The organism is Ruegeria sp. BHSB172, from assembly GCF_059613165.1.
The window spans coordinates 1-56,763 of the sequence record NZ_JBXWRZ010000017.1 but is presented as its reverse complement, the minus strand read 5'-3'; the positions used below and the strand labels follow the sequence as shown (position 1 = coordinate 56,763).

Here is a 56,763-nt window from a genome sequence, read left to right as displayed (position 1 = left end):
CCCTCACCTCATAAGAACAAAAGCCACCCATGCGGAGCCGCCCCATTCCAGGCGGCTCCGCTTTTTATTTGGGGGGGTCTTCTGACACGGGGCAGACAAAAGAAAAGGCCCCCTGCGCGGGGGCCTTTGAACATTACGGTCAATCGGTTTCCGGCTGACGGAGATTGTTATTCCTCTTCCAGCGCTTCGACGGCCTTCTGCAGGTCGTCCTTGCCGACCTCCTTCTCGGTGACATCGGCCAGTTCGACCACATAGTCGACGACCTTGTCTTCGAAGATCGGCGCGCGCAGTTGCTGCTGCATCTGAGCATTCTGCTGAACGAATTCGAAGAACTGACGCTCTTGCCCCGGATACTGGCGGGCCTGGTTCATGATCGCCTGGGTCATCTCGGCATCGGTGACCTCCACCTCGGCCTTCTGGCCCAGCTCGGCCAGCAGCAGGCCCAAGCGCACGCGGCGCTCGGCCAGCTTGGTGTGCTCTTCGGTGGGCTCGATCTCTTCGTGATCATGGCCCTGGACGTCGGGGTTCTCTTCGTGCCACAGCTGGTGCGCGATCTGCTTGGCTTCAGCCTCGACAAGGGTCGGCGGCAGATCGAACGACACCATCTTATCCAGCTCGTCCAGCAGGGCGCGCTTCATCACCGCTCGCGAGGCGCCGGCATATTCGGCTTCCAGGCGCTCGGCGATCTGCTTTTTCAGCGCGTCCAGATCCTCGGCACCGAATTTCTGGGCCAGCTCGTCGTTGATCTCGGCTGCGACGGGCTCTTTCACCTCTTTCACGGTGCAGGTGAACACGGCCTCTTTGCCGGCCAGGTGCTCGGCTCCGTATTCCTCAGGGAAGGACACGGTCACGTCCTTCACCTCTTCGGCCTTCACGCCGACCAGTTGATCCTCGAAACCGGGGATGAAGCTGTTCGATCCCAGAACCAGCGGATAGTCTTCGGCCGAACCGCCTTCGAAGGGCTCACCGTCAATCTTGCCGACAAAATCGATGACGACCTGATCGCCCTCTTTCGCCTTCGAGCCCTTGCGGCGGGCTTTGAAATCCTGCGCGGTTTCGGCCAGGTTCTTCAGAGCCTCTTCCACGGCGGCGTCGTCGGCCTTGACCACCAGCTTTTCCAGCTTAACGGACTTCAGATCAACCTCGGGGATTTCCGGCAGCGCCTCATAGGTCATCTCGACGTGAACGTCGTCGCCTTCTTTCCAGTCCTCGTTGGTCATCTTGACTTGGGGCTGCAGGGCGGGACGATCGCCACTCTCCTCGAAATGCTTGTTCATGGCGCCGTCGATGGTCTCTTGCATGGCTTCGCCAAGCAGACGCTGGCCGAACTGCTTTTTCAGCAGCGCCATCGGCACCTTGCCTTTGCGGAAACCTTTCATCTCGATTTCCGGCTGGGCTTCGGCCAGTTTCTCGTTGACCTTCTCGTCCAGCTCGGCGGCGGTGACAACGATGTTGTAGCCGCGTTTCAGACCTTCGTTCAGCGTCTCGGTAACCTGCATTCTGGTAGTCCCCATAGGATTCGGGGCGCGCAAAACGGGCGCGCCGGGCAAATTTGACGCCTTCTATTTGCCCAGCCGCCGAAGGGCAAGGGGCAAGGTGCCTGTTCGGCTCCGATTTGCCGCCCTGCCCTACAAAAAACGCCCCGGACCGGGCCGGGGCGCTTGGATTGACGGTTTGACGCGATCAGAACTTCCAGCGCGCGCCCAGAACCCAGGCTTCGTTCTTGTCGAACGATGTGCCGTCGTCGAAATCGTGGTTGCGGTATTTCAGGTAGGCATCGGTGTTGATGCTGTCGATCCGCTGGACCACGGCGATGCCCCAGGAGTCAGTGCTGGAGCCGTCAGTGTCGAAGTCCGACCCGTCATAATAGTCGATGCCGACGCCCGTCTTGCCCCAGGACACCCAGTCGCCTTCATAGGCGATCTTGGTGTACCAGAAACTCGGGTCGCTCTGGCCTGCGACGTTGTCACGGCTGCCGGCCGCCGCGGTAAAGCTGAACCCGCTGGGCAGCAGCACCGAGGCCGACCCCACGGTATCGTTGCGCTCGCCCGACCCATTGTCGAAGTCGCGCACGGCATAGGCGAGGCTGGCCGCAAACTCGACACCACCGGCGAAGGTGTTGTTGTAGTTCACCGCCACGTCGTAATAGTCGTCGTCATCGCTGCTGGACAGGATGTTTTGGCCATAGGCGAAGCTGGCCGAGAATCCGCTGAAGTCAGGGGTGTCATACCGCACGCGGCCACGGCGCGCGCCGTCAAAGTTGCTGGTGCTATCGCCCACGGTTATGCCACTCAGGGCCCCGTTGGTTCCACGGTAGAAGAAGCCCGAGTTTTCGTCGGCCGTATAGGAATACAGCGCCGTCCCCACATAGGACAGGTCGGTTTGCGCCGCCCCGTCCGATGCCATGCTGCCCTGACCGGCCGAGAATTTACCCCAGCTGCCCTTCAGCCCGAAATCGACATAGCGGATGTCTTCACGGGTCCAGCCGCTGAAATTGGTGCCGTTCTGGTTCCACTCGGTCGAGTTCGGCAGACCCAGCGCGGTCTCGAAGCGAAAGGTGAACTCGTTCTGTCCGAAGGGCTGCAGCAGGCTCAGGCCGACGCGGCTGTTGGACAGGTCGTTGTCCAGAAGGCGGGTGTCAGTATCCTGACCATCATCCACCGAGATGATTGCCGGGCTCAGTTGCCCGTACAGAAGGACATATCCGCCCGAGTTGTTTTCGTATTTCATTTCAGCCGCGGCGGGGATCGCCGTGGTGGCCGCCAGCAGCGCTGCGGCCGAGGGAAGTCTGAGATTAAGTGTCATTTCGTTCACCATGAATGCTTCAGGTTTCGGATACTGCTCAGATGTTCAGTCGAACCTTGCGGTTCCAGTGGTCCTCCGCCCACCATGGCCGGACATTGCAATTTCGCCACACACTGCGACGCGATTACGCCAAGATACAAAGTTTTTTCAATGCTTTAACTTTTCCACTTCGCAACATCATCAAAGCTGCGAATGAATTCTGCCACTTGGCCATGCATATAGCAAACACTGGCTCTGCAATTGCGCAGGCTTGACGGCAGAAATTCGCCGGAAATCCGGTGATTTGTACTGGAAATGTCACCCAGAGTTCATACCTGCAACAGTCTAAGCACCTCCGGCAGCTGTTCGGGCAGATCCTCGGCAATCAGGCCAGGCCCGAAACTGCGGGCGCACTCGACATGCAGCCAGGCGGCGATCTCGGCCGCCGTCGGCGCGGAGAACCCGCGCGCCAGCAGCCCTGCGATGAACCCCGACAACACATCACCGGCCCCGGCCGTCGCCAGCCAGGGAACGGCGCGGTCGTGGTGGGCCGAATTGACGATACAGCGGCCATCCGACGCGGCGATGACCGTATCCGCGCCCTTGAACAGAACCGTGCAACCCGCACGCTTTGCAGCGTCGCGCACGGCATCGACCTTGGAATAGGCCGGCCCCTTGATCGGAATTTCGGCCAGCCGGGCCGCAAGATCCGGGAACAGGCGCGCGAACTCGCCACCATGGGGGGTCAGAACGCAATTCTCGCGAAGAAGGCGGAACAGTGCTGCGGGCGCGTCGGCGAAGGCGGTCAGCGCGTCCGCGTCCAGTACTGCCGGCCGAGGCGATACATCGCCGCCCCCAAGAGCCACCGGCACCAGTTCGCGCGCACGCTCAAGCCCCAACCCCGGCCCGATGCAGAGCGCATTCAGGCGCTCATCCCCCAGAACCTCGGTCAGGCCCGCCGCCCCGTCGACCCGCCGCAACATCAGCGCGGTGATCTGGCCGGCCACCTCCGACTGGGCAGACGGCGGCACCGCCAGAGTCACCAACCCCGCCCCGATCCTCAGTGCCGCGCGCGCGGCCAGCCGCGCGGCTCCGGTCTTGCCGGAGCCACCAGTCAGGACCAGTGCATGACCATGCGCATATTTGTGCCCGGCACCGGCCTTGGTCAGCAGATGCGGCAGCACTCGGCAGTCTCGCGCGATCGGCGTCTTACTGTTGTACAGCGCACCGCCTTCGCGGCGCCGGATCCCCAGCGGCTTGACCGCCACCTTGCCCGAGACGGCCGCCGCTTCGGCCAACCGATGCCCCAGCCGGGGGCGTTCGAAGGTCACCGTCAGGTCGGCGCCCGAATTCGCGTGCGCTTCGAACAACGGGCGGCCGCTGTCTGCGCAATATCCCGACGGCATGTCCACCGCGACCACCCGAACCGGAGAAGGCCCCTGACGCATCACTCCCAGCAACCCCAGCACCTGCGTGACTGCCGGGTCGAGCCTGCGGGACAAGCCCGTTCCGAACAGGGCATCCACCACCACCGAGGGACGCTCCGGTGGCGGACCAGTAAAGGCCTCGATGGCCTGAACGGTCCCGCCCAGCGCCGTCCACCTGTCAAAATTCACCTTGGCGTCCGGCGGCAGTTTTCGAGGTTCGCCAAAAAAATACACACCGACCTCCCACCCCCAGTCCCGCATCAGACGCGCCAACACGAATCCGTCGCCGCCATTGTTGCCCGGGCCGCACAGGACAACCGCACGCTGGGGTTCTTTGGCAAGATCGGGCCATTCTTCTAAAATCGCCTCGAAAATGCCACGCCCGGCCGTCTCCATCAGATCCAGCCCGGTGGCCTGACCAGACTCGATTGCCTCTTGCTCGATCGCCCGCATCTGCGCTGCCGTCAGCAATTCCGCCATGTCATGCCTCCTGCCGATTCAGTTTCGTCCATTTTTTGTGCAAGTCGCCCATTTTTTAAACCGCCCTTCGTTTTGCACCGCCCGGCTGGCTCGCAAACCCGCATTCGGATTGCCCCGTGATCTTAGACGTGGTGACTGCGGTTCTGACAACCATGCGAGGTGAGCCGGAATGAAAAAGATCGAAGCGATCATCAAGCCGTTCAAGCTGGATGAAGTGAAAGAAGCGCTCCAAGACGTGGGCGTGCAGGGCCTCAGCGTCATCGAGGTCAAGGGGTTCGGTCGTCAGAAAGGGCATACCGAACTGTACCGCGGCGCCGAATACGTCGTCGACTTTCTTCCCAAGGTGAAGGTCGAGGTCGTTCTGGAAGACGATCAGGTCGATGCCGCCATCGAGGCCATCGTCGCGGCCGCCAAGACCGACAAGATCGGCGACGGCAAGATCTTCGTCTCGCCCGTCGAACAAGCCATTCGCATCCGCACCGGAGAAACCGGCCCGGACGCGTTGTAATCGCAATTCTGCAAATCTAGAGGAACAGTATTATGAGCAAGGACGCAGTTCTTCAGCTGATCAAGGAAGAGGGTGCCGAATATGTCGACATCCGCTTCACCGACCCGCGCGGCAAGCTGCAGCACGTGACCGTGATGGCGGATCAGGTCGATGAGGACTTCCTGGACGAAGGCTTCATGTTCGACGGATCGTCGATCGCCGGCTGGAAGTCGATCGAAGCATCGGACATGAAACTTATGCCCGACACCGAAAGCGCCTATGTCGATCCGTTCTACGCGGAAAAGACCATCTGCATTCACTGCTCGGTGGTCGAGCCCGACACCGGCGAACCCTACGAGCGTGACCCGCGCGGCACCGCGCAGAAGGCCGAGGCCTACCTGAAGTCGTCGGGCATCGGCGACGCGGCGTTCTTCGGCCCCGAAGCAGAATTCTTCCTGTTCGATGACGTGCGTTTCTCGAACAGCATCAACAAGGTATCCTACGAAGTTGATGCTACCGACGCATCGTGGAACACCGACACCGAATACGAGATGGGCAACATGGGCCATCGTCCGGGCGTCAAGGGTGGCTACTTCCCGGTGAACCCGATCGACGAAGCCCAGGACCTGCGTTCGGAAATGCTGTCGACCATGAAGCGTCTGGGCATGAAGGTCGACAAGCACCACCACGAAGTGGCCTCGTGCCAGCACGAGCTGGGGCTCATCTTCGACAGCCTGACCAAACAGGCCGACGAGCTGCAGAAATACAAGTATGTCATCCACAACGTGGCGCACGCCTACGGCAAATCGGCCACCTTCATGCCCAAGCCGATCGCGGGCGACAACGGCACTGGCATGCACGTGAACATGTCGATCTGGAAAGACGGCAAGCCGCTGTTTGCTGGCGACAAATATGCCGACCTGTCGGACGAGGCCCTGTGGTTCATTGGCGGCATCCTCAAGCACGCCAAAACCCTAAACGCCTTCACCAACCCGTCGACCAACAGCTACAAGCGCCTGATCCCGGGCTTCGAAGCCCCCGTTCTGCGCGCCTACTCGGCCCGCAACCGTTCGGGTTGTGTCCGTATTCCGTGGACTGAATCGCCGAAAGCCAAACGCGTCGAGGCCCGCTTCCCCGACCCGTCGGCAAACCCCTACCTGGCCTTTGCAGCCTTGCTGATGGCCGGCCTGGACGGCATCAAGAACAAGATCGATCCGGGCGAGGCGATGGACAAGAACCTCTACGATCTGCCCGCCGAAGAACTGGCCGGTATCCCGACCGTCTGCGGCAGCCTGCGCGAAGCTCTGGAGAGCCTGGCAGCCGACCACGACTTCCTGCTGCAGGGCGACGTGTTCACCAAGGATCAGATCGACGGCTACATCGCGCTGAAGATGGAAGAGGTCGAAACCTACGAGCACACCCCGCACCCGGTCGAGTACGGCATGTACTACAGCTGCTGATCGCAGCAGGTTGATGCTACCTTTTCAAGGGCGCCCTGCGGGGCGCCCTATTTTTGATTTGGGCGCTCCGGGTTCAGCAAAGCGCTTTGTAGTGTTGCCGACAGGCTTTAACCTTGGTCTCAGTCATTTTTTGAACGGATTGATGCTATGATGCGCGCAGCCCTGCTTGTTTCGGCCCTGTCCCTCGCTCCGGCGACTGCTCTGGCCGCCCCCTGCGGCAATGACGGCAGCGGTTTCGAAATGTGGAAAACCAGTTTCGCCCAACAGGCCCGCAGGGCTGGCGTCAGGAAGAAGGGGCTGCAGGCATTGGCCCAGACCCGGTATGCGGCCGGCACGATCGCCGCCGACCGCAATCAAAAAAGCTTCAGATATTCGCTGGGCAAATTCCTGCAGATCCGTGGCGCCGACACGATCGTCGCGCAGGGCCGCAAACACAAGGCTCGCAACCCGCAATTCTATGCCGCGCTCGAACGCCAATACGGCGTGCCGGCCGGTGTTCTGATCGCCATTCACGGCATGGAAACCGGGTTTGGCCGCTTTATGGGAGACAGCCAGGTCGTTTCCGCAATTACAACACTGGCCTACGATTGTCGCCGATCCGAGTTCTTCATTCCACACGCCATCGGCGCCCTGAAACTGGTCGACCAAGGCAGTATTTCGATGGCAACAAAAGGGGCAAAACATGGCGAGTTGGGCCACACGCAGTTTCTTCCCGGGAACGCCCTGCGCTATGGCGTAGACGCCACCGGAGACGGCAGGGTCGATTTCTATAACCCGACCGACGCGCTTGCCTCGACCGCGAATTTCCTGCGCAAGAAAGGGTGGAAACCCGGCCGCGGCTACCAACCGGGAGAGCCGAATTTCGCGGTGTTGCAGCAGTGGAACGCGGCCAGCGTCTATCAGCAGGCCATCGCGATCATGGCTGCCCGAATCGATAAATGATACCCGGCCGGCGCTACCGACCGCGCCCCCAATTTCGCCACAATGTCGCCACAGTACCTAAGATTTTGGTCTAATTTCTTGGTTTCCAAAGCGTAATCAATCATCGGATTTCCGTTCTTTTTTGCAGAATGGTCAAATTTCCTCCCCGTTGTCCTGCTAGGTTTATTTTCAATGATGCCGACTTGAAGGAAAGTCTTGTGACCTCGAAGCACTCATATCACGGCGGCCTGCAGTTCCAGGGAGACCCGGATGGCGCGCTCGAACGCTTCGGCGAGATCGTTGCCGCCACGCTCGAGGATTACGGCCATCTGGTCGAGCGCAAGGCTCTGCTCAGCGCGAACGAGGCAAGTATCGTAACCAGCCAATATCTGGTTTCCCTCATCGTCGAAACGGAAAGCCCGGAAACGCCCCCGCAATGCCGTCGCGATCAGATGGCCGGGCTGAAAACGATCATCCGTCCCGCCGCGGCCCGTCCCAGAAACCGTCTGACTGTATCACTGTTGCCCGTGTCCGGGCTGCTCGACGATTCCGAGATCTCGGAACTGATGCTGGTGGTGATGCTGTACCGGATGGTCGATATCTGCACCACCCAGCGCGTGGAATGGCTGTCGCCGAAAACCGTTCTGACGACCGAGCAGTTCATGAGCGCGTTTGATACGTTCATGCCGCGCAAGATCCGCAGTCGGCACGACGCATTTCGCGTCGTCAGCGGCCCGTTCGCCGGTCTACGGACCGAAAACACCGACGTCGAGATCGACGAACTGCCAGCCCCGAAGGCAACCAGCGGCCGCCCGATCCAGCTGACGGATGATCAATTGCTGAGCATCGCCTTCAGGGCTGAGGCCAACGAACCGCAAGAACAGGTGACCGAGGACGAGGACCGCCCCAGCGATGCGCTGCGCCTGAGCAGCTGGGCCATGACCGGAATCGTGGCCAGCATGTCGGCGCCTCTTGCCCTGTCGCTGGCAGCTGTGAACCTGATCAAGGGCGAGGATTTCCGCCTGAACACTCAGGTAATGGTCTTTACCGTGGCCATCGTTTCGCTGAGTTCCAGCAAGGTGTTCGCCGGAGCGGCCAACGCGCTGGGCATGTAGCCGAAATTCAAAGAACCCTCCTTGGAGGCCCCGCCGTCAGGCGGGGTTTTCCATTTCTGGCAGCCGCTCGACCGGCAAGACATAGGTGTGGATCGAGAACACAACTGCCTGCGACTGCGGCAGCCGCACCAAGGTCTGACGCTCGCTGCGCAGGTACCGTGCAGTTCCGCGGTTGCGGATCTCGCGCGGGGCGCTGGCACTGCGGGGCTGGTGCAACTCGGGGTCATCGTACCACAGCGCGTTGAACCGCCACAAAGGCCGAGCAATTTGAATCCCGTCAAACAGGCGCTGCACCCGGCGCGCGATGTTGGGATCATAGCTGTCGACCGGCTCGTGAATGGCGATCAGTGGTCGCATGAATTTCTCGGACAGACGCCAGCTGGCGGGAAAGCACAGGATGGCCCCGGTCAGCACATGCTCGTCGCCCCGTTTCTGCAGGATGCAGAAATCCTCCTGCGCCAGCAGGCAAAGCGTATCCAAAGGATTGTCGCGGTCAATCGGCACGGCGGCCCCATCCGGGCGCTGCGCGGTGTCGGCCGCCTCGGGATAGGCCTGCGCCAAGACCAGATCCAGCAGTTCGACGGCGGCCGGGTGGGCCTGCGGGTCCAGCGCAAGCACGTCGTCCCGACGGGTTTCAAGCAGGTGCTGGCGGTGGCGCATTTGCGCGGCGAAGGCATCATCGCGATGAAGCCAGTCCTCCATCGTGGTCGGCGCGATCCCCAGTAGCGGTCGCTGTTGTTTCGGATCGTAGGGCAGAGTCTGTTGCAGAATGGCTGTCATGGCCTTGGGTTAGCACTCCAAACAGGCCTTGTCGGTCAAAAAGCGACTGGCAAATCGTCGCAATTCACCCAGACGGGGCCGCCCTGCCCCTTCAGGCTGAACCGGCAAGCAGGGAGGCGCGCCGTGAACCACCACTACCGAGACACCCGCAAGATCGACCCCAGCCGCGGCGCGACGCTTGGCGACGGCACGCCGAACGACAATGACCGGATCGAGATCGGCCCCACCCAACTTGCATTCAGCGAATGGGCCGCCGCCGGGTTGCAACTGCCCAACGTGGACCGGATGCGCGAATATCGCTGGAAACGGCTGACTCAGGCAATCGTCGATCGAGGCTATGGCGGGCTGCTTATGTTCGACCCGCTCAACATCCGCTATGCGACCGACAGCACCAACATGCAGCTGTGGAACACACACAACCCGTTCCGGGCGGTGCTGCTGTGCGCCGATGGCTACATGGTGATCTGGGACTACAAGAACTCGCCCTTTTTGTCGAAATTCAACCCGCTGGTGCGGGAACAGCGCTCGGGCGCGGACTTGTTCTATTTCGACAGGGGCGACAAGGTGGACGTACAGGCGGACGTGTTCGCCAACGAGGTGCGCATACTGATGCAGGACCACGCCCCCGGCCACACCCGGCTGGCGGTGGACAAGATCATGCTGCACGGCCTCCGCGCTCTCGAGGCACAGGGCTTCGAGATCATGGAGGGCGAGGAAGTCACCGAAAAGACCCGCGCCATCAAGGGCCCTGACGAGATCCTTGCCATGCGTTGCGCCAGCAACGCCTGCGAAACCGCCGTGGCCGAGATGGAGAAGTTCGCCCGCACCTATGTTGGTGACGGCAAGACCTCCGAGGATGACATCTGGGCCGTTCTGCACGCCGAAAACATCAAGCGCGGCGGTGAATGGATCGAAACGCGCCTGCTGGCCTCGGGGCCGCGCACCAACCCGTGGTTTCAGGAATGCGGGCCGCGGATCACTCAGAAGAATGAAATCATCGCCTTTGACACCGATCTGATCGGCAGCTACGGCATTTGCGTCGACATCTCGCGCACTTGGTGGATCGGGGATGAAAAACCCCGGCCCGACATGGTCTATGCCATGCAGCACGCGCATGAGCACATCATGACCAACATGGGCATGCTGAAGCCCGGCGTTATGATCCCCGAGTTGACCGCCAACTGCCACAGGCTGGACGACAAGTTCCAGGCGCAGAAATACGGCTGCCTGATGCATGGCGTGGGCCTGTGCGACGAGTGGCCTTTGGTGGCCTATCCCGACAAGGCGGTGCCCGGCGCCTATGACTATCCGCTGGAACCCGGCATGGTGCTGTGCGTCGAGGCAGCCGTGGGCGAAGTCGGCGGCGATTTCTCGATCAAGCTCGAGGATCAGGTGCTGATCACCGAGGATGGATACGAAAACCTGACCACCTACCCGTTCGATGCCGCTCTCATGGGGCTCGAATAGGTCTCAATCCGTCCAGTACGAGCGGCGCACATTTCCGCGCCTATCCTCGGGCGCGGGCTGCTCGATGCCGGCTTGTTCGGAGTCCAGCGGCCAGGTCTGGCCCGCGGCAAAATCCAGCGTAGCAGTCAGCAGCAGCCCCGGCAAAAGCCCGAGGTGATAGCGGTGACTGTGATGGATCGGTTCAACATGTGTCATCGTAGAAATCCTGTTTCATTGTTCGACGAAACATGAGCATGGGGACATCCGAACCATTTACGAAACGAATATCTGATCGCTGCGACACCACAATCCCTGAAGTTTTACCTTCCCGAGACAAACAAGCCGCAACACCTTCACGATTCAACGCTCCCCTCTCACCTTGGCGTGACGCGCCTGACACAGGGGTTGAGGCCCCCGCGCCCGGCCCCCAGTATTGCGGGAACCCGATCAACGGAAGGAGCGGCCATGCCGACCGAACGCATCACCTTTGCCGGACACGACGGCAGTCAATTGGCTGCACGCTTGGATCTGCCCGACGGGCCGGTGCTGGCGACGGCGCTGTTTGCCCATTGCTTCACCTGCTCAAAGGACATCCCCGCCGCCCGGCGGATCAGCGCGCGGCTGGCGGCGATGGGCTTTGCGGTGCTGCGGTTCGATTTCACGGGCCTTGGCCATTCCGAAGGCGAGTTTGCCAACACCACCTTTACCACGAACGTGCAGGACCTGATCGCGGCGGCTCAGTATCTGGCCGAGCGGAACATGGCGCCGGATCTGCTGATCGGGCATTCCCTGGGTGGGGCGGCCGTGTTGCGGGCTCGGGCCGGGATCCCCTCGGTCAAGGCGGTGGTCACCATCGGCGCCCCGGCCGACCCCGGCCATGTGGCCCATCACTTCGAGGGCGCACGCACGCAGATCGAACAGGATGGCAGCGCCGAGGTGCTTTTGGGCGGACGGCCGATCCGCATCGGGCGCGACTTCGTGCGCGACATATCGGAATCGGCGCTGATCCCGGCAATCGAGCGCCTGAAGGCCGCTGTGCTGATCCTGCATGCCCCGCTCGACGAAACCGTGGGCATCAACAATGCCAGCACGATCTTTCTGGCCGCCAAGCACCCCAAAAGCTTTGTCACGCTGGATGATGCCGACCACCTGATCACCCGCCCCAGGGACGCGGACTATGCCGCCGACGTCATTGCCGCCTGGGTGTCGCGCTATGTGCCACTGTCGCCACCCGCCCCACCGCCGGGCGCACCCGAAGGCGTCGTGCGCGTAACCGAGGTGGACCCGAACGGATTCCTGCAAGACATCCAGTCAGGCCCGAACCATCATGCCGTGGCCGATGAACCGGCTTCCTACGGCGGCACCGATCGCGGCATGTCACCCTATGGGTTCGTGTCGGCCGGGCTGGGCGCCTGTACCTCAATGACCATCCGCATGTACGCCCGGCGCAAACAATGGCCGCTGACCGGGGTCACCGTGGATGTCTGCCACGACAAATTGCACGCGCAGGATGCGGGGCTGGCCGGCGATGGCAAGGTGGACCAGTTCCGCCGCAAGATCCGCCTGGCTGGGCCTCTGGATGAGGCCCAGCGGGCCAAGCTCCTCGAAATCGCCGAAAAATGCCCGGTGCACCGCACGCTCGAGAACTCGGCCCATATCACGACCGAACTGCTGCCGGCCCAGGACCCGGTCTGACCCGGCCCGAGGCCGCCACAGGGCACAGACAGACCGGGGATCGGCGGGCGGTCGGCCAGAACGGCGCTTGTGCGGGGGCAAACCGTCTCAGTAGGTCCTTCGCGGCTTGCCGGATGTGCCGGACAAGGCTATGACCCGCGCCGACACCCATTGCCAATCACGAAGGTCCTGCCGCCCATGATCCCCCGCTATTCCCGCCCCGAAATGGTCGCCGTCTGGTCGCCCGAGACCAAGTTCCGCATCTGGTACGAGATCGAGGCCCATGCCTGCGACGCGATGGCCGACCTGGGCGTCATCCCGCGCGAAAACGCCGAGGCCGTCTGGAAGGCCAAGGACGTGGAATTCGACGTGGCCCGTATCGACGAGATCGAGGCCGTCACCAAGCATGACGTCATCGCCTTTCTGACCCATCTGGCCGAGCACGTCGGCAGCGAAGAGGCCCGTTTCGTCCATCAGGGCATGACCAGCTCGGACGTGCTCGACACCTGCTTCAACGTGCAGTTGACCCGCGCCGCTGACATCCTGATCGCCGATCTCGAAGGCCTGCTGGCCGCGCTCAAGCGCCGCGCCTACGAGCACAAGGACACTGTCCGCATCGGCCGCAGCCACGGCATTCATGCCGAGCCCACCACCATGGGCCTAACCTTCGCGCGCTTCTACGCCGAGATGGACCGCAACCTGTCTCGGATGCGCGACGCCCGCGCCGAGATCGCCACCGGCGCCATCAGCGGCGCGGTCGGCACCTTCGCCAATATCGACCCGCGTGTCGAAGAACATGTCTGCGAAAAACTTGGCCTGGTACCCGAGCCGATCAGCACGCAGGTCATCCCGCGCGACCGCCACGCGGCCTTCTTTGCCACGCTGGGCGTGATCGCCAGCAGCATCGAGAACATCGCCATCGAAATCCGCCACATGCAGCGCACCGAGGTTCTGGAAGCCGAGGAGTTTTTTTCCAAAGGCCAGAAGGGCTCGTCGGCGATGCCGCACAAGCGCAACCCGGTTCTGACCGAAAACCTGACCGGCCTGGCCCGGCTGGTGCGCATGACCGTGATCCCGGCGATGGAGAACGTGGCCCTGTGGCACGAGCGCGACATCAGCCACAGCTCGGTCGAGCGCAACATCGGCCCCGACGCCACCGTAACTCTGGACTTCGCCCTGCACCGCCTGACCGGGGTGATCGACAAGCTGGTGGTCTATCCGGACAACATGCTGGCCAACATGAACAAGTTCCGCGGTCTGGTCATGAGCCAGCGCGTGCTGCTGGCCCTGACCCAGGCCGGCGTCAGCCGCGAGGACGCCTATCGCCTGGTGCAGCGCAACGCGATGAAGGTCTGGGAAGAAGGCAAGGACTTCAAGACCGAACTGCTGGCAGACCCGGACGTGACGGCAGTGCTGAGCACGGAAGAGATCGAAGAAAAATTCGATCTCGGCTATCACACCAAGCATGTCGACACGATCTTCGAGCGGGTGTTCGGCGAGTAACCCTCGACGCATGAACGGCTTTTTTGGGGCCCGGATCGCACAGTACGATCCGGGCCCCTGTCTTTTGCGAAAACATCCGAAATCGGCTATGCTGGATGGGCAATTTCCGTTCAAGGAGAGCCCACCATGATCCGCATGACCCTCTGCGCACTGGCCCTTGCCCTGTCCGCCTCGTCCGCATTCGCCTGCCAAGCCCACAGCAAGCAATCGCAATCCTGTGCGCCCGGCACGACTTGGGATTCGGCCTCGGAAAGTTGTGTGAAAAACGCCAGCAGCTGAGCATCTGACCCAGTTGTGAACTGATCCGGGCGATTTCCTGTTAGCTTTTCCTCGGAACGCGCTATGCTTTGCCCAAGCGAATTTCGAGATGGAGTTTGACATGCGCCTTTTGTTGGCCTCGGCAATTGCCCTTCAAAGTTTTGCCTTTGCCCCCGCGGTCAGTGCCGCAGGCGGGGACAGCAGCCCCCCGAAACCGACAAACACCACGAAGAAATGCCTGTTCGGCAGAGTCTATGACGAGGCGGCGGGCCGCTGCGTCAAACCCAACAAGACCAATTTCACCGACGACCAACTGTATCAGGCCGTGCGCGAGATGGCCTATGCCGGCCAATACGAAAACGCCCAATCCGTGCTGCGCATCATGGATCAAGACGACGACCGCGTCCTGACCTATTGGGGCTTCACCTACCGCAAGATGGGCAAGGTCGATCTGGCCAACGCCCATTACATGCGCGCGATTGCGGCGAACCCCGACAACATCCTGGCACGCAGCTACATGGGCCAAGGTTTCGTGGCCGAGGGCAAGACCGACCTGGCCATCGCCCAATGGCGCGAGATCAAGGCCCGGGGCGGTGAAGGCAGCTGGGCCGAAGCGTCGCTGCGACAAGCGATCCGCACAGGGTTGACCTACAGCTACTAGAGTTCAGCTTTTCTTTACGCGACTCTCGCTAATCTGCCTGCGCAACGAATTTGACAGCACAGGCAGATGCAAGACTCCAACGCTTTGGTTCAGACGGCCCTGGGCGCCACGCCGCTGGCGGCCGAACAACAGGACGACGCGCCGCGCGTGGTTCCCCGTCACCTGACACCCGGACAAAAGGCCGCGATCATCGTGCGCCTGCTATTGAACGAGGGTGCGGATTTCCCGCTCGAGGAACTGCCCGACGAGCTGCAGGAACGGCTGACCGTGCAACTGGGGCAGATGGGGCTGGTCGATCGGGTGACGCTGGCGGCGGTGGCTCAGGAATTCGCCGATGCGCTCGACAGTGTCGGCCTGGCGTTTCCGCACGGGCTGGCGGGCGCGCTGGACGCCGTGAACGGCAAGATCGCCCCCACGACGGCCGCACGGCTGCGCAAGGTGGCGGGCATGCGCCAGGTCGGTGACCCGTGGCAGCGCCTGCGCGACGTGCCGGTCGAGGATCTGGCCCGCATGGCCCAGGCCGAAAGCACCGAGGTGGCGGCGGTCATGCTTTCCAAGCTGGATACAGCGACGGCCGCGAAACTGCTGGGGCATCTTCCCGGCCCGGTGGCACGCCGGATCACCTATGCGGTCTCGAAAACCACCAATGTCTCGCCCGAGGCGGTCGAACGCATCGGCTGGTCGCTGGCCGCGCAGTTGGATCAGCGCCCGACCCCGGCCTTCGGAGACGAGCCCGGAGCGCGGGTGGGGGCGATTCTGAATCAATCCTCGGCGGCCACCCGGGACGAGTTGTTGAGCGCCCTCGAAGAAGAAGACAAGAGCTTTGCACAAGCGGTGCGCCGCTCGATCTTCACCTTTGCCCACATCGCCAAACGCATCGCGCCGCGGGATGTTCCCGCGGTCTTGCGCGGGATTGACCAGCTCGTTCTTGTCACCGCGCTGGCTGGTGCAAACAGCGACGAAGACAAAGCATCTGCCGAGTTCCTGCTTTCCAACATGTCGTCGCGCATGGCCGACAACCTGCGCGAAGAAATTGCCGAGCGTGGCAAGGTCAAGCAAGCCGACGCCGAAGAAGCCATGACCCAGGTCGTGGGCGCCATCCGCGCGCTGGTCGATGAAGGCACGATCACCTTGAACGAAGAGGAGGCCGAGGGCAGGGACTGATCCCCTGCCCGACCGTCCGCCCATACGGTGCTTGTGGTTGCCCGGCACCCTCTGTATGTCTGGCCCCGCAATTCACATAACCCGTCGAGAACCTCGCATGCCCGCCGAAAAGTCGGAACTGAGCCGCGTTCAGCTTGCAAAATATTATGTCGCCAACCTGTTTCTGAAAGGCGTGATCGGCACCATGCGCTTGCTGCCCTACGAGCGGCGGATCGCAACGATGGGCGCGATTGCACGAGCGCTGTCGCCGCTGGTGGGGTTCACCAAGCGGGTGCGCAGCAACCTGAGATTGACCTGCCCCGAACTGACCGAGAGCGACGTCAAACGCATCTGCCGTGCAGTACCCGACAATGCGGGCCGCGCGATCATGGAGCATTTCTCGCCCGAGGATTTCACCAAAAGGCAAAAGGCTGCCGTCGTGACCGGGCCGGGCTTGGCCGCATTTGACCGCGCCGTCGCCGAGGGCCGCCCGGTGATGATGATCACCGCGCATTTCGGGCATTACCTAGCCGCGCGGATCGCGTTGCAGGCGCACAGCGGCAAACCGATCGGCTGCTTGTACCGGCGCATGGCCAACCCCTATTTCAACGAGATGTATGTCGAAGCCTTTCATAGGACCGGCAAGCCGATGTTCGAACAGGGGCGCCGGGGCATGGTGGAAATGGTGCGTTCGTTGAAGAATGGCGGCATCATCGCCATCGTGTCCGACCTGCACGCCCATGGCGGCGAAGAGCTGACGTTTTTCGGCAAACCGGCGGTGACCTCGGTTCTGAATGCTGAACTGGCCATGAAATACGATGCAGTGCTGATCCCCTGCTATGCGGTGCGCCAACCCAATGGCATCGATTTCCAGATCGTTCTGCATGACCCGGTGCCGCATTCCGACCCCAAGACCATGACCCAGTTCATCAATGATGATCTGGAAGGAATGGTGCGCCAGCACATGGGTCAGTGGTTTTGGATTCACCGGCGCTGGAAAGCCTGGAACGGCCTGGGCGTTCAGCCTGAAGACATGCCCTGAGCCCTCAATCCACCCGCGCGGCCGCGATGATCGGCCCGTGCCCGGCCTGTTGCAGCAAGACCACGGCCGGCAACTCAGACGCCACCGAGACCTGGAACACCTGCGGCCCGGCCCCATCCCATTGCCCGCCGACATGCCAGGCGTCGATCACGTTGGTATAGTCCAACTCGCGCCCGGCCAATTCACCCCGGCGGATCGAGGCGTGACGCAATGGCGTGTATTGCACGACCCGGACGTCATAGACTGTGCCCGATGGCAGATCGACCGGGGCAACCTGGACCGAAACGGTATCACCGGTTCGCGTCGCCGACACCTGCGCCATGGGCGGCGCGCTCAGATGGCTATCGATCACCCGTTCCAACTGTTCGCGTCTGGCCCCGACGATATCCTGCTCCCCGTTGACCACCATCTGCGGCGTATAGATCATGTCGCGCCCGCCCCGGCGCGCATAGGTGCGCTGGCGTGTGGTGTGGAACGGGTTGGCGTATTCGTCCTTCCAGCCGATATAGTCCCAGTAGTCCACATGCAGGGCCAGGCCGATCACGTCATCACGCTTGGCCAGATCGTGCATGATCGCATCCGCCGGCGGACACGAAGAACAGCCCTGCGAGGTAAAAAGCTCGACCACCACCGGACCGTCGGCCGCGGCCGGGACGGCGAGAAACAGGGACAGAAGGGTGGCGGTCAGTCGATGTCGTGGCATGGTCGGCTCAAGGCTCGTGGTTTACGGGAACCGGTTTACAGCCCGTCCGCGTCAAGGGCCAATCAAGGTTTCTTGAGACCAGTTTCGGCGGCAATCCGCAAAAATGTGTGCAATGGTATACAAAAATTGCCGCACCCGCCCTGTTGGACCTTGAACCGCAGGCCTTGGTGATGCAGATACCGCTCAGCGAATCCCAATGCCACGTCATTTGAGAGGGAGGCCACAGATGCCCATCAAAGTCGGACAGGATACCGCCAAGACACGCCGCAGCCTGAGCGTGAATGGCAAGTCCATCTCGTATTACTCGATCCCCGCCGCGCAAGAGGCCGGTCTGGGCGATTTCTCCAAGCTTCCCGCCGCGCTGAAAGTGGTGCTGGAAAACATGCTTCGGTTCGAGGACGGCGGTTTCTCGGTCTCGGTCGATGACATCAAGGCTTTTGCCGAATGGGGCGCAAACGGCGGCAAGAACCCGCGCGAGATCGCCTATCGCCCGGCCCGCGTGCTGATGCAAGATTTTACCGGCGTTCCGGCCGTGGTGGACCTGGCCGCGATGCGTGACGGCATCAAGGCGCTGGGGGGCGATCCGCAGAAGATCAACCCGCTGAACCCCGTCGATCTGGTCATCGACCACTCGGTCATGATCGACGAGTTCGGCAACCCGCGCGCCTTCCAGATGAACGTGGACCGCGAATACGAACGGAACATGGAGCGCTACCAGTTCCTGAAATGGGGCCAGAACGCGTTTAATAACTTCCGCGTCGTGCCTCCGGGAACCGGCATCTGCCACCAGGTGAACTTGGAATACCTAGCCCAGACCGTCTGGACCGACACCGACCAGAACGGTGAAGAGGTCGCCTATCCCGATACGCTGGTCGGCACCGACAGCCACACCACCATGGTCAACGGCATGGCCGTTCTGGGCTGGGGCGTAGGCGGGATCGAGGCCGAGGCCGCGATGCTGGGTCAGCCGATCTCGATGCTGATCCCCGAGGTCGTCGGTTTTGAACTGACCGGCGAGATGGTCGAAGGCACCACCGGCACCGACTTGGTTCTGAAGGTCGTGGAAATGCTGCGCGCCAAGGGCGTGGTGGGCAAGTTCGTAGAATTCTACGGCGAAGGCCTGGACCGTCTGCCGCTGGCCGACCGCGCGACCATCGCCAACATGGCGCCTGAATACGGCGCGACCTGTGGCTTCTTCCCGATCGACAACGAAACCCTGCGCTACCTGCGCAACACCGGCCGCGACGAGGACCGCATCGCGCTGGTCGAAGCCTATGCCAAGGAAAACGGTTTCTGGCGCGACGAGAATTATGCCCCGGTCTACACCGACACTCTGTCGCTGGACATGGGCACCATCGTCCCTGCCATCTCGGGCCCCAAGCGCCCGCAAGACTATGTGCCGCTGACCAACGCCAAGGCCGCCTTCCGCAAGGAAATGGAAAACACTTTCAAACGCCCGATGGGCAAGGAAGTGCCGGTCAAAGGCGAAGACTACACCATGGAATCGGGCAAGGTCGTGATCGCCTCGATCACCTCGTGCACTAACACCTCAAACCCCTATGTGATGATCGGCGCCGGTCTGGTTGCGAAAAAGGCGCATGAGCTGGGCCTGAACCGCAAGCCTTGGGTGAAAACCTCGCTGGCGCCGGGATCGCAGGTCGTGTCCGAATACCTCGAGGCCGCCGGCCTGCAAGAGCATCTGGACGCCATCGGCTTCAACCTGGTGGGTTACGGCTGCACCACCTGTATCGGCAACTCGGGCCCGATCCAGAAAGAGATCTCGGAAGCCATCGCCGAGGGCGATCTGGTGGCAACCTCGGTCCTGTCGGGCAACCGCAACTTCGAAGGCCGGATCTCGCCCGACGTGCGCGCCAACTACCTGGCCTCGCCGCCGCTGGTGGTGGTCTATGCGCTGGCCGGCACGCTGGACATCGACCTGACCTCGGAACCGATCGGTCAGGACAAGGACGGCAACGACGTCTACATGAAGGATCTCTGGCCGAGCCAGAAAGAGATCTCGGATCTGGTCGAAGCTACCGTGACCCGCGAGGCGTTCCAGTCGAAATACGCCGATGTCTTCAAGGGCGACGAGAAATGGCAATCGGTGGAAACCACCGATGCCGAGACCTATGACTGGCCGCCGACGTCGACCTACATCCAGAACCCGCCCTACTTCCAAGGTATGGGGGCACAGCCGGGCACCATCTCGAACATCGAAGGCGCCAAGGTTCTGGCTATTCTGGGCGACATGGTCACCACTGACCACATCTCGCCGGCTGGTTCGTTTGCAACCACCAGCCCCGCAGGCAAATACTTGCTGGAGCGCCAAGTGCAACCGCGCGAGTTCAACTCGTACGGGTCGCGCCGGGGCAACCATGAGGTCATGATGCGCGGCACCTTCGCCAACATCCGCATCAAGAACGAGATGCTGGACGGCGTCGAGGGTGGTTACACCAAAGGCCCCGATGGTCAGCAGACCTCGATCTATGACGCATCGATGGCCTATCAGGCAGAAGGCACGCCGCTGGTCGTGATCGGTGGCGAGCAGTATGGCGCCGGTTCCTCGCGGGACTGGGCGGCAAAGGGCACCGCGCTGCTGGGCGTCAAGGCCGTGATCGCAGAAAGCTTCGAGCGTATCCACCGTTCGAACCTGGTGGGCATGGGTGTCATCCCGTTCGAGTTCACCGCCGGCGACAACCGCAAGACGCTGGGCTTGAAAGGCGACGAGACCTTCTCGATCCACGGTCTGGACACGATCCAGCCGCTGCAGGAGGTGCCCTGCACCATCACCTATGCGGACGGGACCGAGAAGACCATCACGCTCAAGTGCCGCATCGATACCGCGCCCGAGATCGAATACATCGAAAACGGCGGCGTGCTGCACTACGTGCTGCGGAACCTGGCCAAGGCCAGCTAAGCCGGCACAAAGCCAAGAACACAAGGGCGCCCCGACCGGGCGCCCTTTTTCATTTCAGGCATTTCAACTATCGCGTTGTGTTTTCTGCAGACTGCCGGTCTGTTTGCGACATGGAAAAAGTTGCATTGATAACCGGCGGCGCGCGTGGAATTGGCCGGGCCATCGCGGTTGATCTGGCCGCGGATCATCGTGTCGCCCTGACGTGGCACACGACCGAACCACAGCCCCTGCCCGATGACCGACCGGCGCTGACCCTGCACAGCAATCTGACGCAAGAAGGTCAGCCCGAAGACGTGGTGCGCCGCGTCAGCGACAGATACGGCCGGCTGGATGTCATCGTCAACAATGCCGGGCTGGTTCAGGCCACCCCGAAGGACCGGTTCAGCCAAAAGGATCACCAGGCCATTCTTGATCTCAACCTGTTGGTACCGGCCGCCCTGCTGGCCGCCGCGTTGCCTTACCTGCAGCGGGGAGCGTCGATCGTCAGTATCTCGTCCGTCAACGCCGCGCTTCCCCCGCACGACGCCGCGACCTATGGGGCCAGCAAGGCTGCGCTGAACTTGTGGACCCGCGCCATGGCGAAAGAACTGGGTCCTGACGGCATTCGCGTCAACGCGGTGGCTCCTGGAGCGATCAACATCCCCGAAGCCCCCAGACCCGACGATCTGACCGACCTGTTCGTTCAGAACACGGCGCTGGGGCGTGTTGGGACACCAGAAGACATAGCGCGCGCAGTTCGCTTTCTCGCATCCGAAGACGCGTCCTTCATCACCGGAGAGGTGCTGACCGTCTCTGGCGGTATCGCCTGTAGCCCCGGCGCTACTGCGCGGCGGCTTTCTCCAGCGCCGGGCGAATGGTGTTTTCGATCACGCGCTGGGTGATCGGGCCGGCAAACCGCAGGATGATCGTGCCGTCACCGTCGATCACGTAGGTCTCGGGCACGCCGTAGACGCCCCAGTCCAACCCCATGCGGCCGTTTTCATCGCGCCCGATGGCGGCATAGGGATCGCCCAGCTCGGCCAGGAACGCATCGGCATTGGCAAGCTTGTCTTTGTAGTTGATGCCGTAGACCGGAATACCTTCCTGCGCCAGTTTCTCGAGGTTCGGATGCTCGGCACGGCAGGGTGCACACCAGCTGGCCCAATAGTTCACCAGCTTGACCTGACCGTCGCGCAGGGTTGCGTCGTCGAACCCCTGTTTGCCCGGAAACTCGGTCAGGACAACGGGCGGCGCGGGCTGGCCTTCGCGGGCCGAGGGCAGCGCGTTGGGATCTTCGCGGAACATGCCGATGGCCGCCAGCACGGCGAAGGCGCCGAAAATCAGGGGCGGAGCAATCATCAAGGGCGAGATCTTAGCCATTGCGCGACACCCTCTGTTCGATCTTTTCCATCTCGGCCCGAACCTTGCGCCCACGCAGGATGCTGAAAACCACCAGCGCCACCAGCAGGACGATCGAGGCCGCGTAGGAGGACAGAACCGTTTCGGCGTATTTTCCCAGATCAGGCATCATCCGTTTACCCTTTCCCTTGCCAGCAGCGCCTTGATGCGCCGCGCGCGGATTTCGGTGCCGGTCCGATACAGGACCAGCGCGATGAACAGCAGCACGAAGCCGATGATGCAGGTCAGCAGCGGGTAGAAGAACACGTTGCTGACCTTTTCCTCGGTATCCGTGCCGGTGACCGCCCCGACCCGCATGACCGAGGCACCCTGATGCAGGCCTTGATTCCAGAAATTGACCGCATAGCGGCTGAGGAAGGCAAAGACCGAACCGACCAGACATAGGACCGAGGTCAGGTCGGCCGCAGTATCCGGATCATCGATCGCCTCCCACAGGGCGACGTAGCCCAAATAGAAAAGGAACAGGATCAGGAACGAGGTCAGGCGCGGATCCCAGGCCCACCAGGTGCCCCACATGGGCTGTCCCCAGATGGCCCCGGTCGCCAGCGCGATCAGCGTCATTACGATGCCTACCGGCGCGGCGGCGCGTGCTGCAAGCGCGCTGACATGGTGACGGCGCACCAGCCAGACCAGCGACGTGACCAGCATCATAATCCAGCAATTGATCGCCATCAGGGCCGATGGCACATGCAGGTAGATGATCTTGACCGTCGACCCTTGCTTGTAGTCGTCAGGCGTGAAGAAAAAACCCCAGACAAGACCGATCACCAGACAGACGGCAGAGCTGATCCAGAAGAACGGCAGCACGCGCTCGGTCGTGGTGAGGAACTTCTTGGGGTTTGCGTATTCCCAGAGGGCGTTGGCTTTGGATGCTATGGACATGTCGCTTATCTAGTCCGTCTCGGGGCGGTTCTCAATTGACATCGGTCAACGCAGATTGACGCGGAGAACCGCGGCGCTGGCAAAGGGCAGCAGGGCGATGGTTGCGGCGGTGATCCCGGCCAGCATCAGCAGAGGCGTGGCGGTCTCCATCCCGGTGGCGCCGCGACGGGCCACCTCGGCTCCGAAGATCAGCGTGGGCACGTAAAGCGGCAGCACCAGCAGCGACAGCAGAAGGCCGCCGCGCTTGAGCCCCACGGTCAGGGCTGCGCCGAAAGTGCCGATCACGCTGAGCGCGGGCGTGCCGATCAACAGCGAGACGACCAGCCAGCCAAAACCGGGGCCAGGCAGGTTCAGCAGCACCCCAAGCACTGGCGCGGCCAGCACCAGCGGCAGACCGGTGGTGATCCAATGTGCCAAGGCCTTGATCGCGGCCACCGACTCCAGCGGCAGCGGCGCGGTGGCCAGCAGGTCCAGCGACCCGTCCTCCCAATCCAAGGCCAGCAGGCGATCGAGCGACAGCAGACATGCCAGCAATGCACCCAGCCACAGCACCCCCGGCGCGATGGTCGCCAACAGCGAGGATTGGGGGCCCACTGAAAACGGGACCAGAACGGTGACGATCAGGAAGAAGGCCAGCCCGAGGCCGAACCCTCCGCCCGCGCGGAAGGACAGTTTCAGGTCACGCAACAGCAGGGCGATCACAGGAAGCCTCCGTCGAAGTCATCCAGCGCCTTGGGGCGCGCCTTGTTGGGGCCGACATCCAAGACCTCACCATCGAGGCCCAGGTCGATATGGGTGGCAATCAGGGCCGAGCCGCCCTGCCCCAGATGCGCCCGCACCGCATCGGCGAACATCGCCACCGCGGTCTTGTCCAGTGACACGGTGGGTTCGTCCAGCATCCAGATCGGGCGGCCGGTCACCAGCATTCGGGCCAAACCCAGCCGGCGTTTCTGACCCGCCGACAGGTTGCCTGCGTGACGATCAGCTAGTTCGTTCAGCCCAAAGGCATCCAGCGCGGGCTGGATGTCGCGCGTGCCAAAGACCGAGGCCCAGAAGGTCAGGTTCTCGGTCACGGTCAGGGTGGGTTTCAGCCCGTCGGAATGGGCGGCATAGGCGATCCGGTCCTCTGCCCCCTCGATCCGGCCCGAGAGCGGCTGTTGCAGCCCGGCCAGCGTGCGCAGGAGGGTGGTCTTGCCGATCCCGTTCGGGCCGCGCAGGATCAGCGCCTTGCCCGGGGGTAGCGCGAAACTGAGGCCTTCGAGCACAGGGAGGCCCCCTCGGGCGATGGCAAGGTCGGTCACGGTCAGTGTCATGAGACCCGCTTATCCGATTGGTTGCGGGGGAAAAAGGACGGATTTGCCGCAGGGCCTGTTGGCGGGTGGGATGTGAGGGGCCAGCCCCTCACGCACCCCGGGATATTTGGGGCCAAATGAAGGGGTCAGACTGGCAACAGGGCCAGAGCGATCCGGCGGCCTTCGGACAACAGCACGTTGTAGGTGCGGCAGGCGGCGGGCGAGTTCATGATCTCAACCCCGATGCCGGCCTCCTCGAGGGCTGTGCGCAATTCGAACGGGATCTGCGACAGATCGGCGCCGGTGCCGATGAACAGCACGTCAATCTGCGCGGCGAGTCCCAGCAAGGGCGCCGGGTCCTGCAGGCCTGACCAAGGGCCGGTTCCGCTGGGGCCCGTCAGGACGGCGCCGTGGAACACCTGACCGCCGATGCGGAAGAATCCGGGGCCGTAGCCGTCTATTGGGGCGGCGTCGGTGAAAGTGATCTCGTTCAAGCGCATAAGGTCTTTTAGCCCCAAAGCGGCAGGCCCGACAAGGCCGATGCGGCGATGGCGACATAGGCAATAGCGCGGTAGAGGCGGTCTCGCGTCGGACGGAACAGCCATCCGCCCAGCCAATTGCCCAGCAAGTTCGGGATCGCAAGCGCCAGGCCCAGCGCGGTCGTTGCAACCGTGAGGCGGCCCATCAAGCCGAGATATCCGAAGATCAGGAAATCGAAGGCAAACAGAAACAGAAGAACCGTCGCGCGAATGACCGCCACCGGCAGCGGCCGCGACATGTAGAACAGGATGACGGCAGGCCCGGGCAACCCCGCGACACCACCGAGGAAGCCCGCCGCCGCGCCGATGGCCGTGACCATGCCACGCCGGACCGGTCCGGTGTAGCGCAGGCCAAGGACCAGCGCCGCCAGCATGGAAAGACTGAGCGTGCTGACAGTATATCGGAACACCTCGGGCGGGACCTGCGACAGCACCCACAGACCCACCGGCAAGGTCAGGGCGCATCCCGTGATCAGCCGTGTCAGATCGGAGCGTTCGACATGGGCCCAGGCGCGGCGCAGGTTCGGCAGAGGGCCAAACACATCCATGCAGGTCAGGGCGATCAGGGCGCCGAACGGACCCAGATGCGGCGTCGCGAGGGGCAGAAAAACCAGCGCGGTGCCAAACCCAGTGAACCCGCGTACGATGCCGCCCAGAAGCGCCGCAAAAACGACAATGGCCAGCCCCTCAGGGGGCTGGCCGAACAGATCAGGCGTCGATATTGGCAAACTGGTTTCCGGCCGTGTTCGACGGCTTGGACCAGTCACGTTTGACCCCCAGCCACAGCAGGATGGTCGAGGCCACGAAGACCGACGAATAGGTCCCCACGATCACGCCCCAGATCATTGCGAAGACGAACCCACGGATCACGTCGCCGCCCAGGACATAGAGCGAGATCAGCGCCAACAGGGTGGTGACCGAGGTCATCACCGTCCGGCTGAGAGTCTCGTTGATCGAGAGGTTCAGAACCTCTTTCAGGTCTTTTTTCTTGTATTTGCGCAGATTCTCGCGCACCCGGTCGAACACGACCACGGTGTCGTTCAGCGAATAGCCGACGATTGTCAGCAGGGCCGCGATGATCGCCAGATCGAAGCGGATCTGCAGTTCCGAGAAGATGCCGATCGTCAGCAGCACGTCATGCACCAGCGCGGCCACAGCACCCAGCGCGAACTGCCATTCGAAGCGCAGCCAGATGTAGACCAGCACCGCCCCGATCGCCAGAACCACGGCGATCACGGCGGTCTGGATCAACTCGCCCGAGACCTTGGGACCCACCGATTCGACTGACACGAACTGGATATCGGGCACGACGGCCCGCAACGCATCTTCGACCGCGGTGATGGTCGCGGCCGAGACGGCCTCGGCGTCGTCCTGTGCCTGAATGCGGATCATGGCCACGTTTTCATCCGGGCCGAAGGTGGGATCAAACACTTCGGTGATCGACACGTCGCCCAGGCCCAGCGGGGTGATCGCATCCCGGTACAGACCCACATCGATTTCCTGCGCACTTTGCGTACGGATCGTGGTGCCGCCGCGGAAGTCGATGCCAAAGTTCAGGCCCTGGAGCAGGAACGACGTGAAGGCGATGACCATCATCAGCCCCGAGATGCCCAGCCACAGCTTCCAGCGGCTGAAAAAATCGAACGAGGTGCTTTCGGGTACGAGTTTCAGTCTCATGTCAAACCTCGATCGTTTTCGGGCGGCGGCGCTCGAACCACATGACCACCATCAAGCGCGTCACGAAGATCGCGGTGAACACCGACGTCAGGATGCCCAGGCCCAATGTGATGGCAAAGCCGCGTACCGGACCACTGCCCATGGCGAACAGGATCACGGCGGTGATAAAAGTGGTGACGTTGGCGTCCAAAATGGCCGACAGCGCCTTTTCATAGCCCAGCTCGATCGCGCGGGCGGGGCCTTTCGACGATTTCAGTTCCTCGCGGATGCGCTCGAAGATCAGAACGTTGGCGTCCACCGCCATGCCCACCGTCAGAACGATGCCCGCAATGCCCGGCAGGGTCAGCGTTGCCCCGATCAGGGACAGAAGGCCAAAGATCAAGCCCACGTTGATCAGCAGCGCGATGTTGGCGAAGATGCCGAATAGGCCATAGCTGAGGGCCATGAAGACCAGCACCGCCGCGAAAGCAACGATGGTGGCCACCTTGCCCGCCTCGATGCTGTCCTGCCCCAATTCGGGGCCGATGGTGCGTTCTTCCAGGAACTCCAGCCCCGCGGGCAGTGCACCGGCTCGCAGCAGGACGGCCAGGTTGGTGCTTTCCTCGACGGTGAAATTGCCGGTGATGATGCCCGAGCCGCCGGGGATGTGGCTCTGGATGACCGGGGCCGAGATGACTTCGTCGTCCAGCACGATGGCGAAGGGCGCGCCGATATTGTCACGGGTATAGTCGCCGAACTTTCGCGCACCCGTAGTATTGAACCGGAAACTGACGGCCGGGCGACCGTTCTGGTCGAAGGACGGCTGCGCGTCCACCAGTTCCTCGCCAGTCACGACGGGGGCGGCCTCGATGGTGTAGTAAACGCCGTTTTCGTCGATCGAGGGCACGACCTTTTCGCCGATGCCCGCCGGGGCGTCAGGGTCCGTCCCGCGCGAGACCACGGGGTTGAAGGTCAACTGTGCGGTGGTGCCGATGATCTCTTTCAGCTCGCTGGCGCTGCCGATTCCGGGCACCTGGATCAGGATTCGGTCGGTGCCCTGGCGCTGGATCGTGGGTTCGCGGGTACCGACCTCGTCGATCCGGCGGCGCACGATCTCCAGCGCCTGGCGCACGGTGCGATCGTCAGAGGCCAGTTTCTCGGCCTCGGACAATTGCACCACGATGGTGTCGCCCTCGGCGCGTACGTCGATATCGGTGGCGCCCGCCCCGGTCAGGGATTGGATCGGGCGGGCCAGGCCACGCACCACCTCCAATGCGCGGGGCATGCCTTCGGGCTGACTGATGCGGACGCGAATCTCATCGGGCTCTGACGGCTGCCGACGGATGGTGCCGACCTCGGAGCGCACGTCGCGCAGCGCGTTGCGGATTTCCGGCCACATGGCCTCCATCCGGGTTTCGTACACGTCGCTGACTTGCACTTCGGCCAACAGATGCGCACCGCCGCGCAGATCAAGCCCAAGGTTGACCAGCGACGAGGGCATCCAATTCGGCCATTGCGCGGCCTGCGTCTGCATCTCAAGGGTGTCGTTACCCAACTCAATAGCCGCCTTGGCGTCGTTCGATTGCTCGACCCGCGTGTAGAAGGCGTTCGGCAGGGCCAACAGCAAGCCAACCACGCAGACCAGCCAGATCAGGACCCGCTTCCAGGTGTCAATTTGCAGCATTACCCTGCCTTTTCCGTCGATTGTCGCGCGAAGTTATTTCGCCGGCTCGGTCTTGTTCAGAACCTGAGCGATGGTCGATTTGATCACGCGGACCTTCACGCCATCGGCGATTTCGACCTCGATCTCGTTCTCGCCTTCCTTGACCTTCGACACCTTGCCGATCAGGCCGCCCTGCGTGACCACCTGATCGCCACGGCGCACGGCCTCGACCATGGCCTGATGTTCCTTCATCTTCTTCTGCTGCGGACGGATCAGCAGGAAGTACATGATCGCAAAGATCAGAATGAGCGGGAGAAACTGGGCGATTGCGCCACCTTCCATGGGATATTCCTTTTTTCTTGAGGTCGCGGTCGGAGCGCCGCGAATTTGGCGGGAAACTATGCCCTGCAATCGACCTTTGCAAGCAACGCCGCCGCGGATTCGCGCGGACATGGGGCAACGGCAGGGCACACCAAGGCAAAACGTTGCAGGAATACACTATGAACACGATTCGCCTCAGCTATATTCGAGCCGAGTGGAGGGCCCATGCGACATTTTTTCAAACCGCTGTTCAGATTGGCTCTTTTGCTGTGCACCCTCACCCTGACAGCGGTGGAGTCGCCCCCTGCCACCGCGCAAGAGGCCCCGCCCCAGCCTACCGATGCCGAGATCGCACAGGCCGAAGCATTCCGGGCCCCGGTGATCGTGGACGGCGATACGCTGTTTCACATTCGTGGGTCCAGCGCCCTGCCCGCCCCCGAACGGGCCGAGAACATCCAGAACACCATCGTCACCGTGGCCGAGTCGTCGGACCGGCCTGACGTCAGCATCACCTTCGAAGAAACCGAGCTAGGCACCCGCATCCTGGCCGATGGGGTGATTGTCACGATCGTCACCGAGGCAGATGCCGAACTGGATCAGATTGACCTGAAGGTCTTGACCGCCCTGCATGCCGATGCGATCCGCGAGGCGATCCGGTCTTATCGCGCCAACCGCACCGACGAGGCGCGCGTGTCCAGTGCGATCGAGGCCGGTGCCTGGACGCTGGGCTTTGCGGTGTTTGTCGTGACCATCCTGTGGCTACACCGGCGCATCCGACGCCGCACCTTGAGTGTTGTCCGGCGCTATCTGCGCGATGTCGAGGAAGCCACCGCCAAAAGCGTACAGGCCGAGGCCATCGCCGCCCTGATCCGGTACGCGCTGAGCTTCGTGCTTTTGGTCATCTTTTTCCTGGGCTTCTACTATTACCTGTCCTTCGTCCTTCTGGCTTTTGCCGAGACCCGGTATTTCGCCAATTTGCTGCTCACCTATCTGACCGAACCCGTGCTGCTGATCTTCAGGGGTATCATCAGCTATGTCCCGAACCTGATCATGCTGGCGCTGATCGCCTGGGTGACGATGTACATCATCAAGGGCATGCGCGTGTTCTTCGACGCGGTCGAAGCGGGAACCTTCGACTTGGGCGATTTCGAGAAACACTGGGTCAACCCCACGTTCAATATCGCCCGCGTCGTGGTGATCCTGATCGCGCTGGTCTTTGCCGTGCCCTACATACCGGGCTCGGATTCGGCAGCCTTCCAAGGGCTGACGATCCTGGTGGGCGCGATGCTGTCGCTGGGCGCGAATTCTGTGGTCAGCAACATGCTGGCGGGGCTGTTCGTGATCTACCGCCGGTCGACCTCGATCGGGGACCGCATCCAGATCGGCGACCATATCGGCGACGTCGTGCAGATCAAACTGATGGAAACCCATCTGAAATCCATCAAGAACGAATTGATCTCGATCCCTAATGCGCAACTGATGAACTCAGACGTGATCAATTTCTCCAAACCGACCGACGGCAACGGCCTTTTGGTGCACACCACCGTAGGGATCGGCTATGAGGAACCGCCCGAAATGATCGAGGCGATGCTGATCGAGGCGGCGCGGCGCACCAAGGGGCTCAAGGCCCGCCCAGCCCCGTTCGTTCTGTGGGCCGCGCTGGCCGACTATGCCATCAACTACCAGATCAACGCCTATACGACCCGCGGCAATTCGATCCCCAGGATACGCTCGGATCTCCACCGCAACATCGTGGCGGTGTTCAATGAAAACGGCGTGCAGATCATGACCCCGTCCTACATGGCCGATCCGCCCGAACCCAAGATTCCCTCGGCGCCATGGGATGGCCACCTTGCGCATGAAGCGCGCGAAGACACAGAGGATTGAGGCCAATCCGGTGCTACACCCCGCGCGCCAGATGGTGCATAAGCGGGCAAAGTGATTCATTTGCCAGGGATCTGAGCCATGCATGACATCCGCGCAATCCGCGAAAACCCAGCCGCTTTCGACGCTGCCCTTGCCCGCCGGGGCGAAGCGCCGATCTCGGCCGAGCTGTTGCGCTTGGATGAAGCCCGCCGCGCCAAGATCCTGGCCGCCGAAACCGCTCAGGCCGAGCAGAACAAGGCGAGCAAGGAAGTGGGCGCCGCCAAGGCCCGCGGCGACGAGGCCGAGTTCCAGCGCCTGCGCGCGCTGGTGGCCGAGAAGAAGGCCGAGATCGCCCGCATGCAGACCGAGGCCAAGGATCTGGACGCCATGCTGGCCGACAAGCTGTCGCGCATCCCCAACCTGCCCGCCGAGGACGTGCCGGACGGCAAGGACGAAAACGACAATGTCGAGGTGAACCGCTGGGGCACCCCGCCCGAATTCAATTTCGACGCCAAAGAGCATTTCGAGATCGAAGCGGTCCAGAATGGCATGGATTTCGAAACCGCGGCCAAGCTGGCGGGCTCGCGTTTCGTGCTGCTTTCGGGGGGCGTCGCGCGCATTCACCGGGCTCTGGCGCAGTTCATGCTGGACACGCATATCAACGAGAACGGCCTGACCGAGGTGAACGCCCCGGTTCTGGTTCTGTCCGAGATGATGATGGGCACCGGCCAGTTGCCGAAATTCGGCGAGGATAGCTATCAGACCCGCGAGGGGTGGTGGCTGATTCCGACCTCCGAAGTGTCGCTGACCAACATCGTCAACGACACGATGATCGAGGAAAGCTATCTGCCGCGCCGCTACACCGCGCATTCGCTGTGCTTCCGCTCCGAGGCTGGTTCGGCCGGCAAGGACACGCGCGGGATGCTGCGACAGCACCAGTTCGAGAAGGTCGAGATGGTCTCGGTCACGCATCCGGACAAGTCGGACGAAGAGCAAAAGCGCATGCTGCGCTGCGCCGAGGGTATCCTGGAAAAGCTGGGCGTGCCCTATCGCACCGTGATTCTGTGCACCGGCGACATGGGCTTTGGCGCGCGCCGCACCTATGACATCGAGGCCTGGCTGCCGGGTCAGAACACCTATCGCGAGATCAGCTCGGTTTCCACCTGCGGTGATTTCCAGGCCCGCCGGATGAATGCGCGCTTCCGCCCCGAGGGCGGCGGCAAGCCGGAATACGTGCACACACTGAACGGCTCGGGGCTGGCCGTGGGGCGCTGCCTGATCGCAGTTTTGGAAAACGGCCAGCAGGCCGACGGGACCGTGGTCCTGCCCCAGGTGCTGGCCCCCTATCTGGGTGGCAAGCTGACCCTACAAAAGGACGGCACGCTGGCCTGATCCGACACGGATCGCGACCTGACGACAGAAGGCGGAGAAGTTATTTCTTCTTCGCCTTTTTCTTTTCTTTCTTGGATTTCTTGGACTTACCGTCCTTTTTTGACGCCTTGCCGTCTTTCTTCGACTTCTTGTCCTTTTTTGTCTTGGACTTGATCTTTTCTTTGGCTTTCTGGATTGCCGCCTCCATCTCCTTCTTCTTTTTGGCGGCTTTCTCGGCTTTGGCCTTGGCCTTGGCTTTCTTGCGGGCCTTGGCGTCCGCGGCGGCTTTCTCGGCGTCGTCTTCAGCGACTTGCGTCGGTGCCTGTGACTTGCCTGAAACCGCGCGGCCCGAGTTCGGCCTCGGCTTGGTTGTTGTTCGGGCGTTTGGCTTGGCGGGCGTTGCGCCATCTGAAACCGCTTGGTTTGCAGCCAAGATCAGTGCTTGCGCGCGCCGTTTGCCGATACGCGGAACAGCGATCAGGTTTTCAGGATCAGCGCTGGCAAGGTCCTGCGCGGTCTTGATTCCCTGACGTGACAGCTCCTGACCCAAAGCCTTGCCCACACCACGCACGTTCGTCACTGCTGTCATTCAAATGTCCTTTCAAGTTCGAGGGCAGCGATCCAGTCCGCGCGCCATGCCAAACACTACGCCCAACGGATGGCATCTGCGGCCCGAATATCAATTGACGGGTGCGAAGCTGCCCGAGTTGTTCTTTTTTGGGAATGGAACCAAACGCTTTGCATCTTCGTCCCAAAGTTTCAGGTTCAGCGCGGCCAGGGCCTCGGGGAACTTGATCCGGCGCGGCGTGTATTCCTCCGGCAGGTTGTAGTGGCAGGCTCGCAACCGATAGGACGGGATGCGCGCGTTGAAGTGGTGGATGTCGTGCAAGGTGATGCAAGCCACCGCCATGTCGAACCACCATCCGAAATCCAGCGCCGACGACCCCTGCAGCGCCGCAAGCTGCGGATCCAGATCCGGGCGGCGATCCCAGTAGGTATCCTCGAAATTGTGCTGCAGATACACCAGGAACACGCCCAGCATGCCGCCCAACAGTGAAAACACCAGCCAGACCAGAATGCCGGTCAGCCCGGCAATCCAGTAAAGCAACCCGAGGAACACCACGATCGACAGGTTGTGCAGCAGCACGCCGCGCACCCCGAACCGCATCGTGTTCTTGGGCCAGCGATAGCGGATGAAATAGGTGAACAACGCCCCGACCGGCACGAGGATGAACGGGTTTCGGTACAGACGATAAAACAGCCGCGTCTTCCAGTCGGCCGCGTTCCATTCGCGCAGGGTCATGGTGTGGATCTCACCGGTTTCGCGATGTTCCAGATTGCCGATGCCCGCATGGTGCAGATTGTGGTTCTGTTTCATCACCTCGAACGGCGCAAAGGTGAACGGCGACAGGACATGGCCGGCCCATTCGTTCTGCCGTCGGGTTTCAAACAGAGAATGATGCCCGCAGTCGTGCTGCAGCACGTACAGCCGAACGGCGGAAAACGCGAACACCACCCCGGCCGGGATCAGGATGTACCAGCGGTCGACATGGGCGATCGCCAGCGCCAGCGACGCGAAATAAACCGCAAAGGTTCCAAAGTAACTCAGTGCAGCAAGCCGATTGTCCTGCACCGCATATTGCCTTGTGTACTCTCTCAGATCCATCCAGCCCGCTCCCCACGATGGTCCGGTTCAATAGTTCCTTCGAAAACAAGCACGCGAGTCCCGCGCACAAGCTGCACGCGAAATGGGTGCGCACCAGCAAATGCTAGCGCGATGTGTGGGGCCTGTCACGTCCCACACCTGAAAATGCATAAAATTGGCGCGGTTACGCCCTGCCCTTGAGATGTTTGGCCAGCGCGCCGGCATTTTTCTTTCGCCGGCCCTTGTACGGGTTCTTGTCCCCCTGGCCGCGCAGGGTCAGACGGATCGGGGTGCCGGGCATGTCGAAATCATCGCGCAGGCCGTTGACCAGATAGCGCGTATAGCTGGCCGGCATCTTGTCGGGGTGCGAGCACATCACCACGAACCCCGGCGGGCGGGTCTTGGCCTGGGTCATGTAACGCAGCTTGATCCGGCGACCCTGCGGGGCGGGCGGCGGGTGCTGTTCCAGCATCGCCGTCAGCCAGCGGTTCAGGGCCGCGGTCGGAATGCGGCGGTTCCAGACATCATGGGCGCGCAGGATCGCGTCGTGCAGGCGGTCCAGCCCGCGCCCGGTCTTGGCCGAGACCGTCACCAGCGGCGCGCCGCGCAGTTGCGGTAGCAGGCGCTCGAAGGCCTCCTTGAGCTCGCGCAGCTTTTCCTGCTTGTGCTCTTCGACGTCCCACTTGTTGACCGCGACCACCACGGCGCGGCCCTCGCGCTCGGCCAGGTCGGCGATGCGCAAATCCTGCTGTTCGAACGGGATCGCGGCGTCCAGCAGCACCACGACGACCTCGGCGAATTTGACGGCGCGCAGCCCGTCCGAGACCGACAGCTTTTCCAGCTTTTCCTGAACTTTGGCCTTCTTGCGCATTCCTGCAGTGTCAAAGATGCGCATGGGCGTGCCGTTCCAGTCGATGCGCAGGCTGATTGCATCGCGGGTGATCCCGGCCTCGGGGCCGGTCAGCAGACGGTCTTCGCCCAAGATCTTGTTGATCAACGTAGACTTGCCCGCATTGGGTCGGCCGACCACGGCCACTTGCAGAGGCTTCGCGGCGGTGATCGCGGGGGTCTCGCCCTCGGTCTCTCCGGCCTCGTCCAGATCAACGTCGGTATCGGGGGCCTCCTCGGCCTGCTTTTCCTCCATAGCGTCGGCCAAAGGCATCAACGCAGCGTAGAGGTCGGTCATGCCCTCGCCATGTTCCCCCGACAAACGGATCGGCTCGCCCAGTCCAAGGCCATAGGCCTCGAGCACGCCAGCATCGGCCGCCGCGCCCTCGGCCTTGTTGGCCGCCAGGATCACGTGCTTTGAGCGTTTGCGCAGGATCTCGGCGAACAGCTCGTCGGTGGGGGTGACGCCCGTGCGCGCGTCGATCATGAACAGGCAGACATCGGCCATATCCACCGCGCGTTCGGTCAGGCGCCGCATCCGGCCCTGAAGGCTGTCGTCAGTGGCGTCCTCCAGCCCCGCGGTGTCGATCACGGTAAAGCGCAGGTCGCCCAGCCGCCCCTCGCCCTCGCGGAGGTCGCGGGTGACGCCGGGCTGGTCATCGACCAGCGCAAGGCGCTTGCCCACAAGGCGGTTGAACAGGGTGGATTTGCCCACATTGGGGCGCCCCACGATGGCGAGGGTCAAAGACATGATACTCAACTTTCAAGACTCAGACGCGCCCTTTAGCGCATCTTGCCGTCAACGGAAAGCGTGCAGTTGCCCCTTGGTCGAAACCACATAGAGGGTCTGCCCGGCAACGACCGGGGTCGTGGTGGCGCCGCCCGGCACCTCGACCTGGTGCACCAGGGCACCGTCCACCGGATTGAAGAACCGCAAATACCCGTCATTCGAAGCGACGACGATCCGACTGCCGGCCATGATCGGGCCGTAATGCGCGTAGATCGGGCCACGCTTGCCGGGCTTGTCCTTGACGAAGCCCGGAAGATCAACGGCCCAGATCACCGAACCGTCGGCGGCATCGAGCCGCACCAGTTGGCTGCGGTCGCTGATCAGGAACACGCTGTTGCCGGCCGGCCAGACGGTATCGACCGCGCCCTCGAAAGCCGTCCACTTGCGCTCGCCGGATTCGGCCTCGAGCGCGACGGTGCGGCCGGAATGGTTGCCGATATAGATCGTGTTTCCTGCCACGATCGGCCCGCCGGTCACATCCAGGATCTGCGCCGCGGCGCGCCCGCGCCGCCCACCGGCGACCGAGCTGTTCCAGCGGCGGATGCCGCCCTTGCGGAAGGCCGCGGCGACGTCGCCGGACCCGAAGGCAAAGACCGCGAATTCCGAGGCCAGCACCGGCGCCGGCGCCCCCAAAACGTTGCCAACGCTGGGGATGCCCTCGATCTGCCACAGAACGCGCCCGTCCTTTATGTCGATGGCCCAGCCGGTCTGGTCTCCGGCGACCAGATACAGCAGACCGCCGGACACCAGCGGTGCGCCGCTGCCGGTCGCGTCCAGTTTCTGCTGCCAGCGGATCGCGCCCGTCTTGGTGTCAAGCGCCGTCAGCCGGCCAAAGCCCGACGAGACGTACAGAACGCCGTCGGCATGGGCCAGACCGCCACCGGTGGCCTGATCGTCCCGCTCGGTCGGCGGTACCAGGTTGGTGCTCCACGCCACCTGCCCCTGCGGGGACACCGCTGAGACCGTCGCACCGGAATCCAACGTGTAGATCAGGCCGCCCGCCACCACCGGCTCGGCTGTGATACGCTGCTTGCGCCCATCACCTTTGCCGATATCGACGGACCAGACACGCTGAGGTGTGGCCGACAGCGCCGCATTCGTGGTGCGGAAGGACTGGGTGCCGGGGCTTTGCGCCCAAGCAGTGTTGCGCTGCGATGCAGGCAGGCTGATCGGTTTGGCCCCGCTGCGCTGGACGGTTTCAAGATCCTGGGACGGGCGGATGTCTTCGCGCTCTCCGGGCAGGATGACTTCGGGCTCTTCGCAGGCACTCAAAGCAGTCAGGGCGATTGCCGCAACCGTCAAGCCAACGCGGGAAATAAGTGGTTTTGACATGGAAATCGGTACTCGCCTGTCTTGCGTTGCGTGCTGGCTGTCGCGCCTCAACCCTGTTGAGCCACGACCGGTTCGGGCGTGCCGCCCAGTGCAACGATCAGTTGCCCGGCCCGCTGCCGGATTTCGGTTCCGGCCTCGGCATCCTGGCGCAAAGCCTGCAGCCGGTCCAGCGCGGCCTGTACGTCACCCTCGGCGACGTCGATCAGGGCCAGCTGCTCTTGGGCCAGCAGGCGCAAAGGCGCGCCCGGCACGGCCAGCGCCTCGAACTGCTGACGCCGATCCGCCGCCGGCAAGGTATCGGCCTGCAGCAACAGCGCCTTGAAGCTAGCGATCGCGCGATAGATCTCTGGCAGGTCACCCTGTACGGCGATGGCGTTCAGACGCTCGACCGCTTGGGGAACCGACCCCGCCTCGGCCCGCGAGGCCGACAGAAGGAAGTTCACCACCGCGTCGCCGCCGGGCGCATGGGCCTCGATCCCCTCGAGCGTCGCCGCGCGGTCCGCGGGTTCGTTCTGAACCATCGCCGCCACAATCGCGTCGCCCAGATCCTGGGCCTGAGCGGTGCTGCGGGCCTTGCGGTATTCGTTGAAGGCGGCGCCCCCGACGATCAGCACCACCAAGGCCACGCCGACCCAGCCCCACCGGCGCAACAGCATGTAAAGCCTGTCGCGGCGCACCTCTTCGGTGACTTCATCAATGAAACTGTCGACGTCGCTCATTCCTGCCCCCGGGGGATTTCGTCATCTGTCTGGCGACATGTCATACCCCGCCGCCACCATCAAGCCAAGTGGCACAAATGCACAAATGCATGGCGTGCGGCCCCTCTTGCGAAAGAAATTGAACCGAACTATTCAGTTCAGTATGGACAAGTGGCCCGGTCCACCCCATCTCTTGCCACACGTTTGTGGATTTAAGGCCCCAATTTCAAGGAGAGACACGGCATGCGGTTGATATCCCTGATCAACGCCGTTCTGGTCATAGTAGCGTTGTATTTTCTGGTATTTGAACGCGATGCCCTGTTTGCCTTTGCCGGCCGCGAAGGTCCGGCCACTCAGACCGAGGCCTCGGCCGAGGCCGTTGAAACCGCCCCGACCAAGGCCATTCGGGTCGTGGCCCTGCGCTCGACCGCCCGCGAGATCGACAGCGCCGTTCTGCTGCGTGGCCAGACCAAGGCCAACCGCCAGGTGCAGGTCCTGGCCGAAACCACGTCGACCGTGATCTCGGAACCGATGCGCAAGGGCGCCTTCGTCGAGCCCGGCGACGTTATGTGCCAGCTTGATCCCGGCCCGCGCCCGGCCCAACTGGAGCAGGCCAAGGCCGCCCTGGCCGAGGCGCAAAGCCGCATCCCCGAGGCCGAGGCCAAGTTGCAAGAGGCCACTGCGCGCGTCGCCGAGGCTGAAATCAATCTGCGCGCCGCCCGCAAACTGTCCGAGACCGGATTTGGATCGGAAACCCGCAAGATTTCCGCCGAAGCAGAAATGGCCGCCGCCCTGGCCGGAGTTAAATCGGCCGAGGCACAACTGAAATCGACCCAAGCCAGCATCGAGGGGGCCGAAGCCTCGGTGGACGCGGCCCAGCTTGAGGTGGACCGCCTGACGATCAAGGCCCCGTTCCGGGGCCTGCTGGAAAGCGACGCCGCCGAGCTGGGCAGTCTGATGCAGCCCGGATCGCTGTGCGCGACCGTGATCCAGCTGGACCCGATCAAGCTGGTCGGGTTCGTCCCCGAAACCTCGGTCAACCGCATCACGGTCGGCGCCCCGGCGCAGGCGCAGCTGGTGACCGGCCTGCAGGTCGAGGGCCGCGTGACCTTCCTCAGCAGGTCCGCCGACGAGACCACCCGCACCTTCGAGGTGGAAATCACCGTGCCCAACCCCGAACTGCTGATCCGCGACGGGCAGACCGCCAGCATCCAGATCGCCGCCGAAGGTGCAAAGGCGCATCTGCTGCCGCAATCGGCGCTGACCCTCAACAACGAGGGTCAATTGGGCGTGCGCACCGTCGGATCGGGCAACATCGTGAACTTCCTGCCCATCCGCCTGCTGCGCGACAGCGCCGACGGGGTTTGGGTGGGCGGACTGCCTGAAACCGCCGACGTCATCGTGGTCGGCCAGGAATTCGTGACCGCCGGCGTTGCCGTCGAGCCGACCTATCGGGATGCGTCGCAATGACCGGTATCGTCTCCTGGGCCGCCGATCGGGCCCGCATGGTTCTGGCGTTCATCGCAATCTCGCTGATCATCGGCGGCTATGCCTATGTCGGCCTGCCCAAAGAGGGCGAGCCGGACATCGAGATTCCCGCCTTGTTCGTGTCGGTGCAGTTTCCCGGCATATCGGCCGAGGACAGTGAAAACCTGCTGATCAAGCCGATGGAAACCGAGCTTGCGGATCTGGACGGCCTGAAGGAAATGACCGCCACCGCCGCCGAAGGTTACGCCGGGATCGCGCTCGAGTTCGACTTTGGTTGGGACAAGACCGCCATCACCGCAGACGTGCGCGACGCGATGAACAGCGCCCAGGCCAAGTTCCCCGAAGGCGCCGAGCAATACACGCTGACCGAGATCAACTTCTCGGAATTCCCGATCGTCATCGTCAACCTGTCGGGCCCGGTACCCGAACGCACCATGGCGCGCATCGCGAAAGATCTGCAGGATGACCTCGAAGCGTTGGATTCCGTGCTCGAGGCCGGGATCGCGGGCAACCGGGACGAGATGCTGGAAGTGATCATCGATCCGCTGCGGCTCGAGGCGTACAACGTCACCGCAGCAGAGCTGATCAACGTGGTACGGAACAACAACCAGCTCATCGCCGCCGGCGAGGTCGAAACCGAACAAGGTGCGTTTTCGGTCAAGATCCCGTCGTCGTTCAAGACGCCCGAAGACGTCTACGGCCTGCCGATAAAGGTCAATGGCGACCGGGTCGTGACCCTGGGCGAACTGGCCGAGATCAACTACACCTTCGAAGACCGCGAAGGGACCGCCCGGTTCAACGGCGAACCGACCGTGGCGCTGCAGGTGGTCAAGCGCAAAGGCTTCAACCTGATCGACACCGTGGCCCAAGTGAAGGAAACCGTCGCCAAGGCCGAAACGAAATGGCCCCCCGAGTTGCAGGCGGCGGTGGATGTCGGCACGTCGAACGACCAGAGCCGCATCGTGGGTTCGATGGTCAGCCAGCTGGAAGGCTCGGTCCTGACGGCCATCGCACTGGTGATGATCGTGGTTCTGGCTTCTTTGGGTACCCGGGCGGCGCTGCTGGTGGGCTTCGCGATTCCGACCTCGTTCCTCTTGTGCTTTGCCTTCCTGGCGATCATGGGGGTCAGCATCTCGAACATCGTGATGTTCGGCCTGATCCTGGCCGTGGGGATGTTGGTCGATGGCGCGATCGTGGTGGTGGAATATGCCGACAAGCGCATCGCCGAGGGTGTCGGCCCCATGCACGCCTATGTCGAGGCCGCGCAGCGGATGTTCTGGCCCATCGTTTCGTCCACCGCGACGACGCTGTGCGCCTTTCTGCCCATGCTGTTCTGGCCCGGCATTCCGGGCGAGTTCATGGGGATGCTGCCGGTCACGCTGATCTTCGTTCTGTCGGCCTCGCTGATCGTGGCGCTGATCTATCTGCCGGTGATGGGCGGTGTATCTGGCCGGTTGAGCCGCGTGTTCGACCGCAGCTCGAACTGGCTGCGCGCGCGGACGCCCTGGTGGGTGCGTGCCATCATGGTGCCGCCGGCGGTCTACATGATCTTCCTGGGCGCGATGCAGTTGCTGAATCCCACGTATCTGTTGCCGGAAGGCGCAGGCGGTGGGTTCTTGCTGGGCGTGGTGCTATTCCTGTTCGGCGCCTTTGCCGGATCGGTCACGCTCAGCGCGGCCCGGATCGAGCGCAAGCCGGATGAGCGCGTGCAAACGGCCAAGGAACATACGCCCTTTGGTTATGTCATCAAGTTTCTTGTCGGCAATCCGATCATGCCCATCGTCTCGATCGTGGCAGTAGGATTCGCGGTGATGACAGTGATGACCATGTACGGCCAGAACAACCGCGGTGTCGAATTCTTCGTCGAAAGCGAGCCGGAACAGGCCACCGCCTATGTCCGCGCACGGGGCAACCTGTCGCTGGCCGAAAAGGACGCGCTGGTCTTCGAAGCAGAACAGGTGATCAGCCAGCATCCGGCGGTGATCAACGTGTTCTCGTTCGCCGGTGAAGGCGGCCTGAACCAGAACACCGGCGGGGCGCAGGCTCCGGCGGACACGGTGGGCCGCGTGCAGTTCGAGATCATCCCGTGGGAGGATCGCCCGAACGTGTCAGAACCTGTCGCAGGCGGATTGTTCGAGAAGCACACCGTCGCGCCCGAGTATGACGGCGATTTCGTGATCGACCAGTTGAACGCCGAACTGGCCAAGCTGCCGGGTTTCGTGGTCGAGATCCTGCCTCTGGAACAGGGTCCGGCCTCGGCCAAGCCCGTGCACCTGCGGATCAAGGGCGACGACTGGGATGACCTGACCAGCGCGACGCTGACCGCGCGCAAAATGTTCGAAAACACCCCGGGCCTGATCAAGATCGAGGACACCCTGCCCCTGCCCGGCATCGACTGGCAGATCGACGTCGACGTGGCCAAGGCCGGCCGGTTCGGTGCCGACGTGGCCACCGTCGGAGCGATGGTGCAGTTGGTGACCCGTGGCATCCTGCTGGGCGAAATGCGCCCCGAAAGCGTGGATGAAGAGATCGAGATCCGCGTGCGTCTGCCCGATCAGGATCGGGTCCTGTCCACGTTGGATACGCTCAAGGTGCGTACTCCGGACGGGCTGGTGCCTTTGTCGAACTTCATCACCCGCAAACCGGTGGCAAAGCTGGCCCAGATCAATCGGGTGGATCAAGAGCGCTATTACGACGTCAAGGCCGACGTGGAGTCCGGTCTGAGCAAAGTGGTGATCGACACCCCGGACGGAGAACAGCGACTGGCCGTTGTACGCGAAGTGACCGAAGGCTCGGAACCTGAAAGTGCGACAATCAACGGTGCCAATGGTACAGCCTATTCTCTGGTTCAGTTGACCGGCGCGGACACCTTGCAGGAGGTGCAGACCGCCATTGATGACGGCGACGCCCGCCTGACGCTGATCAACCCGAACGAACGGATCGCGGTACTGACCGAGTGGCTGGACACTCAGCCCTTTGCCAACACGATCACCTGGGAATGGACCGGAGATCAGGAAGACCAGGCCGAAAGCCAGGCCTTCCTATCCAGCGCCTTCCTGGCCGCGCTGGGTCTGATGTTCGTGATCCTGCTGGCACAGTTCAACTCGTTCTACAACTCGGTGCTGGTGCTGCTGGCGGTGGTTCTGTCCACCACCGGCGTGCTGATCGGGATGATGGTGATGCAACAACCCTTCTCGATCATCATGACCGGGACGGGCATCGTGGCGCTGGCGGGGATCGTGGTGAACAACAACATCGTTCTGATCGACACCTACCAGGAATACAGCCGCTACATGCCCCGGATCGACGCCATCGTGCGCACGGCCGAGGCGCGGATTCGTCCGGTTCTGCTGACCACGTTGACCACGATGGCCGGCCTGACACCGATGATGTTCGGCCTGTCGCTGGACTTCATCAATGGCGGCTATTCGATCGACAGCCCCACCGCGTTGTGGTGGAAACAGCTGGCGACGGCGGTGGTGTTCGGCTTGGGTATCGCCACGGTTCTGACACTGATCGTGACGCCCTCGTTCCTGGCGTTGCGGGTGTGGGTGACCACCTATGCCATATGGCTGGGCAAGCTGTTGGCCCGCGTGACCGCCGGCCGATCCAGCCAGATCGCGCAGGACATGGCGATCGGAGACACGGCCCGCCGGATGCAGGCGACGGAAATCGTCTGGACCGAGGATGAGGGTGCCGATGCAGATGCCGAGCAAAACCCGGGCGACACACCGGGGCATCCGCTGAAAGCGGCAGAGTAACACAGGAAACGGGCCGGTTCTGCCGGCCCGTTTTCGTTTAATCCATAACCGCAGGGGTTTCAGGCCGCTTGAGTATCCGATTGCTGGCGGTTCCACAGCTGGGCATAACGCCCTTCACGGCGCAACAGTTCGTCGTGGGTGCCCTGCTCGATGATCTCGCCCTTTTCCAGAACAACGATCTGGTCGGCCTCGGCAATCGTGCTCAGGCGGTGGGCGATGGTGATCACCGTGCGCCCCTCGCCTGCGCGGGCCAGGGCATCCTTGATGTCCTGCTCGGTGTCGGTATCCAGCGCGCTCGTGGCCTCGTCCAACAGCAAGATCGGAGGGTTCTTCAACAGCGTCCGCGCAATGCCCACGCGCTGTTTCTCGCCGCCTGACAGCTTCAGGCCACGCTCACCCACCTTGGTATCGTACCCCTCGGGCAGCGAGGTGATGAATTCGTGGATCTGGGCGGCCTGTGCGGCGGCTTCGATCTCGGCCTGCGAGGCCCCCTCGCGGCCATAGGCGATGTTGTACCGGATCGTGTCGTTGAACAGCACCGTGTCCTGCGGCACCACGCCGATGGCGGCGTGCAGGCTTTCCTGCGTCACGTCGCGCACATCCTGCCCGTCGATCCGCAACGCGCCTTGGGTCACGTCATAAAACCGGAACAGCAGGCGCCCGATGGTGGATTTGCCCGAGCCGGTCGCGCCCACGATAGCCACGGTCTGCCCCCCCGGCACCACCAGAGAGACGCCGCGCAGGATCTCGCGGTCCGGGTCATAGCCAAAATGCACATGGTCCAGTTCGACCCGGCCTTCGGTGATTTGCAGGGGCTTGGCGTCTGGCCTGTCCACCACTTCGGCCGGCTGCTCCAGCAGCTGAAACATCTGGCCCATGTCGACGAGGGCCTGACGGATCTCGCGGTAGACGGTGCCCAGAAAATTCAGCGGCACGGTGATCTGGATCATGTAGGCGTTGACCATCACGAAATCGCCCACAGTTAGCGACCCGTTCTGAACGCCGATCGCGGCCAGAACCATCACCCCGATCAACCCACAGGTGATCAGGAAGGACTGTCCGAAATTCAGGAAGGCCAGCGAATATGCCGTTTTCAACGCGGCCTGCGCATAGGCCTTCATCGACACGTCATATCGTTCAGCTTCGCGCCGCTCGGCGTTGAAATACTTGACGGTTTCGAAATTCAGCAGGCTGTCGATGGCGCGCTGGTTGGCCTCGGTGTCCTGGTCATTCATCTCGCGCCGCAGCTTCACGCGCCATTCGGTGACCGTGAAGGTGAACCAGATGTACAGCGCGATGGTGACAGCCACCACGACCAGATACCAGACGTCGAACAGCCACATCAAAACCACCGCCACCAGCAGCAGTTCAAGGATCAGCGGGCCGATCGAAAACAGCAGGAAGCGCAGCAGGAACTCCACCCCCTTGACCCCGCGCTCGATGATCCGGCTGAGGCCGCCCGTCCGGCGGGTCACATGGTAGCGCATCGACAGCTGGTGGATGTGCTGGAAGGTTTCCAGCGCCAGAGCCCGCAGAGCGCGTTGCCCCACCGGCGCGAACAGCGCATCGCGCAACTGCTGAAACCCCACGGTCATCATCCGCGCCATACCATAGGCCACGGTCAGCCCAACGGCGCCCAGCGCCAGCGGCGGCACACCCTCGCCCGCCAAGGCATCGACCGCGCCCTTGTACAGGATCGGCGTATAGACCGCGATCAGCTTGGCCAGCACCAGCATGGCCATGGCCAACACCACGCGCCGCTTGACCCAGGGCTCGTCCGCCGGCCACAGATAGGGAGCGACCTTGCGGATGGTTATCCATCCGGACTTGCGTTCGTCCATCTGTGGCAGGTCATCGGAATGCATCGGCGCAAGTCTTCTCATGTGGCTACTTAAACACGGTTGCGGCCGGGAAAGCCCCGGCCGGCACCAGACCTACGCCTTTATTAGGGAATGGTGAAGACCTGCCCCGGGTAAATCAGATCCGGGTCGCGGATCAGGTCGCGGTTGGCCTCGACCAGGCGCACGTACAGTATCCCATCGCCAAACCGCTCGCGCGAGATCGCCCACAGGGTATCGCCCTTTTGCACCGTGACGGACCGGATCGGAGCCGACGGTTCGACACCGGCTTCCGGCCCTTGCGCACCTGCCGCGCGCAGAGCTTCGACCGGCTCGCGCTTGAATGGAGTTTCCACGCGGCTAAGCACCGTGCCGTCCGTGTCCACCTCGTCGACGCGCAGGGTATATAGGCCGGGATCGATCCCCTCGATCTGGCCGCGCCAATCGCCGTCCTGCTCTGGCGTGATATCGGCGACCAGGCGGTTGTTCAGGTACAGTCGCACCGCGGCACCCTCGGCGACGCGGCCCGTCAATTGAACGTCGCCCAGTTCGGAATAACCGATCGTATCCAAGGCAACCTGATCGGGCGCCTGACTTCGGACCGAAGGCGATTGCACCACCGATACCCCCTCTTCCCCCGAGCGCAGAACCGCAACCTGCCGCTCTTCGTCGGCATCTTCGGGCGTCACCGCAGGCGGTGCCTCGGGGGCCTGATCCGCAGGCTGGGCTGCCTCGGCGGTCGTGTCCTCGGTCTGGGTCGCACCCGTCGCAGCGGGGACCGGGTGCTCTTCGGTTTCGCTGGTGGTCGAGCCATCGGCGCTGGCGATATCGTCGCCGACCGGGGCCGCCTCTGCCGGTTTTGGCAGGGCCGCGATCAGATAGTCGTCCGACCGCGCCGTTCGGTCACCATCGGTGGTTTCCAGTACCAGGCCGCGCGCGGTCTCGCTGAAGGGAATGGCTACGAATTCGGCAAACTGTCCGCTGCCATCGACGGTGAAACTGTGCACCGGCGCCCCGTCCAGCAGGATCCGAACCCGGCTGCCGGGCTGGGCCGAGCCGGACAGCAGGGCGGTGCCATCGGGTTCAACGAAGATCTGGTCCAGCACGGGGTGGGGCAACTCAACCTGCGTGTTCTCGTTTTCGGATGCGGTTTCGGTCGCGTCCGCCTGTTCCGCGCTTTTGACAGGTGCTTCGACCCGCGTATCGTCGGGCGTCGTTTCGTCGGCCTCTGACGGTACGACGGCGACTGCGTCCTCGTCCTGTTTCTGCGGCGTTTCGGTCAGCGGCTTCGGCTGCACGGCTCCGGCCTGCTGGGACTGTTCCTCCGTCGAAACCGAGGCGTCTTCGGGCGCCGACGGCGAAGACCCAGAGAACACACCCAAAAGATAAAGCCCGGCAGCAACCAGGATCGCCAGAACACCGGCCAGAACCCCCAGGATGAAGGATCCTGACCGTCCGCTTCCCGATTTGGCGTCCATGTTTCCCCTTTCACTCTGCCGCGCAACCGCTTTGTCTGAAAAGCATTCCTGCGGGCGGTTGAGCCAATCTATCAATCCCGCTATCACGGGTCAAAACCTCTGACACAACCCCGGAGTCGCCTTTCCATGCCCCAGAAATCCGTCTGTGTGTACTGCGGGTCACGCAATGGCGCCCGCCCCGCCTATTCCCAACAGGCCCGGAGCTTTGGCACACTTCTGGCCCGCGAAGGCTGGCGGCTGGTCTATGGTGCGGGCGACGTGGGCCTGATGGGCGAGGTTGCCCGCGCCGCGCAGGCCGCCGGAGGCGACACATTCGGCGTGATTCCGGTGCACCTGCTGCGCCGCGAGGTCGGCAAGACCGACCTGACACGTTTCGTGGTCACCGAAACCATGCACGAACGCAAGAAGGTGATGATCATGAACGCGGACGCGGTGGTGGTGCTGCCCGGCGGACCGGGGTCTTTGGACGAGCTGTTCGAGGCCCTGACCTGGCGCCAACTGGGCCTGCATGACAAGCCCATTCTCGTGATGAATGTCGAAGGGTACTGGGACAATCTGCACAGCCTACTGGATCAAGTGATCGACCAGGGCTTTGCAGACGGTTCCTTAGCGCGGTTCATCACTTGGGTCGACGATGCGCCCTCGGCCATGGCGGCGCTGCGCCAGATGCTGGCCTGAAGCTCAGGGCGTGTGATCGGCCAGCACTTTCTCGATCTTCCCCAGCGGATGATTGGTCAGGGTCTTGTCGATCTCGGCCACGATCTTTGTCTGAACACCGTCATGCAGACTGCGGCGCAGCAGCCCCAGAACCTGAGGGCTTGCGATCAGCACCAGATGCGAAAAGGCGCCCTTGTGCCCTTCGCGGTTCAGCAGATCGGCCAAGTCCTGCGCGAACAACGCGCGAGCGTGGGTGCGCCAAGTGTCTTCTTCAACGGCCGACTTCTGGTTCGGCCCACCGTCGGCCCGGCGCCCAGGCCGGTCGTTCGGACGGGGCTGCACCGCGTCGGGATCCTGCTGCTCGACCGACAAGACCTTCAGCTTCGGCTCCCAGCCTGCGGCGGTGTTCTCGGTGAACAAGGCTTTTTCGCCATCCGCGATCACAACCCAGGTTCCAGGTACCAGCTTCACCATTTCGTCCTCCTGTCGATCCGAATGCCTGGGTCCGCGACCGTCGCGGACCGTGCAATATTCCACTTATGTATCAAAAAGTGACTTGCAACGCCAAAGGGCCAAACTTGTCCGGCCACTACCGGAACACAACGAAAAGCCCGCCAGCGTTCAGGCTGGCGGGCCGTGATCCGGACGTTCCGGGCCGTGCCGTCACATGCGCGAGGCGACGTTTTCCCAGTTCACCAGGTTGTTGAGGAAGTTGTCCAGGTAAGCGGGGCGCTTGTTGCGGAAGTCGATGTAATACGAGTGCTCCCACACGTCGCAGCCCAGCAGCGCGGTCTGCCCGAAACACAGCGGGTTCACGCCGTTCTCGGTCTTGGTGACGGCCAGCGAACCGTCGGCATTCTTGACCAGCCATGCCCAGCCCGAGCCGAACTGACCGGCACCGGCGGCAGCAAACTGCGACTTGAACTCGTCAACCGAGCCGAAGTTCTCGATCAGAGCCTTTTCCAGCTCGCCCGGCATCTTGGACTCGCCCGGCCCCATCATTTCCCAGAACTGGTTGTGGTTCCACAGCTGGCTGATGTTGTTGAAGATGCCATTCTGGGCCACCGCGCCGGTCTGGTAGGTGCCGACGATGATCTCCTCCAGCGACTTGCCTTCCCACTCGGTGCCGGCGATCAGCTTGTTGCCGTTGTCGACATAGGCTTTGTGGTGCAGGTCGTGGTGATATTCCAGCGTTTCGGCCGACATGCCCTTGGATGCCAGCGCGTCATGTGCATAAGGAAGGTCTGGAAGTTCAAAAGCCATCTTGGCCCCCTGTCAAAATATGTGTTGCGTTCCCACGTTTACATGCTTTGGCAGCCAGTTGAGGTCAAGGGCCGACAGGACAAAACAATGAACCCGGAGGCAGGGCGATGCTGACCAAAGCGCGCAAGATGTTCTACCGCGCCCGAGGATATTACGCGGGTCAGCTGAATGGCGAAGCCTTCCGGCTGGATCCCTATCATTCGAAATTCTGGCGCAAGGCCTCGGCCGGGAACTGGGAGCCCGAGACATTCGCGGTGCTCGACCGCCACCTTTCGCCAGACCGCGACTATCTGGACATCGGCGCATGGATCGGCCCGACCGTTCTCTATGGTGCCCGTAAGGCGCGCCATGTCTGGTGCTTCGAACCCGACCCGACCGCCTATCGCCACCTGGCTTGGAACCTCAACCTGAACGACATCACCAACGTCTCCGCCTTTGGCGTGGCGCTGTCCGACAGGTTCGGCGTGGCCCGCATGGCCTCGATGCGCGGAGAGCCGGGCGACTCCACCAGCTCGCTGCTGCATGACGGCGCGCATGGAACCGATGCCCTGACCATCGCATGGGATCAGTTTGCCTCCGCCACTGACCTTTCCGGTGTGTCGCTGGTCAAGATGGATATAGAAGGCGCGGAGTTCGCCGTGCTGCCCACGTTGATCGACTGGTTGCGCGAACACCGCCCTGCGCTCTACCTGTCCACCCACGCGCCGTCCCTGCCCGCCGCAGATCGCGCCGCGGCCATGGCCCGCCTCGGCGAAGCCTTGTCCTTCTACGACATCTGCCTTGACGAAGCCGGCCACCCCGCCGACCTCGCAGCCACGGACGCGCAGGACCGCTTCCGCAGCTTCCTGTTCACCGGCTGACCGGCATCTTCATCTTTTCGAAAATACTCCGGGGGAGTCGCGCAGAACGCGACGGGGGCAGAGCCCCCGCCGCCTTGGTCAGTAGATCCCGACTTCGCTGCCGGGCTGCGCCGCAACCTTGAGCAGATTGAAGACGTAATCTGCTACCGAGCGGAAGCAGACCACGCGGAAGTCATCCTCGCCATCCATCCAGAAGGCGCCGGCCACCTGCGCCAGTCGCGTGCGTCGGATCTGGCCGGGCTGGAACGCATCCCGCGACAGATCGACGGGCGCCACCTTGGCCAGCACCTCGCGCGCCGAGGCGCCCGAGACCCGGAACACCGCCCGCGCGTCCGAGACGTTGACCGCCATCGCGTGAACGCCGCTCAGCGCGCCCTTCATGGCCGCCAGTTTGGCCTCGACCTCGGCGTAGGGAACAAGCACCAGCAGTTCGTCCGGCGACATCCAGCAGACACCTGTTTCACCATCGACGAAAGCCTCACGCTGGCCGGGCATCTTCTGGCCGGTGGCGTCCTTGACCGCCTTGATCACGACCTTGTCGGACAGGTCGCCGCGTAGGGTGACCATCCCCTGCAGGCCGCATTCCTCGATCCGGGCGATGCCGTCATAGCTTGCGTGGTTCAGTGCGCTGATGGGTTCAGACATTCTGCTTCTCCCCGTCCTTGTCGTAGAACACAGGGTCCACGATCTTTGCCTTGTAGATTTTGTCGTCGGTGCCCGGGAACTCGATCACCTCTCCCATGCGGTTCGGCCCGTTCTTGACCAGCCCCATGGCGATGCCGCGGCCCAGGTTGGCCGAGTAATAGGTCGAGGTGACGCGCCCGATCACGTTGCGCTGACCGTTGGCATTCACGCCCTCGCCCACCGCATAGGCACCGTCGGGCAGAACCGATCCATCCACAGTCTCGAGACCCACCAGTTTCCAGCGGTCCGGGTCGGTCATGTGAGAGCGTTCCTGCGCGCGCTTGCCCAGGAAATCCTCTTTCTTTTTCGAGATCGCCCAGTGCAGCCCCAGGTCCTGCGGGATCACGGTGCCGTCGGTCTCGTCCCCGATCATGATGAAGCCCTTCTCGGCGCGCAGAATGTGCAGACATTCAGTGCCATAGGGCATCACGCCGAACTCTTTCCCGGCCTCCATCAGGGCATCCCAGAAGGCCTGACCCTGGCTGGCGGGCACCGCGATTTCATAGGACAGCTCGCCCGAGAACGAGATGCGGTAGGCGCGGCAGTCGAAGCCGCCGATCTGGCCGTCGCGCCACTCCATGAAGGGCAGCGCCTCTTTGCTGACATCCATGCCGCCGAGCTTCTCCAGCACCTTGCGGGCGTTGGGGCCCACCACGGCGATCTGAGCGTATTGCTCGGTCACGTTGGCGACATAGACCTGCCAGTCCCACCACTCGGTCTGCAGCCACTCCTCCATGTGGGCATGGATGCGCTCAGCCCCGCCGGTAGTTGTGTGGCACAGCCACGTGTCCTCGTCGATCCGGGCCACGACGCCGTCGTCGATCAGGAAACCGTTTTCCGAGCACATCAGGCCATAGCGGCATTTGCCGACCTTCAGCGTGGACATCATGTTGGTGTACATCATGTCCAGAAACTTACCCGCGTCCGGCCCCTTGACGATCAGCTTGCCCAGGGTCGAGGCATCCAGCAGGCCGAGGTTCTCGCGCGTATTCTTGACCTCGCGGTTCACGGCGTCATGCACGGTTTCTCCGGGGCGCACATAGGCGTAGGGGCGCCGCCACTGGCCCACCGGCTCCCAATCCGCGCCATTCCGGTCATGCCAGTCATGCATCGGCGTGCGGCGGATCGGCTGGAAAACCTCGCCGCGCGCCTCACCCGCGATGGCTCCCATCGAGATGGGCGTATAGGGCGGGCGAAAAGTGGTGGTACCGACCTTGGGAATCTCGGATTCCAACGCATCAGCAAGGATCGCCAGGCCATTGATATTGCTCAACTTACCCTGATCCGTCGCCATGCCCAGCGTGGTATAACGCTTGGTGTGTTCGACGCTCTCATAGCCTTCGCGCGCAGCCAGTTGTACGTCCGAGACTTTCACGTCGTTCTGGAAGTCCAGCCACGACTTCATGCGCAGCTGCACCTCGGCCTTGGCAGGCATCAGCCAGACGGCTTGCATGGGCGCTTCGGTCTCGGCCTCGCCCTGCGGTGCCTTGGTGTTCTTCGGCTTGAACCCGGCTGCCTTGGCCGCAGCCTTGCCCGCGGCGTGGGCATCGGCCAGGACCTCGCCCAACGCCAGCGGCCCGTTGGCCGACCCCGCCGGCACGACAAAGCCTTCGCCGTTGGCGCCCAGTGGCGGACGGTCGGGGTCGGGGCGGAAATGGGCGTTGGCTTCGTCCCAGATCAGCTTGCCGCCGCAATGGGACCACAGGTGCACCACCGGAGACCAGCCGCCCGACATGGCGACCGCATCGCATTCGACCTCTTCCCGAGCACCGCCGATGCCTTCCTGGTTGCAGATCGCGACCTTCTTGACCCGCTTGCCACCCTTGACTTTGGCGATGGCCTTGCCGGGGTCGACCCGGATGCCGAGGCTGCGCGCCTCGTCCGCCAGCGGCCCGGCCGAGGGACGGGCATCGACGACGCGTAACACATCCACACCCGCCTGTTTCAGGATGATCGCGGTGCGGTAGGCGTCGTCATTGTTGGTGGCGACGATCACGCGCTCGCCCGGGGTCACGCCCCAGTTGACCACATAGTCGCGCATGGCCGAGGCCAGCATCACCCCCGGCACGTCATTGCCGGCAAAGGACAGCGGGCGCTCGATCGCGCCGGTCGCCGTAACGACCTGCTTGGCGCGGATGCGCCACAGACGATGGCGCGGGCCTTGGGTGCCCGGTTTGTGATCGGTCAGACGCTCGTATCCCAGCACGTAACCGTGATCATAGACCCCGGCCCCCATGCAGCGCGACCGCAGGGTGACATTGCTCATTGTTTCGAGTTCGGAAACCAATTGTTCCACGAACTTATCCACAGGCTCGTCGTTGACTGTGCCCCCATCGACAGGCGCGCGGCCACCCCAATGGGCGGTCTGTTCGATCAGCATGACCTTGGCGCCCGATTGCGCCGCGGCTTTGGCCGCCTGCAGGCCTGCAACACCGCCGCCGATCACCAAAATGTCAGTGAAGGCATAAAAGTGTTCATACGTATCCGAGTCGCGGCTGTCCTTGTCGGGCGCCTTGCCCAGACCGGCCGACTGGCGGATGAACGGCTCGTACACATGTTTCCAGAACGGTTTGGGGTGGATGAACGTCTTGTAGTAGAACCCTGCCGGCAGGAACCGCGCCAGCGCCGTGTTCACCGCGCCGATGTCGTATTCCAGGCTGGGCCAGTGGTTCTGCGAGATCGCGGTCAGGCCATTGAACAGCTCGGTCGTGGTGGCGCGCTGGTTCGGTTCGAAACGGTTGCCCTGCCCCAGACCGACCAGCGCGTTGGGCTCCTCGGCACCGCTGGCCACGACACCGCGCGGACGGTGGTATTTGAACGACCGGCCGACCATCATCTGATCGTTGGCCAGCAGGGCCGACGCCAGCGTATCGCCCTGATAGCCCTGCATCGCAGTACCGTTGAAAGTGAAGGTGACCGGTTTCGACCGGTCGATCAGCCGGCCTTGCTTGGCGAGACGGGTGCTCATGTTTCGGACCTTTCGCGGATAGAGGGCATGGTGCCTCCGGCGGGAATATTCTTGAATGGGCGGGGCATCAGGAGAACTCTCTCCAACTCCAGCCCGGGCGTTTGACCGAGATCGCATCGCGGATCTCCTGGGGCGGCTCGGTGACCTGGGCCGAATAGGTGCCGAACACCTCGAGCGTGGCAGTGCACCGAGCGGCGTGGAACCACTTGCCGCAGCCGTTGCTGTGGCGCCAGCGTTCGAAATGTACGCCCTTGGGGTTTTCGCGCATGAACAGATAGTCGTGGAACTCGTCATCCGACGAGCCGGGACCGAAGCGTTTCAGATGCGCTTCGCCGCCGGCGGTCAGTTCGGTCTCTTCGGCGTCGACGCCGCAATAGGGGCAGGTCAGGATCAGCATCGGGTCAAAACACCTTTGGTCATGGATTCAGTTCGACCGTTTCTTGGACGGTCAGCGGAACAAGGTTGTTGAAGTGGAACATCGCCTCGATCGGGATGGTCACGCGGCCCGGACGCAGGGCGACGATGTCGTTGGCCAGCCGATATGCGACCAGCCCGGCCGCGTTCAGGGCCGAGACGATCGCATCCTGTTCGGCCGGGTCGCCGGCGTTGCATTCAACGATGGCCAGCGACAGCCCCAGGCGTGCGGGATCAAAGCTGTCGAGGACAGAGCGTTCGTGCCCTTCGACGTCGATCACGAGGATATCGGCGGCGGAAACACCCGTTTCGGCCAGAATGTCGTCCAGCCGCCGCGCGGCGACGGTTGTCTCGGCCACGGCCGAATGGGGTACGTCCGCCCCCGTCTTGCGGTTGGCGCGGTCGATTGCGGCCACCATCCGGCCACGGTCCAGCGAAGCGCAGCCGCGCAACCAGCCCGGATAGGCACCGGAATAGGCCTCGTCGAGGTGATACAGCGTGATGCTGCCCGCAACCTGCGATACAGCGGCATTGACCAGCTTAACGTTCGGATTGGCCGCATGCAGCGACGCAAGGGCCGAAAAATACAGCGGGTGCGGCTCGATCAGGACACCTTTCCAATGCGGTTTCGACCAGTACGGCAATATGGGATCATCCAGCTTGCCGTCATTGGCCCCGACCTGCACCACCTGAACGCTGTCGGACTGCGCGTCGAAACACGCCAGCAGAAAGTCAAGCAGCGCAAGCCGGCTGCGGCGCGGCCGGTCTGGTATGGCGGTGGGAAGGGATTGGATGTCCATCAATGCGCGACCCCGGCGGCAACGCTTTCGTCGATGAAACGGCCCTCTTTGAACCGGTCCAGCGAGAAGGCCTCGGTCAGCGGGGAATGCCCGGTGGCCATCAGCTGCGCCATACCCCAGCCTGAGCCCGGGATGGCCTTGAACCCGCCGGTGCCCCAACCGCAATTGATGAAACAGCCGCCCAGCGGAGTCTTGGACAGGATGGGCGAACGGTCGCCGGTCATGTCCACGATGCCACCCCACTGGCGCAGCATCTTGAGGCGCGAGATCATCGGGAAGGTCTCGACCAGGGCGCGGACGGTTTCCTCGATATGGTGGAAGCTGCCGCGCTGGGTGTAGTTGTTGAACCCGTCGGTGCCGCCGCCGATCACCATCTCGCCCTTGTCGGATTGCGACATGTAGCCGTGCACGGTGTTGGCCATCACCACCACGTCCATGCAGGGCTTGATCGGCTCGGACACCAGCGCCTGCAGGGCCAGTGCCTCGACCGGAAGGCGGAAGCCCGCCATCTCGGCCAGCTGGCCCGAGTGACCCGCCACTACGATGCCCAGCTTGTCGCACTCGATGGCGCCCTTGGTCGTCTCAACCCCGGTGACGCGGCCGTTGGCCGAGCGGATGGCCGTGACCTCGCATTGCTGGATGATGTCCATGCCCATGTTCGAGCAGGCCCGGGCATAGCCCCAGGCCACCGCGTCGTGGCGCGCGGTGCCACCACGTTCCTGCCACAGCGCGCCCAGAACCGGATAGCGCGGGCCGTCAATGTTGATGATCGGCACCAGTTCCTTGACGCGTTCGGGACCGATCCACTCGGTTTTGACGCCCTGCAGCGCGTTGGCGTGCGCCGTGCGCTTGTAGCCGCGCACCTCGTGCTGGGTCTGGGCCAGCATCATCACGCCGCGCGGGCTGAACATGATGTTGTAGTTCAGCTCCTGGCTCAGGTCCTCGTACAGGCCGCGCGACTTTTCATAGATCGCCGCCGACGGGTCCTGCAGATAGTTCGAGCGGATGATGGTCGTGTTCCGGCCAGTATTGCCGCCGCCCAGCCAGCCCTTTTCGATCACCGCAACGTTCTGGATGCCGTAGTTCCGGCCCAGGTAATACGCCGTCGCCAGGCCGTGCCCGCCCGCGCCGATGATGATGACGTCATAGCGCTTCTTGGGTTCGGGCGAACGCCAGGCGCGCTCCCATCCGGTGTGATAGCGCAGCGCCTCGCGCGCCACAGCAAAGGCTGAATAGTGTTTCATGAGCGAATCCGTCCGGTTCGTGTTTGGCCGAAGATATGCCGTGCAGCGGCAGAATACCCCTGCCATGCAGCGCCGCAATATCGCACTATTGCGACATGTAGGCCATTCGCGGCCTTTTGTCCCTTTTGTCGGACCGCAAGCAGGTCTAAGTCAGGGCAACCATTGTCGGAGGGACCATGACGTTCTGGGTTCTGCTCATCTTGTTCGCGCTGCTGATCGCGGTCTTTTTGGCCTATGGCATGCTGCGGGAACGCCGCCGGGAAGAACCGGCGGCGGCCTATGACCTGCGCGTCTACCGCGAACAGCTGGCCAGCGTGGACCGTGACTTGGCCCGCGGCGTGATCGACCAGGCCGATGCCGAGCGGGTACGGACCGAGATCTCGCGCCGCATTCTGGCCGCGGACGCGCAGATGCAGGCGGCCGCGACAGTATCCGGCCCGTCACGGGTGATGCGCGTGGCGGCACCGGTGGTTTTGGCCCTACTGCTGGTGGGCGGCGCCCTGGCGTTGTATCGACAACTTGGCGCTGCTGGTTACCCCGATCAACCGCTGTCGGCCCGCCTGGAAATGGCCGACGACTTGCGCGAAAACCGCCCCAGCCAAGCCGAAGCCGAGAGGGCCGCCCCCCCGGTCGAGCCGCCCCAGCTGGAAGAAAGCTATGCCAAGCTGCTGGACCAATTGCGCGAAACAGTGGCAAGCCGCCCCGACGACCTGCAGGGGCACATGCTGCTGGCCCAGCATGAAACCAATGCCGGCAACTTCAAGGCCGGGTACGAGGCGCAGAAAAAGGTCATCGAGCTGTCGGGCGCGGATGCCCCTGCGGATGCCTATTCGAACCTGGCCGAGATGCTGATCCTTGCGGCCGGCGGCTATGTCTCGCCCGAGGCCGAGGACGCCCTGCGCGAAGCCTTGAAACGCGCCCCCAACCATGGCCCGGCGCGGTATTACTGGGGGCAGATGCTGGCCCAGATCGGCCGACCCGATCTGGCCTATCGGGTGTGGGCGGATACGCTGCGCAGTTCGCCGCCTCAGTCACCTTGGGCGCAGGCGATCCGCGCACAGATCGACGATCTGGCCTGGCGCGCCGGCGTGTTCAACGCCCCCGATCTTTCGACCGCTCCGGCGGCCCCCGGCCCCAGCCAGGCCGACATGGAGGCCGCCGCCGAGATGACGGCCGAAGAACGGCAGGAGATGATCCGCGGCATGGTTGACGGGCTATCCGACAGACTGGCGACCGAGGGCGGCTCACCTCAGGAATGGGCGCGGCTGATCTCGGCGCTGGGTGTTCTGGGCGAAACCGAACGCGCCAGCGCGATCCGCGACGAGGCGCTGACCAAGTTCGCCGACAACCCCGAGGCGCTGGAGATGATCGCCTCGGCCGCCCGCCGGGCTGGGATCGCGCAATGATCCACGACGGGTTCGAGGAGTTTGCCGCCGCCCTGCCCCCGATGCAGGCCCTGATGGGGCTGGACCTGGGCGAAAAGACCATCGGCGTTGCCGTGTCGGACCGGATGCGCGGCGTGGCCAGCCCGCTGGAAACCGTGCGGCGCAAGAAATTCAAGCTCGACTCTGCGCGCCTTTTGGAAATCGCGACCGACCGGGAAATCGGCGGGATCGTCCTGGGCCTGCCGCGCAACATGGACGGGTCCGAGGGACCGCGGTGCCAATCCACCCGCGCCTTTGCGCGCAACCTGTCGCAGCTAACCGATATTCCAATCGGATTCTGGGATGAACGCCTTAGCACGGTTGCGGCGGAAAAGGCACTGTTGGAGGCGGATACGACACGAAAACGTCGCGGACAGGTGATCGATCACGTCGCGGCGGGGTATATTCTGCAAGGGGCGCTGGACAGGCTGCGCTTTCTGTAACGGGTCGGAGACCGCGCATGACGAACATGATCTGGAAACGGAACGAGGTCGAAAGCCCCTGCGTGCAGATCTGCGTGGTGCATCCGACCGAGAGGATCTGCACCGGCTGCTACCGCACCATGGACGAGATCTCTCGCTGGTCGAAGATGGACAACACCGAACGCGCCGCCATCATGGAAGAGCTGCCCAGCCGTAAGCCCCGCCTGGCCAAACGGCGCGGTGGGCGCGCAGCCCGGCTGGTCCGGTCATAAGGCCATCGTCCCGTCAGAGCCTTTTTTTAAGGGTTTTGCCTCGCGCAC

At 63.0% G+C, this 56,763-nt stretch carries 52 protein-coding genes; 22 read left to right on the top strand and 30 right to left on the bottom strand.

Annotated features, from left to right (window positions below; genetic code table 11):
- Positions 1-167: 167 nt before the first annotated feature.
- From tig to AC2FM3_RS10190, 3 genes are all read right to left on the bottom strand, one after another.
- Entirely contained in the window at positions 168-1,499 is a 1,332-nt protein-coding gene (gene tig, locus AC2FM3_RS10200; RefSeq protein ID WP_496681325.1) for a trigger factor, read from the bottom strand.
- Positions 1,500-1,683: 184 nt separating this feature from the next.
- Positions 1,684-2,805 (bottom strand): porin, encoded by a 1,122-nt coding sequence (locus AC2FM3_RS10195; protein ID WP_496681307.1) that lies wholly within the window; start codon positions 2,803-2,805, stop codon positions 1,684-1,686.
- A 308-nt stretch (positions 2,806-3,113) separates the two neighbouring features.
- Complete coding sequence (locus AC2FM3_RS10190) at positions 3,114-4,691, bottom strand: NAD(P)H-hydrate dehydratase (RefSeq protein ID WP_496681305.1); 1,578 nt, start codon at positions 4,689-4,691, stop codon at positions 3,114-3,116.
- 169 nt (positions 4,692-4,860) lie between these two features.
- Between AC2FM3_RS10190 and AC2FM3_RS10185 the strand changes: the two genes are divergently transcribed.
- The 4 genes from AC2FM3_RS10185 (at position 4,861) to AC2FM3_RS10170 (ending at position 8,674) form a co-directional block, all read left to right on the top strand.
- Positions 4,861-5,199, top strand: a complete 339-nt coding sequence (locus AC2FM3_RS10185; RefSeq protein ID WP_005982402.1) for a P-II family nitrogen regulator — start codon at positions 4,861-4,863, stop codon at positions 5,197-5,199.
- A 32-nt stretch (positions 5,200-5,231) separates the two neighbouring features.
- Positions 5,232-6,638, top strand: a complete 1,407-nt coding sequence (gene glnA / locus AC2FM3_RS10180) for a type I glutamate--ammonia ligase (protein WP_496681303.1) — start codon at positions 5,232-5,234, stop codon at positions 6,636-6,638.
- Positions 6,639-6,785: 147 nt separating this feature from the next.
- On the top strand, positions 6,786-7,580 hold the full coding sequence (locus AC2FM3_RS10175) for a lytic murein transglycosylase (RefSeq protein ID WP_496681301.1): 795 nt from the start codon (positions 6,786-6,788) through the stop codon (positions 7,578-7,580).
- A 182-nt stretch (positions 7,581-7,762) separates the two neighbouring features.
- Complete coding sequence (locus AC2FM3_RS10170; RefSeq protein WP_496681299.1) at positions 7,763-8,674, top strand: hypothetical protein; 912 nt, start codon at positions 7,763-7,765, stop codon at positions 8,672-8,674.
- Positions 8,675-8,710: 36 nt separating this feature from the next.
- Here the strand turns inward: AC2FM3_RS10170 and AC2FM3_RS10165 are convergent, their stop codons facing one another.
- A complete protein-coding gene (locus AC2FM3_RS10165) occupies positions 8,711-9,454 on the bottom strand; it encodes a heme-dependent oxidative N-demethylase family protein (protein ID WP_496681298.1) in 744 nt (247 codons plus the stop codon).
- A gap of 123 nt (positions 9,455-9,577) precedes the next feature.
- Between AC2FM3_RS10165 and dddP the strand changes: the two genes are divergently transcribed.
- Positions 9,578-10,921: a dimethylsulfonioproprionate lyase DddP gene (gene dddP / locus AC2FM3_RS10160; protein WP_496681295.1), complete on the top strand. Its 1,344-nt coding sequence runs from the start codon at positions 9,578-9,580 to the stop codon at positions 10,919-10,921.
- A gap of 3 nt (positions 10,922-10,924) precedes the next feature.
- Here the strand turns inward: dddP and AC2FM3_RS10155 are convergent, their stop codons facing one another.
- Positions 10,925-11,116 (bottom strand): hypothetical protein, encoded by a 192-nt coding sequence (locus AC2FM3_RS10155; protein WP_496681292.1) that lies wholly within the window; start codon positions 11,114-11,116, stop codon positions 10,925-10,927.
- Positions 11,117-11,365: 249 nt separating this feature from the next.
- Between AC2FM3_RS10155 and AC2FM3_RS10150 the strand changes: the two genes are divergently transcribed.
- The 6 genes from AC2FM3_RS10150 to AC2FM3_RS10125 all read left to right on the top strand — a co-directional run bounded on the left by AC2FM3_RS10150 (position 11,366) and on the right by AC2FM3_RS10125 (position 17,181).
- On the top strand, positions 11,366-12,595 hold the full coding sequence (locus tag AC2FM3_RS10150) for a bifunctional alpha/beta hydrolase/OsmC family protein (protein ID WP_496681289.1): 1,230 nt from the start codon (positions 11,366-11,368) through the stop codon (positions 12,593-12,595).
- A 177-nt stretch (positions 12,596-12,772) separates the two neighbouring features.
- On the top strand, positions 12,773-14,077 hold the full coding sequence (purB, locus tag AC2FM3_RS10145) for an adenylosuccinate lyase (protein ID WP_496681287.1): 1,305 nt from the start codon (positions 12,773-12,775) through the stop codon (positions 14,075-14,077).
- Between the two features lie 126 nt (positions 14,078-14,203).
- A complete protein-coding gene (locus AC2FM3_RS10140) occupies positions 14,204-14,356 on the top strand; it encodes an adenylosuccinate lyase (protein ID WP_496681285.1) in 153 nt (50 codons plus the stop codon).
- A gap of 100 nt (positions 14,357-14,456) precedes the next feature.
- The gene (locus tag AC2FM3_RS10135) at positions 14,457-14,996 is read left to right on the top strand and encodes a tetratricopeptide repeat protein (protein WP_496681283.1); all 540 of its coding nucleotides are present in this window, start codon (positions 14,457-14,459) and stop codon (positions 14,994-14,996) included.
- A gap of 66 nt (positions 14,997-15,062) precedes the next feature.
- Positions 15,063-16,160 (top strand): flagellar motor switch protein FliG, encoded by a 1,098-nt coding sequence (locus AC2FM3_RS10130; RefSeq protein ID WP_496681281.1) that lies wholly within the window; start codon positions 15,063-15,065, stop codon positions 16,158-16,160.
- A gap of 97 nt (positions 16,161-16,257) precedes the next feature.
- Positions 16,258-17,181, top strand: coding sequence for a lysophospholipid acyltransferase family protein (locus AC2FM3_RS10125; RefSeq protein ID WP_496681279.1), 924 nt, complete (start codon positions 16,258-16,260; stop codon positions 17,179-17,181).
- A 4-nt stretch (positions 17,182-17,185) separates the two neighbouring features.
- Here AC2FM3_RS10125 and AC2FM3_RS10120 read toward each other — a convergent pair whose 3' ends face one another.
- Positions 17,186-17,884, bottom strand: coding sequence for a DUF1223 domain-containing protein (locus AC2FM3_RS10120; RefSeq protein WP_496681278.1), 699 nt, complete (start codon positions 17,882-17,884; stop codon positions 17,186-17,188).
- A gap of 226 nt (positions 17,885-18,110) precedes the next feature.
- Here AC2FM3_RS10120 and acnA point away from each other — a divergent pair, with 226 nt between their 5' ends.
- Together acnA and AC2FM3_RS10110 are read left to right on the top strand one after the other, a co-directional pair.
- A complete protein-coding gene (gene acnA, locus AC2FM3_RS10115) occupies positions 18,111-20,801 on the top strand; it encodes an aconitate hydratase AcnA (protein WP_496681276.1) in 2,691 nt (896 codons plus the stop codon).
- 110 nt (positions 20,802-20,911) lie between these two features.
- Positions 20,912-21,682, top strand: coding sequence for an SDR family NAD(P)-dependent oxidoreductase (locus tag AC2FM3_RS10110; protein ID WP_496681275.1), 771 nt, complete (start codon positions 20,912-20,914; stop codon positions 21,680-21,682).
- Here the strand turns inward: AC2FM3_RS10110 and AC2FM3_RS10105 are convergent.
- The 10 genes from AC2FM3_RS10105 to yajC form a co-directional block, all read right to left on the bottom strand.
- Entirely contained in the window at positions 21,621-22,160 is a 540-nt protein-coding gene (locus tag AC2FM3_RS10105) for a DsbE family thiol:disulfide interchange protein (RefSeq protein WP_496681274.1), read from the bottom strand. The genes AC2FM3_RS10110 and AC2FM3_RS10105 overlap by 62 nt on opposite strands.
- Positions 22,153-22,311: a heme exporter protein CcmD gene (ccmD, locus tag AC2FM3_RS10100; RefSeq protein ID WP_496681272.1), complete on the bottom strand. Its 159-nt coding sequence runs from the start codon at positions 22,309-22,311 to the stop codon at positions 22,153-22,155. Before ccmD ends, AC2FM3_RS10105 begins: the two co-directional genes overlap by 8 nt.
- Entirely contained in the window at positions 22,308-23,081 is a 774-nt protein-coding gene (locus AC2FM3_RS10095) for a heme ABC transporter permease (RefSeq protein WP_496681269.1), read from the bottom strand. Before AC2FM3_RS10095 ends, ccmD begins: the two co-directional genes overlap by 4 nt.
- A gap of 45 nt (positions 23,082-23,126) precedes the next feature.
- Positions 23,127-23,783, bottom strand: coding sequence for a heme exporter protein CcmB (ccmB, locus tag AC2FM3_RS10090; RefSeq protein ID WP_496681267.1), 657 nt, complete (start codon positions 23,781-23,783; stop codon positions 23,127-23,129).
- Positions 23,780-24,394, bottom strand: coding sequence for a heme ABC exporter ATP-binding protein CcmA (gene ccmA, locus AC2FM3_RS10085; RefSeq protein ID WP_496681265.1), 615 nt, complete (start codon positions 24,392-24,394; stop codon positions 23,780-23,782). The genes ccmB and ccmA overlap by 4 nt, the downstream gene beginning before the upstream one ends.
- Positions 24,395-24,519: 125 nt before the next feature.
- On the bottom strand, positions 24,520-24,873 hold the full coding sequence (locus AC2FM3_RS10080; RefSeq protein WP_496681264.1) for an Mth938-like domain-containing protein: 354 nt from the start codon (positions 24,871-24,873) through the stop codon (positions 24,520-24,522).
- Between the two features lie 8 nt (positions 24,874-24,881).
- Positions 24,882-25,640, bottom strand: coding sequence for a TSUP family transporter (locus AC2FM3_RS10075; RefSeq protein ID WP_496681261.1), 759 nt, complete (start codon positions 25,638-25,640; stop codon positions 24,882-24,884).
- Positions 25,621-26,589 (bottom strand): protein translocase subunit SecF, encoded by a 969-nt coding sequence (gene secF / locus AC2FM3_RS10070; RefSeq protein WP_496681258.1) that lies wholly within the window; start codon positions 26,587-26,589, stop codon positions 25,621-25,623. Before secF ends, AC2FM3_RS10075 begins: the two co-directional genes overlap by 20 nt.
- 1 nt (position 26,590) lies before the next feature.
- Entirely contained in the window at positions 26,591-28,252 is a 1,662-nt protein-coding gene (gene secD, locus AC2FM3_RS10065) for a protein translocase subunit SecD (RefSeq protein WP_496681256.1), read from the bottom strand.
- 33 nt (positions 28,253-28,285) lie between these two features.
- Positions 28,286-28,573 carry a preprotein translocase subunit YajC gene (gene yajC, locus AC2FM3_RS10060; RefSeq protein WP_073279584.1) on the bottom strand — a complete coding sequence of 96 codons (288 nt, stop codon included), beginning with the start codon at positions 28,571-28,573 and terminating at the stop codon, positions 28,286-28,288.
- A gap of 204 nt (positions 28,574-28,777) precedes the next feature.
- Between yajC and AC2FM3_RS10055 the strand changes: the two genes are divergently transcribed.
- Positions 28,778-30,439 (top strand): mechanosensitive ion channel family protein, encoded by a 1,662-nt coding sequence (locus tag AC2FM3_RS10055; RefSeq protein ID WP_496681253.1) that lies wholly within the window; start codon positions 28,778-28,780, stop codon positions 30,437-30,439.
- Positions 30,440-30,517: 78 nt separating this feature from the next.
- A complete protein-coding gene (serS, locus tag AC2FM3_RS10050) occupies positions 30,518-31,810 on the top strand; it encodes a serine--tRNA ligase (RefSeq protein ID WP_496681252.1) in 1,293 nt (430 codons plus the stop codon).
- 40 nt (positions 31,811-31,850) lie between these two features.
- Here serS and AC2FM3_RS10045 read toward each other — a convergent pair whose 3' ends face one another.
- From AC2FM3_RS10045 to AC2FM3_RS10025, 5 genes are all read right to left on the bottom strand, one after another.
- Complete coding sequence (locus AC2FM3_RS10045; protein WP_496681250.1) at positions 31,851-32,360, bottom strand: helix-hairpin-helix domain-containing protein; 510 nt, start codon at positions 32,358-32,360, stop codon at positions 31,851-31,853.
- A 108-nt stretch (positions 32,361-32,468) separates the two neighbouring features.
- Complete coding sequence (locus AC2FM3_RS10040; RefSeq protein ID WP_496681249.1) at positions 32,469-33,455, bottom strand: fatty acid desaturase; 987 nt, start codon at positions 33,453-33,455, stop codon at positions 32,469-32,471.
- A 163-nt stretch (positions 33,456-33,618) separates the two neighbouring features.
- Positions 33,619-35,073, bottom strand: coding sequence for a ribosome biogenesis GTPase Der (gene der, locus AC2FM3_RS10035; RefSeq protein ID WP_496681247.1), 1,455 nt, complete (start codon positions 35,071-35,073; stop codon positions 33,619-33,621).
- 48 nt (positions 35,074-35,121) lie between these two features.
- Entirely contained in the window at positions 35,122-36,444 is a 1,323-nt protein-coding gene (locus AC2FM3_RS10030; RefSeq protein WP_496681245.1) for a PQQ-like beta-propeller repeat protein, read from the bottom strand.
- Between the two features lie 47 nt (positions 36,445-36,491).
- Positions 36,492-37,163: a hypothetical protein gene (locus AC2FM3_RS10025; RefSeq protein WP_496681244.1), complete on the bottom strand. Its 672-nt coding sequence runs from the start codon at positions 37,161-37,163 to the stop codon at positions 36,492-36,494.
- A gap of 222 nt (positions 37,164-37,385) precedes the next feature.
- Between AC2FM3_RS10025 and AC2FM3_RS10020 the strand changes: the two genes are divergently transcribed.
- A complete protein-coding gene (locus AC2FM3_RS10020; protein WP_496681242.1) occupies positions 37,386-38,612 on the top strand; it encodes an efflux RND transporter periplasmic adaptor subunit in 1,227 nt (408 codons plus the stop codon).
- Positions 38,609-42,391 carry an efflux RND transporter permease subunit gene (locus AC2FM3_RS10015; protein ID WP_496681240.1) on the top strand — a complete coding sequence of 1,261 codons (3,783 nt, stop codon included), beginning with the start codon at positions 38,609-38,611 and terminating at the stop codon, positions 42,389-42,391. Before AC2FM3_RS10020 ends, AC2FM3_RS10015 begins: the two co-directional genes overlap by 4 nt.
- A 59-nt stretch (positions 42,392-42,450) precedes the next feature.
- On the opposite strand, the gene AC2FM3_RS10010 is transcribed toward AC2FM3_RS10015, so the two are convergent.
- Together AC2FM3_RS10010 and AC2FM3_RS10005 are read right to left on the bottom strand one after the other, a co-directional pair.
- Positions 42,451-44,256, bottom strand: coding sequence for an ABCB family ABC transporter ATP-binding protein/permease (locus AC2FM3_RS10010; protein WP_496681322.1), 1,806 nt, complete (start codon positions 44,254-44,256; stop codon positions 42,451-42,453).
- An 80-nt stretch (positions 44,257-44,336) separates the two neighbouring features.
- Positions 44,337-45,707 (bottom strand): LysM peptidoglycan-binding domain-containing protein, encoded by a 1,371-nt coding sequence (locus tag AC2FM3_RS10005; protein WP_496681238.1) that lies wholly within the window; start codon positions 45,705-45,707, stop codon positions 44,337-44,339.
- 126 nt (positions 45,708-45,833) lie between these two features.
- Between AC2FM3_RS10005 and AC2FM3_RS10000 the strand changes: the two genes are divergently transcribed.
- Positions 45,834-46,385, top strand: coding sequence for an LOG family protein (locus AC2FM3_RS10000; protein WP_496681236.1), 552 nt, complete (start codon positions 45,834-45,836; stop codon positions 46,383-46,385).
- A 3-nt stretch (positions 46,386-46,388) separates the two neighbouring features.
- Here AC2FM3_RS10000 and AC2FM3_RS09995 read toward each other — a convergent pair whose 3' ends face one another.
- Together AC2FM3_RS09995 and AC2FM3_RS09990 are read right to left on the bottom strand one after the other, a co-directional pair.
- Positions 46,389-46,838 carry a baeRF12 domain-containing protein gene (locus AC2FM3_RS09995; RefSeq protein WP_496681233.1) on the bottom strand — a complete coding sequence of 150 codons (450 nt, stop codon included), beginning with the start codon at positions 46,836-46,838 and terminating at the stop codon, positions 46,389-46,391.
- Between the two features lie 189 nt (positions 46,839-47,027).
- Positions 47,028-47,627 (bottom strand): superoxide dismutase, encoded by a 600-nt coding sequence (locus AC2FM3_RS09990; protein WP_496681230.1) that lies wholly within the window; start codon positions 47,625-47,627, stop codon positions 47,028-47,030.
- Positions 47,628-47,734: 107 nt separating this feature from the next.
- Here AC2FM3_RS09990 and AC2FM3_RS09985 point away from each other — a divergent pair, with 107 nt between their 5' ends.
- The gene (locus AC2FM3_RS09985) at positions 47,735-48,487 is read left to right on the top strand and encodes an FkbM family methyltransferase (protein ID WP_496681228.1); all 753 of its coding nucleotides are present in this window, start codon (positions 47,735-47,737) and stop codon (positions 48,485-48,487) included.
- Positions 48,488-48,565: 78 nt separating this feature from the next.
- Here the strand turns inward: AC2FM3_RS09985 and AC2FM3_RS09980 are convergent, their stop codons facing one another.
- From AC2FM3_RS09980 to AC2FM3_RS09960, 5 genes are all read right to left on the bottom strand, one after another.
- Entirely contained in the window at positions 48,566-49,132 is a 567-nt protein-coding gene (locus AC2FM3_RS09980) for a sarcosine oxidase subunit gamma (RefSeq protein WP_496681226.1), read from the bottom strand.
- Entirely contained in the window at positions 49,125-52,139 is a 3,015-nt protein-coding gene (locus tag AC2FM3_RS09975; protein ID WP_496681223.1) for a sarcosine oxidase subunit alpha family protein, read from the bottom strand. Before AC2FM3_RS09975 ends, AC2FM3_RS09980 begins: the two co-directional genes overlap by 8 nt.
- A gap of 67 nt (positions 52,140-52,206) precedes the next feature.
- Positions 52,207-52,536, bottom strand: coding sequence for a sarcosine oxidase subunit delta (locus AC2FM3_RS09970; protein ID WP_496681220.1), 330 nt, complete (start codon positions 52,534-52,536; stop codon positions 52,207-52,209).
- A 19-nt stretch (positions 52,537-52,555) separates the two neighbouring features.
- On the bottom strand, positions 52,556-53,353 hold the full coding sequence (locus AC2FM3_RS09965) for an FkbM family methyltransferase (RefSeq protein ID WP_496681218.1): 798 nt from the start codon (positions 53,351-53,353) through the stop codon (positions 52,556-52,558).
- Positions 53,353-54,597 carry a sarcosine oxidase subunit beta family protein gene (locus AC2FM3_RS09960; RefSeq protein ID WP_490360667.1) on the bottom strand — a complete coding sequence of 415 codons (1,245 nt, stop codon included), beginning with the start codon at positions 54,595-54,597 and terminating at the stop codon, positions 53,353-53,355. The genes AC2FM3_RS09965 and AC2FM3_RS09960 overlap by 1 nt, the downstream gene beginning before the upstream one ends.
- A 176-nt stretch (positions 54,598-54,773) precedes the next feature.
- On the opposite strand from AC2FM3_RS09960, the gene ccmI reads away from it, so the two are divergent.
- The 3 genes from ccmI to AC2FM3_RS09945 are packed head-to-tail and all read left to right on the top strand — an operon-like array spanning position 54,774 to position 56,715.
- Complete coding sequence (gene ccmI / locus AC2FM3_RS09955) at positions 54,774-56,003, top strand: c-type cytochrome biogenesis protein CcmI (protein WP_496681215.1); 1,230 nt, start codon at positions 54,774-54,776, stop codon at positions 56,001-56,003.
- Positions 56,000-56,464, top strand: coding sequence for a Holliday junction resolvase RuvX (ruvX, locus tag AC2FM3_RS09950; protein ID WP_149774785.1), 465 nt, complete (start codon positions 56,000-56,002; stop codon positions 56,462-56,464). Before ccmI ends, ruvX begins: the two co-directional genes overlap by 4 nt.
- 17 nt (positions 56,465-56,481) lie before the next feature.
- Positions 56,482-56,715 carry a DUF1289 domain-containing protein gene (locus AC2FM3_RS09945; RefSeq protein WP_496681213.1) on the top strand — a complete coding sequence of 78 codons (234 nt, stop codon included), beginning with the start codon at positions 56,482-56,484 and terminating at the stop codon, positions 56,713-56,715.
- Positions 56,716-56,763 lie beyond the last annotated feature (48 nt).

Excerpts from the sequence above, each read along its gene's own strand:
- AC2FM3_RS09980 (WP_496681226.1), bottom strand. The coding sequence starts at position 49,132 with ATGTCTGAACCCATCAGCGCACTGAACCACGCAAGCTATGACGGCATC.
- AC2FM3_RS09990 (WP_496681230.1), bottom strand. The coding sequence starts at position 47,627 with ATGGCTTTTGAACTTCCAGACCTTCCTTATGCACATGACGCGCTGGCA.
- AC2FM3_RS09995 (WP_496681233.1), bottom strand. The coding sequence starts at position 46,838 with ATGGTGAAGCTGGTACCTGGAACCTGGGTTGTGATCGCGGATGGCGAA.
- AC2FM3_RS10125 (WP_496681279.1), top strand. The coding sequence starts at position 16,258 with ATGCCCGCCGAAAAGTCGGAACTGAGCCGCGTTCAGCTTGCAAAATAT.
- purB (WP_496681287.1), top strand. The coding sequence starts at position 12,773 with ATGATCCCCCGCTATTCCCGCCCCGAAATGGTCGCCGTCTGGTCGCCC.
- AC2FM3_RS10135 (WP_496681283.1), top strand. The coding sequence starts at position 14,457 with ATGCGCCTTTTGTTGGCCTCGGCAATTGCCCTTCAAAGTTTTGCCTTT.
- AC2FM3_RS10105 (WP_496681274.1), bottom strand. The coding sequence starts at position 22,160 with ATGGCTAAGATCTCGCCCTTGATGATTGCTCCGCCCCTGATTTTCGGC.
- AC2FM3_RS10120 (WP_496681278.1), bottom strand. The coding sequence starts at position 17,884 with ATGCCACGACATCGACTGACCGCCACCCTTCTGTCCCTGTTTCTCGCC.
- AC2FM3_RS10030 (WP_496681245.1), bottom strand. The coding sequence starts at position 36,444 with ATGTCAAAACCACTTATTTCCCGCGTTGGCTTGACGGTTGCGGCAATC.
- AC2FM3_RS10190 (WP_496681305.1), bottom strand. The coding sequence starts at position 4,691 with ATGGCGGAATTGCTGACGGCAGCGCAGATGCGGGCGATCGAGCAAGAG.
- AC2FM3_RS10150 (WP_496681289.1), top strand. The coding sequence starts at position 11,366 with ATGCCGACCGAACGCATCACCTTTGCCGGACACGACGGCAGTCAATTG.
- acnA (WP_496681276.1), top strand. The coding sequence starts at position 18,111 with ATGCCCATCAAAGTCGGACAGGATACCGCCAAGACACGCCGCAGCCTG.
- ccmI (WP_496681215.1), top strand. The coding sequence starts at position 54,774 with ATGACGTTCTGGGTTCTGCTCATCTTGTTCGCGCTGCTGATCGCGGTC.
- ruvX (WP_149774785.1), top strand. The coding sequence starts at position 56,000 with ATGATCCACGACGGGTTCGAGGAGTTTGCCGCCGCCCTGCCCCCGATG.
- ccmA (WP_496681265.1), bottom strand. The coding sequence starts at position 24,394 with ATGACACTGACCGTGACCGACCTTGCCATCGCCCGAGGGGGCCTCCCT.
- AC2FM3_RS09975 (WP_496681223.1), bottom strand. The coding sequence starts at position 52,139 with ATGAGCACCCGTCTCGCCAAGCAAGGCCGGCTGATCGACCGGTCGAAA.
- AC2FM3_RS10130 (WP_496681281.1), top strand. The coding sequence starts at position 15,063 with ATGCAAGACTCCAACGCTTTGGTTCAGACGGCCCTGGGCGCCACGCCG.
- AC2FM3_RS10185 (WP_005982402.1), top strand. The coding sequence starts at position 4,861 with ATGAAAAAGATCGAAGCGATCATCAAGCCGTTCAAGCTGGATGAAGTG.
- AC2FM3_RS10005 (WP_496681238.1), bottom strand. The coding sequence starts at position 45,707 with ATGGACGCCAAATCGGGAAGCGGACGGTCAGGATCCTTCATCCTGGGG.
- secD (WP_496681256.1), bottom strand. The coding sequence starts at position 28,252 with ATGCTGCAAATTGACACCTGGAAGCGGGTCCTGATCTGGCTGGTCTGC.
- AC2FM3_RS09970 (WP_496681220.1), bottom strand. The coding sequence starts at position 52,536 with ATGCTGATCCTGACCTGCCCCTATTGCGGCGTCGACGCCGAAGAGACC.
- AC2FM3_RS10000 (WP_496681236.1), top strand. The coding sequence starts at position 45,834 with ATGCCCCAGAAATCCGTCTGTGTGTACTGCGGGTCACGCAATGGCGCC.
- AC2FM3_RS10055 (WP_496681253.1), top strand. The coding sequence starts at position 28,778 with ATGCGACATTTTTTCAAACCGCTGTTCAGATTGGCTCTTTTGCTGTGC.
- AC2FM3_RS09960 (WP_490360667.1), bottom strand. The coding sequence starts at position 54,597 with ATGAAACACTATTCAGCCTTTGCTGTGGCGCGCGAGGCGCTGCGCTAT.
- tig (WP_496681325.1), bottom strand. The coding sequence starts at position 1,499 with ATGCAGGTTACCGAGACGCTGAACGAAGGTCTGAAACGCGGCTACAAC.
- AC2FM3_RS10080 (WP_496681264.1), bottom strand. The coding sequence starts at position 24,873 with ATGCGCTTGAACGAGATCACTTTCACCGACGCCGCCCCAATAGACGGC.
- AC2FM3_RS09945 (WP_496681213.1), top strand. The coding sequence starts at position 56,482 with ATGACGAACATGATCTGGAAACGGAACGAGGTCGAAAGCCCCTGCGTG.
- der (WP_496681247.1), bottom strand. The coding sequence starts at position 35,073 with ATGTCTTTGACCCTCGCCATCGTGGGGCGCCCCAATGTGGGCAAATCC.
- AC2FM3_RS10010 (WP_496681322.1), bottom strand. The coding sequence starts at position 44,256 with ATGCATTCCGATGACCTGCCACAGATGGACGAACGCAAGTCCGGATGG.
- secF (WP_496681258.1), bottom strand. The coding sequence starts at position 26,589 with ATGAGACTGAAACTCGTACCCGAAAGCACCTCGTTCGATTTTTTCAGC.
- AC2FM3_RS10140 (WP_496681285.1), top strand. The coding sequence starts at position 14,204 with ATGATCCGCATGACCCTCTGCGCACTGGCCCTTGCCCTGTCCGCCTCG.
- AC2FM3_RS10040 (WP_496681249.1), bottom strand. The coding sequence starts at position 33,455 with ATGGATCTGAGAGAGTACACAAGGCAATATGCGGTGCAGGACAATCGG.
- AC2FM3_RS10025 (WP_496681244.1), bottom strand. The coding sequence starts at position 37,163 with ATGAGCGACGTCGACAGTTTCATTGATGAAGTCACCGAAGAGGTGCGC.
- AC2FM3_RS10195 (WP_496681307.1), bottom strand. The coding sequence starts at position 2,805 with ATGACACTTAATCTCAGACTTCCCTCGGCCGCAGCGCTGCTGGCGGCC.
- AC2FM3_RS10110 (WP_496681275.1), top strand. The coding sequence starts at position 20,912 with ATGGAAAAAGTTGCATTGATAACCGGCGGCGCGCGTGGAATTGGCCGG.
- ccmD (WP_496681272.1), bottom strand. The coding sequence starts at position 22,311 with ATGATGCCTGATCTGGGAAAATACGCCGAAACGGTTCTGTCCTCCTAC.
- glnA (WP_496681303.1), top strand. The coding sequence starts at position 5,232 with ATGAGCAAGGACGCAGTTCTTCAGCTGATCAAGGAAGAGGGTGCCGAA.
- AC2FM3_RS10165 (WP_496681298.1), bottom strand. The coding sequence starts at position 9,454 with ATGACAGCCATTCTGCAACAGACTCTGCCCTACGATCCGAAACAACAG.
- AC2FM3_RS10175 (WP_496681301.1), top strand. The coding sequence starts at position 6,786 with ATGATGCGCGCAGCCCTGCTTGTTTCGGCCCTGTCCCTCGCTCCGGCG.
- AC2FM3_RS10015 (WP_496681240.1), top strand. The coding sequence starts at position 38,609 with ATGACCGGTATCGTCTCCTGGGCCGCCGATCGGGCCCGCATGGTTCTG.
- serS (WP_496681252.1), top strand. The coding sequence starts at position 30,518 with ATGCATGACATCCGCGCAATCCGCGAAAACCCAGCCGCTTTCGACGCT.
- AC2FM3_RS10095 (WP_496681269.1), bottom strand. The coding sequence starts at position 23,081 with ATGTCCATAGCATCCAAAGCCAACGCCCTCTGGGAATACGCAAACCCC.
- yajC (WP_073279584.1), bottom strand. The coding sequence starts at position 28,573 with ATGGAAGGTGGCGCAATCGCCCAGTTTCTCCCGCTCATTCTGATCTTT.
- AC2FM3_RS09965 (WP_496681218.1), bottom strand. The coding sequence starts at position 53,353 with ATGGACATCCAATCCCTTCCCACCGCCATACCAGACCGGCCGCGCCGC.
- AC2FM3_RS10155 (WP_496681292.1), bottom strand. The coding sequence starts at position 11,116 with ATGACACATGTTGAACCGATCCATCACAGTCACCGCTATCACCTCGGG.
- AC2FM3_RS09985 (WP_496681228.1), top strand. The coding sequence starts at position 47,735 with ATGCTGACCAAAGCGCGCAAGATGTTCTACCGCGCCCGAGGATATTAC.
- AC2FM3_RS10020 (WP_496681242.1), top strand. The coding sequence starts at position 37,386 with ATGCGGTTGATATCCCTGATCAACGCCGTTCTGGTCATAGTAGCGTTG.